59 protein-coding genes (2 of these 59 only partly in view) are annotated in these 55027 nt (G+C 70.0%); 28 read left to right on the forward strand and 31 right to left on the reverse strand.

Translation table 11 applies throughout. The features are described 5' to 3' along the window. Positions 1 to 832 carry the beginning of an ATP-binding protein gene (locus GNT64_RS13360; RefSeq protein ID WP_156679964.1) on the reverse strand. The gene continues 1664 nt to the left of window position 1, outside the view, so 832 of the gene's 2496 nt are visible here — the first part of the coding sequence; it begins with the start codon at positions 830 to 832; the stop codon falls past the left edge of the window. Then, positions 829 to 1482 carry a response regulator transcription factor gene (locus tag GNT64_RS13365; RefSeq protein ID WP_156679965.1) on the reverse strand — a complete coding sequence of 218 codons (654 nt, stop codon included), beginning with the start codon at positions 1480 to 1482 and terminating at the stop codon, positions 829 to 831. Before GNT64_RS13365 ends, GNT64_RS13360 begins: the two co-directional genes overlap by 4 nt. Positions 1483 to 1563: 81 nt before the next feature. Here GNT64_RS13365 and GNT64_RS13370 point away from each other — a divergent pair, with 81 nt between their 5' ends. From GNT64_RS13370 to GNT64_RS13395, 6 genes are all read left to right on the forward strand, one after another. Then, on the forward strand, positions 1564 to 2199 hold the full coding sequence (locus GNT64_RS13370; RefSeq protein ID WP_156679966.1) for a hypothetical protein: 636 nt from the start codon (positions 1564 to 1566) through the stop codon (positions 2197 to 2199). 53 nt (positions 2200 to 2252) lie between these two features. After that, on the forward strand, positions 2253 to 2870 hold the full coding sequence (locus GNT64_RS13375) for a cysteine hydrolase family protein (RefSeq protein WP_156679967.1): 618 nt from the start codon (positions 2253 to 2255) through the stop codon (positions 2868 to 2870). After that, positions 2867 to 4975 carry a PAS domain S-box protein gene (locus GNT64_RS13380; protein WP_156679968.1) on the forward strand — a complete coding sequence of 703 codons (2109 nt, stop codon included), beginning with the start codon at positions 2867 to 2869 and terminating at the stop codon, positions 4973 to 4975. Before GNT64_RS13375 ends, GNT64_RS13380 begins: the two co-directional genes overlap by 4 nt. 73 nt (positions 4976 to 5048) lie before the next feature. Then, positions 5049 to 5555: a 2Fe-2S iron-sulfur cluster-binding protein gene (locus GNT64_RS13385; RefSeq protein WP_156679969.1), complete on the forward strand. Its 507-nt coding sequence runs from the start codon at positions 5049 to 5051 to the stop codon at positions 5553 to 5555. Continuing rightward, positions 5552 to 6541 carry an FAD binding domain-containing protein gene (locus GNT64_RS13390; RefSeq protein WP_156679970.1) on the forward strand — a complete coding sequence of 330 codons (990 nt, stop codon included), beginning with the start codon at positions 5552 to 5554 and terminating at the stop codon, positions 6539 to 6541. The genes GNT64_RS13385 and GNT64_RS13390 overlap by 4 nt, the downstream gene beginning before the upstream one ends. Continuing rightward, positions 6538 to 8850, forward strand: a complete 2313-nt coding sequence (locus GNT64_RS13395) for a xanthine dehydrogenase family protein molybdopterin-binding subunit (RefSeq protein ID WP_156679971.1) — start codon at positions 6538 to 6540, stop codon at positions 8848 to 8850. Before GNT64_RS13390 ends, GNT64_RS13395 begins: the two co-directional genes overlap by 4 nt. Positions 8851 to 9071: 221 nt before the next feature. On the opposite strand, the gene GNT64_RS13400 is transcribed toward GNT64_RS13395, so the two are convergent. Together GNT64_RS13400 and xth are read right to left on the reverse strand one after the other, a co-directional pair. Continuing rightward, positions 9072 to 9488: a secondary thiamine-phosphate synthase enzyme YjbQ gene (locus GNT64_RS13400; protein WP_156681628.1), complete on the reverse strand. Its 417-nt coding sequence runs from the start codon at positions 9486 to 9488 to the stop codon at positions 9072 to 9074. After that, positions 9488 to 10288 carry an exodeoxyribonuclease III gene (xth, locus tag GNT64_RS13405; protein ID WP_156679972.1) on the reverse strand — a complete coding sequence of 267 codons (801 nt, stop codon included), beginning with the start codon at positions 10286 to 10288 and terminating at the stop codon, positions 9488 to 9490. Before xth ends, GNT64_RS13400 begins: the two co-directional genes overlap by 1 nt. Positions 10289 to 10361: 73 nt before the next feature. On the opposite strand from xth, the gene GNT64_RS13410 reads away from it, so the two are divergent. The 3 genes from GNT64_RS13410 (at position 10362) to GNT64_RS13420 (ending at position 12067) form a co-directional block, all read left to right on the forward strand. Next, complete coding sequence (locus tag GNT64_RS13410) at positions 10362 to 10991, forward strand: YbhB/YbcL family Raf kinase inhibitor-like protein (protein WP_156679973.1); 630 nt, start codon at positions 10362 to 10364, stop codon at positions 10989 to 10991. A 72-nt stretch (positions 10992 to 11063) separates the two neighbouring features. Further along, on the forward strand, positions 11064 to 11495 hold the full coding sequence (locus GNT64_RS13415; protein WP_156679974.1) for a DUF1810 domain-containing protein: 432 nt from the start codon (positions 11064 to 11066) through the stop codon (positions 11493 to 11495). Continuing rightward, a complete protein-coding gene (locus GNT64_RS13420; RefSeq protein WP_156679975.1) occupies positions 11492 to 12067 on the forward strand; it encodes a DNA-3-methyladenine glycosylase I in 576 nt (191 codons plus the stop codon). The genes GNT64_RS13415 and GNT64_RS13420 overlap by 4 nt, the downstream gene beginning before the upstream one ends. A gap of 189 nt (positions 12068 to 12256) precedes the next feature. Here GNT64_RS13420 and GNT64_RS13425 read toward each other — a convergent pair whose 3' ends face one another. The 7 genes from GNT64_RS13425 to GNT64_RS13455 all read right to left on the reverse strand — a co-directional run bounded on the left by GNT64_RS13425 (position 12257) and on the right by GNT64_RS13455 (position 17080). After that, a complete protein-coding gene (locus GNT64_RS13425; RefSeq protein ID WP_156679976.1) occupies positions 12257 to 12589 on the reverse strand; it encodes a hypothetical protein in 333 nt (110 codons plus the stop codon). Between the two features lie 27 nt (positions 12590 to 12616). Continuing rightward, positions 12617 to 13618 carry a hypothetical protein gene (locus GNT64_RS13430; RefSeq protein ID WP_156679977.1) on the reverse strand — a complete coding sequence of 334 codons (1002 nt, stop codon included), beginning with the start codon at positions 13616 to 13618 and terminating at the stop codon, positions 12617 to 12619. Positions 13619 to 13772: 154 nt separating this feature from the next. Further along, positions 13773 to 14249 (reverse strand): GNAT family N-acetyltransferase, encoded by a 477-nt coding sequence (locus GNT64_RS13435; RefSeq protein ID WP_156679978.1) that lies wholly within the window; start codon positions 14247 to 14249, stop codon positions 13773 to 13775. After that, complete coding sequence (locus tag GNT64_RS13440) at positions 14246 to 15139, reverse strand: DMT family transporter (RefSeq protein ID WP_231639006.1); 894 nt, start codon at positions 15137 to 15139, stop codon at positions 14246 to 14248. The genes GNT64_RS13435 and GNT64_RS13440 overlap by 4 nt, the downstream gene beginning before the upstream one ends. Next, positions 15136 to 16281 carry a flavodoxin-dependent (E)-4-hydroxy-3-methylbut-2-enyl-diphosphate synthase gene (ispG, locus tag GNT64_RS13445; protein ID WP_156679979.1) on the reverse strand — a complete coding sequence of 382 codons (1146 nt, stop codon included), beginning with the start codon at positions 16279 to 16281 and terminating at the stop codon, positions 15136 to 15138. Before ispG ends, GNT64_RS13440 begins: the two co-directional genes overlap by 4 nt. A 194-nt stretch (positions 16282 to 16475) precedes the next feature. Continuing rightward, positions 16476 to 16826, reverse strand: a complete 351-nt coding sequence (locus tag GNT64_RS13450) for a DUF3140 domain-containing protein (protein ID WP_156679980.1) — start codon at positions 16824 to 16826, stop codon at positions 16476 to 16478. Positions 16827 to 16831: 5 nt separating this feature from the next. Next, positions 16832 to 17080, reverse strand: coding sequence for a hypothetical protein (locus tag GNT64_RS13455; RefSeq protein WP_156679981.1), 249 nt, complete (start codon positions 17078 to 17080; stop codon positions 16832 to 16834). Between the two features lie 133 nt (positions 17081 to 17213). Between GNT64_RS13455 and ruvB the strand changes: the two genes are divergently transcribed. Continuing rightward, positions 17214 to 18236, forward strand: coding sequence for a Holliday junction branch migration DNA helicase RuvB (ruvB, locus tag GNT64_RS13460; protein WP_156679982.1), 1023 nt, complete (start codon positions 17214 to 17216; stop codon positions 18234 to 18236). 53 nt (positions 18237 to 18289) lie between these two features. On the opposite strand, the gene GNT64_RS13465 is transcribed toward ruvB, so the two are convergent. Further along, entirely contained in the window at positions 18290 to 18721 is a 432-nt protein-coding gene (locus GNT64_RS13465) for a GNAT family N-acetyltransferase (protein ID WP_479683734.1), read from the reverse strand. 162 nt (positions 18722 to 18883) lie between these two features. Here GNT64_RS13465 and GNT64_RS13470 point away from each other — a divergent pair, with 162 nt between their 5' ends. From GNT64_RS13470 to pal, 8 genes are all read left to right on the forward strand, one after another. Then, positions 18884 to 19294 carry an NUDIX hydrolase gene (locus GNT64_RS13470; protein WP_197276989.1) on the forward strand — a complete coding sequence of 137 codons (411 nt, stop codon included), beginning with the start codon at positions 18884 to 18886 and terminating at the stop codon, positions 19292 to 19294. A 106-nt stretch (positions 19295 to 19400) separates the two neighbouring features. Then, complete coding sequence (gene ybgC / locus GNT64_RS13475) at positions 19401 to 19856, forward strand: tol-pal system-associated acyl-CoA thioesterase (protein ID WP_156679983.1); 456 nt, start codon at positions 19401 to 19403, stop codon at positions 19854 to 19856. Between the two features lie 4 nt (positions 19857 to 19860). Next, a complete protein-coding gene (tolQ, locus tag GNT64_RS13480; protein WP_156679985.1) occupies positions 19861 to 20550 on the forward strand; it encodes a protein TolQ in 690 nt (229 codons plus the stop codon). Between the two features lie 7 nt (positions 20551 to 20557). After that, positions 20558 to 20995, forward strand: a complete 438-nt coding sequence (gene tolR / locus GNT64_RS13485; RefSeq protein ID WP_156681632.1) for a protein TolR — start codon at positions 20558 to 20560, stop codon at positions 20993 to 20995. A gap of 2 nt (positions 20996 to 20997) precedes the next feature. Continuing rightward, the gene (locus tag GNT64_RS13490) at positions 20998 to 22083 is read left to right on the forward strand and encodes a hypothetical protein (RefSeq protein WP_156679987.1); all 1086 of its coding nucleotides are present in this window, start codon (positions 20998 to 21000) and stop codon (positions 22081 to 22083) included. A gap of 67 nt (positions 22084 to 22150) precedes the next feature. Further along, complete coding sequence (locus GNT64_RS13495; protein ID WP_156679988.1) at positions 22151 to 22513, forward strand: hypothetical protein; 363 nt, start codon at positions 22151 to 22153, stop codon at positions 22511 to 22513. 44 nt (positions 22514 to 22557) lie between these two features. Beyond that, the gene (tolB, locus tag GNT64_RS13500; RefSeq protein ID WP_231639546.1) at positions 22558 to 23889 is read left to right on the forward strand and encodes a Tol-Pal system beta propeller repeat protein TolB; all 1332 of its coding nucleotides are present in this window, start codon (positions 22558 to 22560) and stop codon (positions 23887 to 23889) included. Between the two features lie 94 nt (positions 23890 to 23983). Continuing rightward, positions 23984 to 24523, forward strand: coding sequence for a peptidoglycan-associated lipoprotein Pal (gene pal / locus GNT64_RS13505; protein WP_156679989.1), 540 nt, complete (start codon positions 23984 to 23986; stop codon positions 24521 to 24523). Between the two features lie 63 nt (positions 24524 to 24586). Here the strand turns inward: pal and GNT64_RS13510 are convergent, their stop codons facing one another. Beyond that, positions 24587 to 25165: a PEPxxWA-CTERM sorting domain-containing protein gene (locus GNT64_RS13510; protein ID WP_231639007.1), complete on the reverse strand. Its 579-nt coding sequence runs from the start codon at positions 25163 to 25165 to the stop codon at positions 24587 to 24589. 349 nt (positions 25166 to 25514) lie between these two features. Between GNT64_RS13510 and GNT64_RS13515 the strand changes: the two genes are divergently transcribed. Next, the gene (locus GNT64_RS13515; RefSeq protein ID WP_156679990.1) at positions 25515 to 26237 is read left to right on the forward strand and encodes a PEPxxWA-CTERM sorting domain-containing protein; all 723 of its coding nucleotides are present in this window, start codon (positions 25515 to 25517) and stop codon (positions 26235 to 26237) included. 87 nt (positions 26238 to 26324) lie between these two features. On the opposite strand, the gene GNT64_RS13520 is transcribed toward GNT64_RS13515, so the two are convergent. The 9 genes from GNT64_RS13520 to ykgO all read right to left on the reverse strand — a co-directional run bounded on the left by GNT64_RS13520 (position 26325) and on the right by ykgO (position 31087). Further along, entirely contained in the window at positions 26325 to 27248 is a 924-nt protein-coding gene (locus GNT64_RS13520) for an isoaspartyl peptidase/L-asparaginase family protein (RefSeq protein WP_156679991.1), read from the reverse strand. Between the two features lie 10 nt (positions 27249 to 27258). Next, the gene (gene ruvA, locus GNT64_RS13525; protein WP_156679992.1) at positions 27259 to 27855 is read right to left on the reverse strand and encodes a Holliday junction branch migration protein RuvA; all 597 of its coding nucleotides are present in this window, start codon (positions 27853 to 27855) and stop codon (positions 27259 to 27261) included. Between the two features lie 13 nt (positions 27856 to 27868). Further along, entirely contained in the window at positions 27869 to 28369 is a 501-nt protein-coding gene (ruvC, locus tag GNT64_RS13530) for a crossover junction endodeoxyribonuclease RuvC (protein WP_156679993.1), read from the reverse strand. Further along, positions 28366 to 28758 carry an endonuclease domain-containing protein gene (locus tag GNT64_RS13535; RefSeq protein WP_156679994.1) on the reverse strand — a complete coding sequence of 131 codons (393 nt, stop codon included), beginning with the start codon at positions 28756 to 28758 and terminating at the stop codon, positions 28366 to 28368. The genes ruvC and GNT64_RS13535 overlap by 4 nt, the downstream gene beginning before the upstream one ends. 52 nt (positions 28759 to 28810) lie before the next feature. Beyond that, positions 28811 to 29554, reverse strand: coding sequence for a YebC/PmpR family DNA-binding transcriptional regulator (locus GNT64_RS13540; RefSeq protein ID WP_156679995.1), 744 nt, complete (start codon positions 29552 to 29554; stop codon positions 28811 to 28813). An 87-nt stretch (positions 29555 to 29641) separates the two neighbouring features. After that, positions 29642 to 29881 carry a DUF2312 domain-containing protein gene (locus GNT64_RS13545; RefSeq protein WP_145153665.1) on the reverse strand — a complete coding sequence of 80 codons (240 nt, stop codon included), beginning with the start codon at positions 29879 to 29881 and terminating at the stop codon, positions 29642 to 29644. A 92-nt stretch (positions 29882 to 29973) separates the two neighbouring features. After that, entirely contained in the window at positions 29974 to 30294 is a 321-nt protein-coding gene (locus GNT64_RS13550; RefSeq protein ID WP_156679997.1) for a DUF1244 domain-containing protein, read from the reverse strand. Between the two features lie 3 nt (positions 30295 to 30297). Then, complete coding sequence (locus GNT64_RS13555) at positions 30298 to 30936, reverse strand: HAD family hydrolase (RefSeq protein WP_156679999.1); 639 nt, start codon at positions 30934 to 30936, stop codon at positions 30298 to 30300. A gap of 25 nt (positions 30937 to 30961) precedes the next feature. Beyond that, positions 30962 to 31087: a type B 50S ribosomal protein L36 gene (ykgO, locus tag GNT64_RS13560; RefSeq protein WP_004210176.1), complete on the reverse strand. Its 126-nt coding sequence runs from the start codon at positions 31085 to 31087 to the stop codon at positions 30962 to 30964. A 221-nt stretch (positions 31088 to 31308) separates the two neighbouring features. On the opposite strand from ykgO, the gene GNT64_RS13565 reads away from it, so the two are divergent. From GNT64_RS13565 to GNT64_RS13585, 5 genes are all read left to right on the forward strand, one after another. After that, a complete protein-coding gene (locus GNT64_RS13565) occupies positions 31309 to 31935 on the forward strand; it encodes a DUF4136 domain-containing protein (protein ID WP_156680000.1) in 627 nt (208 codons plus the stop codon). 2 nt (positions 31936 to 31937) lie between these two features. Next, a complete protein-coding gene (locus GNT64_RS13570; protein WP_156681635.1) occupies positions 31938 to 33068 on the forward strand; it encodes a M14 family metallopeptidase in 1131 nt (376 codons plus the stop codon). A 255-nt stretch (positions 33069 to 33323) separates the two neighbouring features. Further along, on the forward strand, positions 33324 to 34010 hold the full coding sequence (gpmA, locus tag GNT64_RS13575; RefSeq protein WP_156680001.1) for a 2,3-diphosphoglycerate-dependent phosphoglycerate mutase: 687 nt from the start codon (positions 33324 to 33326) through the stop codon (positions 34008 to 34010). Positions 34011 to 34166: 156 nt separating this feature from the next. Further along, entirely contained in the window at positions 34167 to 34649 is a 483-nt protein-coding gene (gene purE, locus GNT64_RS13580) for a 5-(carboxyamino)imidazole ribonucleotide mutase (protein WP_156680002.1), read from the forward strand. Next, a complete protein-coding gene (locus GNT64_RS13585; protein WP_156680003.1) occupies positions 34646 to 35713 on the forward strand; it encodes a 5-(carboxyamino)imidazole ribonucleotide synthase in 1068 nt (355 codons plus the stop codon). Before purE ends, GNT64_RS13585 begins: the two co-directional genes overlap by 4 nt. A gap of 422 nt (positions 35714 to 36135) precedes the next feature. Here the strand turns inward: GNT64_RS13585 and GNT64_RS13590 are convergent, their stop codons facing one another. Genes GNT64_RS13590 through GNT64_RS13600 form a run of 3 tightly spaced genes read right to left on the reverse strand, consistent with a single transcriptional unit; the run spans position 36136 to position 38742 of the window. Then, on the reverse strand, positions 36136 to 36603 hold the full coding sequence (locus GNT64_RS13590; RefSeq protein WP_156680004.1) for a nuclear transport factor 2 family protein: 468 nt from the start codon (positions 36601 to 36603) through the stop codon (positions 36136 to 36138). Between the two features lies 1 nt (position 36604). Beyond that, the gene (locus GNT64_RS13595) at positions 36605 to 38275 is read right to left on the reverse strand and encodes an FAD-dependent oxidoreductase (protein ID WP_156680006.1); all 1671 of its coding nucleotides are present in this window, start codon (positions 38273 to 38275) and stop codon (positions 36605 to 36607) included. Beyond that, positions 38272 to 38742, reverse strand: coding sequence for a nuclear transport factor 2 family protein (locus tag GNT64_RS13600; protein WP_197276990.1), 471 nt, complete (start codon positions 38740 to 38742; stop codon positions 38272 to 38274). Before GNT64_RS13600 ends, GNT64_RS13595 begins: the two co-directional genes overlap by 4 nt. Before the next feature lie 162 nt (positions 38743 to 38904). Between GNT64_RS13600 and GNT64_RS13605 the strand changes: the two genes are divergently transcribed. Beyond that, positions 38905 to 39525 carry a DJ-1/PfpI family protein gene (locus GNT64_RS13605; protein ID WP_156680008.1) on the forward strand — a complete coding sequence of 207 codons (621 nt, stop codon included), beginning with the start codon at positions 38905 to 38907 and terminating at the stop codon, positions 39523 to 39525. Between the two features lie 17 nt (positions 39526 to 39542). Then, positions 39543 to 40712 (forward strand): amidohydrolase, encoded by a 1170-nt coding sequence (locus tag GNT64_RS13610; RefSeq protein ID WP_156680009.1) that lies wholly within the window; start codon positions 39543 to 39545, stop codon positions 40710 to 40712. Between the two features lie 25 nt (positions 40713 to 40737). On the opposite strand, the gene GNT64_RS13615 is transcribed toward GNT64_RS13610, so the two are convergent. Continuing rightward, positions 40738 to 42999, reverse strand: coding sequence for an NADP-dependent malic enzyme (locus GNT64_RS13615; RefSeq protein WP_156680010.1), 2262 nt, complete (start codon positions 42997 to 42999; stop codon positions 40738 to 40740). 78 nt (positions 43000 to 43077) lie between these two features. Here GNT64_RS13615 and mutS point away from each other — a divergent pair, with 78 nt between their 5' ends. Then, on the forward strand, positions 43078 to 45699 hold the full coding sequence (gene mutS, locus GNT64_RS13620) for a DNA mismatch repair protein MutS (protein WP_422396591.1): 2622 nt from the start codon (positions 43078 to 43080) through the stop codon (positions 45697 to 45699). A gap of 14 nt (positions 45700 to 45713) precedes the next feature. Here the strand turns inward: mutS and GNT64_RS13625 are convergent, their stop codons facing one another. Continuing rightward, entirely contained in the window at positions 45714 to 46562 is an 849-nt protein-coding gene (locus GNT64_RS13625; RefSeq protein WP_156680012.1) for a DUF4349 domain-containing protein, read from the reverse strand. Positions 46563 to 46684: 122 nt separating this feature from the next. Between GNT64_RS13625 and GNT64_RS13630 the strand changes: the two genes are divergently transcribed. Further along, complete coding sequence (locus GNT64_RS13630; RefSeq protein ID WP_156680013.1) at positions 46685 to 49447, forward strand: [protein-PII] uridylyltransferase; 2763 nt, start codon at positions 46685 to 46687, stop codon at positions 49445 to 49447. 34 nt (positions 49448 to 49481) lie between these two features. Here the strand turns inward: GNT64_RS13630 and GNT64_RS13635 are convergent, their stop codons facing one another. The 4 genes from GNT64_RS13635 to thrS all read right to left on the reverse strand — a co-directional run. Continuing rightward, positions 49482 to 52319, reverse strand: coding sequence for a TonB-dependent receptor (locus GNT64_RS13635; RefSeq protein ID WP_156680015.1), 2838 nt, complete (start codon positions 52317 to 52319; stop codon positions 49482 to 49484). 307 nt (positions 52320 to 52626) lie between these two features. Then, on the reverse strand, positions 52627 to 53166 hold the full coding sequence (gene infC / locus GNT64_RS13640; protein ID WP_156680017.1) for a translation initiation factor IF-3: 540 nt from the start codon (positions 53164 to 53166) through the stop codon (positions 52627 to 52629). A gap of 89 nt (positions 53167 to 53255) precedes the next feature. Continuing rightward, on the reverse strand, positions 53256 to 53825 hold the full coding sequence (locus GNT64_RS13645) for a Uma2 family endonuclease (RefSeq protein ID WP_156680019.1): 570 nt from the start codon (positions 53823 to 53825) through the stop codon (positions 53256 to 53258). Between the two features lie 31 nt (positions 53826 to 53856). After that, positions 53857 to 55027, reverse strand: partial view of a threonine--tRNA ligase gene (gene thrS, locus GNT64_RS13650; protein WP_156680021.1) — the 3' portion only. 863 nt of this gene lie beyond the right edge of the window; the window shows 1171 of its 2034 coding nt (coding positions 864-2034); its start codon lies beyond the right edge, outside the window; it ends in the stop codon at positions 53857 to 53859.

Raw genomic sequence — 55027 nt, forward strand, 5'->3', positions numbered from 1 at the left:
CGTCGCGCCGGCTGAGCTCGTTCTCGGCATAGCCGAGCATCGAGGTGGCGGCGGCGTTCATCGTCTCGATCGTGCCGCTGGGATTGAGGATCAGCAGCGCGTCGATCGTGCTGTCCAGGATCGTGCGGTTGCGCTCGGCCGCCTCGAACGCCTCCACCTTGGCGGCGTGGCGCGCCTGCCGCAGCCGCACCAGCGCCGTGAGGCCGATCATGAGGAGGATGCTGAGCGCGGCCAGCATCATCCAGGCGAGATCGCGGGTGAGCCGGCTGCGCTCGGTATAGGCCGCCACCTGCCGCTTGCCGAGCGCCTCCTCCGCCGCGATCATCTCGCCGGCCACGGCGCGCATGCGGTCCATCAGCCGCTCGCCCAGGCCGCTGCTCACCGCCTGCGCCGCCGCGTCCAGCCCGCGCGTGCGGCGGATCGCGATGATCCGATCCATTTCGGCGAGTTTTCGCGCCGTCAGCGCACGCAGCATGGCGAGGCGGCGGGCCTGCGCCGCGTCGAACGCCCGCGGCCGGCCGGCGGCCAGCGTCGTCTCGATCGCGGCGCGGGCCGGCGCATAGGGCAGCAGGAAGGCGGGCGAGCCGGTGATGACGAAGCCGCGCTGGCTCGTCTCCGCATCCTTCATCCGCGACAGCAGGGTGATCGCGTCGATCCGCCGGTCGAACGAGGCGCGCGCCTGTGTCCGCACCGTCTCCGCCCGGCGATATTCGGCGCCCAGCCACACGATCAGCCCGACGAACAGGAATGGCAGGATCGACGCCGCCAGCAGCGAGCGGGCGAGCGACGGCGCCCGGCCGGCGAGTTCCGCGCGCTGCTCCCGCCGGGTCACTCGGCGATCGCCCCGGCATCGCCCAGCAGCGGCTGCATGGCGAGCAGCGCCTGCGTGCGGTTGGTGACGCCCAGCTTGCGGAACACCGCCGTCAGATGCGCCTTCACCGTCGCCTCGGTGATCGCCAGATCGCTGGCGATCTGCTTGTTGAGGCGCCCGTCGGCCAGCGCCAGCAGCACCTTCAGCTGCGCGCCCGACAGGTCCGAGATGCGCGAGCGCGCGCCGCTGATGACGTCGCTGGAGCGGACCTGCGGCGGAAACATGCTCTCGCCCCCCTCGATGCGGCGCACGGCCGTCGCGATCTCGTCGAGCGGGCGGCTCTTGAACAGGAAGCCGGCCGCGCCAAGCGCCTTGGCCGCCTCCACCAGCTGCATGTCCTCCCGCGCCGACACCACGGCGATCGGCGTGCCGCCGGCGAGATACTGGAGGCGCAGCAGCCCGGAATAGCCGCGCGCGTCGGGCAGCATGAAATCGAGCAGGATCAGGCGGTAGACCTTGCGGGCGGCAAGCGCCGTCTCCGATTCCGCGATCGTGCCCGCCGTGTCCACCGCGATGCCCGGCAAGGCGGAACGAACGGCCAGCGAGAGCCCCTCCCGCGTCAGCGGATGATCGTCTGCGATGAGCACATGGCCGCCCCGTTCCACCATCATACTCCCTGCACCCCCGGGTGTCTGCGCACCCGCTCCATCTTGGATCATTCTCCCTACCCGAACGCTTTGTGTCGAGCCCTGGTGGCAGGCAACTATCATTGTGTGGTCATTCTGGTGGTAAATGCGCCGATAACCTTGTTTCTTGTCAGTCACGATCCACTGTTATGCGCCCGCGTCGCATCGGCCGCCGGCGACGCATGGCGGGTCGTCCATTCGGCCGAGGAGGGGACGGGCGCAGCACTGGTGCTGATCGGGGATGACGGCTGCCCGCCCATATCCGGCTCCGCCCCGCTCATCCGGATCGGCGGCGGCGCGCCGGCGGACGAGCGACTGCCCGCCGGGTACACCGACGCGGACCTCGCCGACGCCCTGCGCCGCTGGCATCCGGGCGACGTGATGGCCGGGGCGCGGCGGCTCGCCGGCCTGTTCGGTCAGGAGGCGCTGGCCGGCATGGTGGCCGCGTTGCGCGCCCAACTGGCGGATGCGGTCGCGCGGTTCGATGCGGCGAACGGGGCGGAAGGTGATGGGGGCCTCGCCCACCGCATCGCCGGTGTGGCCGGCACGCTGGGCTTCGCCGAGGTCGGCCGGCACTGGCTCGCCTTGTCCGAGGGCGATGCCGGCGCCTGGCCGGATGCCCGGCGCACCGCGCGGATCGCCATCGCCGCGATCGACCGCGAAGCTTCGGCCCGCGCCGCGCCGTCGCCGGCCGCACCCTGACGGGAACGGACGCGGGAGCCGCGCGCTATTAACGCATGTTTCAGGAGCCGGGCATGACGCCGAAGACCACCGCCGTGGTGATGATCGAGTATCAGAACGACTTCGTCTCGCCCGGCGGCGCCCAGCACGAGGCGGTGCGTGCGGTGATGGAGAGCAGCGGCATGCTCGCCAACAGCATCGCGCTGGCGGATGGCGCGCGGCAGGCGGGCGCCACGGTGATGCTCGCGCCGATCGCCTTTGCGGAGGGCTATCCGGAACTGCCGCGCCAGCCCTACGGCATCCTCAAGGGCGTGGTGGATGCGGGCGCGTTCCGGCAGGGCAGCTGGGGCGCCGAGATCGTCGAGCCGCTGCGGCCGCAGCTGGGCGACGTGGTGATCGAGGGCAAGAAGGGGCTCGACTGCTTCGCCACCACCAACCTGGACTTCATCCTGCGGGCGCGCGGCATCACCACCGTCGCCCTCGCCGGCTTCCTCACCAACTGCTGCGTCGAATCGACGATGCGCTCCGCCTACGAGCGCGGCTATGACGTGGTGACGCTGGTCGACTGCACGGCGACCGTGGGTGAGGAGGAGCAGCGCGTCGCCACCACGCGCGACTTTCCGATGTTCTCGCGGCCGATGGACCATCGTGCCTTCCTGGCGGCGCTTTCCGGCGCGGGCGACGCGGCATGACGACGGCCGGCGACACGGCGATCGACCGCGCTGGGGCGGCACCGTTCGTCAGCCGCGGCGGCACCGCCGCCGAACTGGTCGCGGCGGTCGACTGGTCGGCGCATCCGCTGGGGCCGCAGGCGGGCTGGCCGCCCGCGCTGGCGGCGATGCTGCGCTTCATCCTCACTTCGCCGGAATCCATGTACATCGTCTGGGGGCCGCAGCGGACCTTCTTCTTCAACGACGCCTATGCCCCGCTGCTCGGCCCGCGCGTGGCGCAGGCGATGGGCGCCGGCTTCAGGGATCTGTGGGCGGATGCCTGGCCCGCGATCGACACGATGGTCGCGCGGGCGCTGGCCGGCGAAGGCAGCGAGTTCGAGGACTTCCACATCCCCATGGCCCGCTACGGCGAGGCGGAGGATACGTGGTGGTCCTTCTCCTTCTCCCCGATCTACGACGATGCCGGCGCGGTGGCGGGGATGCTGTGCCTCACCAACGAGGTCACGGCCCGCATCCTGGCCCAGCGCGCCGAGCAGGAGGCGGAGGCGCGCAACCGCCAGATCCTGGACAGCGCGACCGATTTCGCGATCGTCTCGACCGATCCGCGGGGCCGCATCACCCAGTGGAACGAGGGCGCCACCCGCACGCTGGGCTGGGAGAAGGCCGAGATGATCGGCGAGCCGCTCGATCGCATCTTCACGCCGGAGGACATCGCCGCCGGCCGGCCCGCGCACGAGATGACGATGGCGCTGGAGACCGGCGCCGGGCGCGACGAACGCTGGCATGTCCGCCGGAATGGCGAGCGTTTCTGGGCGGACGGGCAGGTGACGGTGCTGCGTGACGAGGCCGGGGCCGCCAACGGCTTCGTCAAGGTGCTGCGCGACCGCACCGACAAGCGCCTGGTGGAGGAAGAGCTGCGCGCGCTGAACGCCACGCTGGAAGATCATGTCGCGCGCGAGGTGGACGCCCGCATCCGGACCGAGGAGGCGCTGCGCCAATCGCAGAAGGTGGAGGCGATCGGCCAGCTGACCGGCGGCGTGGCGCATGACTTCAACAATCTCCTCACCGTCATCAAGGGTTCTGTCGATCTGCTGCGTCGCCCAGACCTGACCGAGGAGAAGCGGCGGCGCTACACCGATGCCATCTCCGACACGGCTGACCGGGCGGTGAAGCTGACGAGCCAGCTGCTCGCCTTCGCCCGGCGCCAGGCGCTGAAGCCGGTGGTGTTCGATGCCGGCGAGAATGTGCTGGCGCTGCGCGACATGCTGCACAGCCTCACCGGATCGCAGATCGAGGTGACGGTCGAGCCGGGCGGCGACCCGTGCCTGGTCGATGCCGATCCAAGCCAGTTCGATACCGCCCTCGTCAACATGGCGGTCAATGCGCGCGACGCGATGGCCGGGCGCGGCACGATCAGGATCACGCTGGGCGCCGTCTCCGGCATGCCGGCGGTGCGATCCCACCCGGCGGTGGCGGGCGAGTTCGTCGCCGTGGCGATCCGCGACACCGGCTGCGGCATACCGGCGGACCGGATCGACAAGATCTTCGAGCCGTTCTTCACCACCAAGGACGTGGGCAAGGGCACCGGCCTGGGCCTCAGCCAGGTGTTCGGTTTCGCCAAGCAATCGGGCGGCGACGTGATGGTCGAGAGCGTGGAGGGCGAGGGATCGACCTTCACCATCTACCTGCCGCGCGCCGCCGCCCGCGCCGCCGAGGCCGAGCCGGCGGCCGTGGCCGGCGTCCCGGCGAAGAGTGCCTGCGTGCTGGTGGTGGAGGACAATCCGGACGTCGGCGCGTTCGCCGTGCAGGCGCTGCGCGAGCTGGGCCACCACACCGTGCTCGCCGCCGACGGCGCCGCCGCGCTGGCGGAGCTGGAGAAGGATGCCGGCCGCTTCGACATCGTCTTCTCCGACGTGGTGATGCCGGGCATGACCGGGATCGAGCTTGGCGAATCGGTCCGCCAGCTTTACCCTGGCCTTCCTGTCATTCTCACCAGCGGCTACAGCAGCGTGCTCGCCAAACATGGCAGCTACGGGTTCGAACTGCTGCACAAACCCTATTCGATCGATCAGCTCTCGGCCGTGCTCCAGCGGGGCGCGGCACGCCTGCAGCGGGAGCCGGACTGAGGCCGCGCGGCCCTGCGCCACGGCCGACCGCCGCACCCGACATCCCACGCCTCCAACCCCCGGAGCGAAGCCAATGCATTTCACCATAAACGGCCGGAACGTGGAGGCCGCCTTCGATCCGCGCACGTCGCTGCTCGATCTGCTGCGCGATCATCTCGGCCTGCCCGGCACGAAGAAGGGCTGCAACCAGGGCGCGTGCGGCGCCTGCACGGTGCTGGTCGAAGGAGAGCGGATCAACGCCTGCCTGGCGCTTGCCGTGCAATATCAGGGCCGCGAGATCGTGACGATCGAGGGGCTGGCCGACGAGAACGGCCTCCACCCGCTGCAGGAGGCGTTCATCGTGCACGATGGCTTCCAGTGCGGCTACTGCACGCCGGGCCAGATCTGCTCGGCGATCGGCATGGCGACCGAGATCGGGCGCGGCGTGCCGAGCGTGGTGACGGAGGATCTCGCCGCGGGCACGATCGCCCTCAGCCACGACGAGGTACGCGAGCGGATGAGCGGCAATCTCTGCCGCTGCGGCGCCCATAACGGCATCGTCGAGGCGGTGACGGCATTATATGCGGAGGATGCGCGATGATCGCGTTCAGCTATGCGAAGGCCGAGGATGCCGCCGCCGCCGTGCGGCTGGCCGGCGCCGATGCCGGCGGCGCCTATCTGGGCGGCGGCACGAACCTGGTCGACCTGATGCGCGAGACGATCGCGCGACCAACCTCGCTGGTCGACGTGACCGGCCTCTCCGCCGCGATCGAGGCGCAGGACGATGGCGGGCTGCTGATCGGCGCTGCGGCGAAGAACACCGCGGTGGCGGCCGACCGCACGGTGCGAGAGCGCTATCCGCTGCTCGCCCGCGCCATCCTGGCCGGCGCCAGCGCGCAGATCCGCAACATGGCGACGGTGGGCGGCAACCTGCTCCAGCGCACGCGCTGCTATTATTTCTACGACGATGCCGCGCGCTGCAACAAGCGTACGCCGGGCGCCGGCTGCGACGCCGTCGACGGCTTCAACCGCATCCACGCCATATTGGGCGCATCGCCCGCCTGCGTTGCGACCCATCCGTCAGACATGTGCGTCGCGCTGGCGGCGCTGGACGCGACGGTGCATCTGGAGGGCCCGGACGGCGGCCGCGCGCTGCCGCTGACGGCGCTGCACCGCCTGCCGGGCGGCACGCCGCATATCGAGACGGAGTTGCGCCCCGGCGAGCTCATCACCGCCATATCGCTGCCGCCGCTGCCGTTCGCCGCGCGATCCACCTACCGCAAGGTGCGCGACCGGGCGAGCTACGCCTTCGCGCTCGTCTCCGTCGCCGCCGCGCTGGATCTTGCCGGAGACGGCACGGTGCGCGACGTGCGGCTGGCGCTGGGCGGCGTCGCCCACAAGCCGTGGCGGGCGGAGAAGGCCGAGGCGGCGCTGCGCGGCCAGCCCGCCACCGAGGCCGCCTTCCGCGCGGCGGCGGAGGCCGAGCTGGCGGATGCGACGGGGCTGAAGGACAATGGCTTCAAGATCGAGCTGGCGAAGCGCGTGATCGTCGCCACCTTGAACGAACTGACGGGAGAGGCCGCATGAGCATCATCCAGGACGCCGCGCAGGCGCTGATGAAGACCGCCGTGGGCCTGGCGCCGGAACGGTGGCTGCCCGGCGGCACGCCCGATCCGCTGATCCGCAAGCACGGCCAGCTCGGCGCGCCGGTCAGCCGGCTGGACGGGCCGCTGAAGGTGCAGGGCAAGGCCCGCTTCGCCGCCGAGGTGCCGCTGGAGAACATGCTCTACGCCGCCCTCGTCCACAGCACCGTGCCGCGCGGCCGCATCAGCGCGCTGGATACGGCGGCGGCGGAGGCGGCGCCGGGCGTGGCGCTGGTGATGACCCATCGCAATGCGCCGCGCATGTCGCCGCCGCCGTTGATGATGACCGTGCCCGACGCCGCCGGCGCCAGCGACCTGCCGGTGATGCAGGACGACCGGATCCACTGGAACGGCCAGCCCGTCGCGGTGGTGCTCGCCGAGACGCAGGAGCAGGCGGACGCGGCGGCGGAGCTGATCGCCGTCACCTATCAGGGCGAACCCGCGATCACCTCGTTCGCGGAGGCGAAGACCAAGGCGCACCCGCCCGCGTCGATCCTCGGCGAGCCGCCTCTGCTGGAGATCGGCGATGCCGAGGCCGCGCTGCGCGACGCCGCCTACAAGGTGGACCTGCGCTACACCACGCCGCGCTACAACCATAATGCGATCGAGCTGCACGCCTGCACGGTGACGTGGGAGGAGGAGGATCGGCTGATCGTCCACGATGCCTCCCAACTGGTGAACGCCACCGCCGCCACGCTGGCGATGGTGTTCGGCCTGAAGGCGGAGCAGGTGCGCGTGATGTCGCCCTATGTGGGTGGCGGCTTCGGCGGCAAGTGCCTGTGGGATCACCAGATCCTGGCGGCGGCCGCCTCCCGCCTGGCCGGCCGGCCGGTGCGCATGATGCTGAGCCGGGAGAGCGTGTTCCGCATCGTCGGCGGCCGCACCTGTACCGAGCAGCGCGTGGCGCTGGGCGCGAAGGCGGACGGCACGCTCTCGGCGCTGATCCACTCCGGCGTCGTCGCGATGACCGCGCACAACAGCTGCCCGGAACAGTTCAGCTTCCCCGCCCGCCACCTCTACGCCGCCGACACCTTCCGGCTGGAGCAGGAGGTGGCCGAGATGGACATGCTGGCCAACACCTTCATGCGCGCGCCCGGCGAGTCGGTCGGCACCTACGCGCTGGAATGCGCGATCGACGAGCTGGCCGAGGCGATGGCGCTCGATCCGATCGAGCTGCGCCGGCGGATCGAGCCGGCGAAGGATCCCACCAGCGGCCATGACTTCTCCGCCCGCCATCTCGTCGAAGCCTATGCGGCCGGCGCCGAGCGGTTCGGCTGGAGCAGCCGCGATCCGGCGCCGGGCCGCCGCCGCGAGGGCGAGTGGCTGATCGGCGTGGGCTGCGCCACCGGCACCTATCCCTATTACCGCATGCCGGGCGCCGCCGCGCGCATCCGCCTGACCGCCGACGGCCGCGCCACCGTGCAATGCGCCACGCACGAGATGGGCATGGGCACGATGACGGTGCAGGCGCAGCACGCAGCCGAGCGGCTGGGCCTGCCGATCGATCGGGTGACGTTCGAATATGGCGACACCAGCCTGCCGCACGGCAGCATCGCCGGCGGTTCCTCGCAGACGGCGTCCGTCGCCGCCGCCGTGATGGCGGCGAACGACGCGCTGGTCGCCGATCTGCTGAAACTGGCCGGCAACGATTCGCCGCTGGCCGGCTTGAAGGCGAACGAGGTGGAAGGGCGCGACGGCGGCCTGGGCAAGATCGATGCGCCCGACGTACACGAGAGCTACGTTTCGATCCTTGCCCGCGCGCAGCGCGGCGAGGTGGTGGCGGAGGCCGATGCGCCGGCGCCGCTGGAGGTGATGCGCTACTCGATGCACTCCTATGCCGCGCAATTCTGCGAGGTGCGGGTGAACGCCGTCACCGGCGAGACGCGCGTCTCGCGCTTTCTCGGCGCGTTCGACTGCGGCCGCATCCTGAACGCCAAGCTGGCGCGCAGCCAGTTCCGCGGCGGCATCATCATGGGCCTCGGCCTGGCCCTGACCGAAGAGACGCTGTTCGACGAGCGGACCGGCCGCGTGATGAACCCTTCGCTCGCCGAATATCATGTGCCGGTGCACATGGACGTGCCCGACATCGAGATCCTGTGGACCGACGCGCCCGATCCCCACAGCCCGCTGGGCGCGCGCGGCATCGGCGAGATCGGCATCACCGGCGTAGGCGCGGCGGTGGCGAACGCGATCTACAACGCCACCGGCAAGCGCATCCGCGACCTGCCGATCACGCTGGACAAACTGATGTAGGCGGACGGCGGCCGGGTTGGACGAGGCCGGGCGCAGGCAGGACTACCGTGTCACCCTGAACTCGTTTCAGGGTCTACCGCTCTCCGGCAGCGTGACGTTGAGACTTACCGCCTCATCCGCGCTTTCGCCGCATGTCGCGCGCGGTGGATGCTGAAACGGGTTCGGCATGACAGGCCCGATGCTCGATCGGGATGGACACCGCCCGGGGTAACGCCACCCCCTCATTCGCCGATCAGGTGCAGGGCGATGGTGCGACGGTGCGGGCGGCGGCGGTGTTCGCACAGATAGATGCCCTGCCACGTGCCGAGCACCAGCCGCCCGCCAGCCAGCGGGATCGAGAGGTGCACGCCGGTCAGCACGGCGCGCAGGTGGGCGGGCATGTCGTCCGGCCCCTCGTCGTCATGCTCGTAGGCGTCGCTCTCCGGTGCGACGCGGGCGATCCACGCCTCCAGATCGCGTCGCGCCGCCGGCGCCGCATTCTCCTGGATCAGCAGCGAGGCGGAGGTGTGGCGGCAGAACAGGGTGAGCAGCCCGTCGCGCATCCCCTGCCCGGCCACCCACGCCGCCACCCGATCGGTGATCTCGATGAGCCCCGGGCGCGTGTCCGCCACCACGATCTCGCCGCCGGCCTGCCGCATCATGCGGGCCGCCGGCGCGCGCGGGGCTTCGGCCCCAGCGTGATCCACGTCGGCGCATGGTCGCTCGATTTCTCCCAGCCGCGCACATGGGCGTCCACCCCCGCGCCGGTGAGCCGGGCGGCGGCGGCGGCGTTCAGCAGCAGGTGATCGATGCGCAGCCCGGCGTTGCGGGCATAGGCGTTCCGGAAATAGTCCCAGAAGGTGTAGATCGTCTCGTCCGGGTGCAGCGTGCGAAGCGCATCCACCCACCCCTGATCGCACAGGCGGAAGAAGGCGGCGCGGGCCTCCGGCGCGAACAGGGCATCCTCGCGCCAGCGTTCCGGCTTGTAGACGTCGACGTCGGTCGGCATCACGTTATAGTCGCCCGCCAACACCACCGGCGCATCGAGCGCGACGAGATCGGCGGCGCGGGCGATCAGCCGCTCCATCCATGCCAGCTTGTAGTCGAACTTGGGGCCGGGCCGGGGATTGCCGTTGGGCAGATAGAGGCCGCCGATCAGGACACCGCCGACCGCCGCCTCGATATAACGGCTCTGCACGTCCGCCGGATCGCCGGGCAGGCCGCGCACCGTCTCCTCCGGATCGTGCCCGCGCGCAAGGATGGCGACGCCGTTCCAGCTCTTCTGCCCGTGCCAGATCGGCCCGTAGCCGGCCGCGCGGATCGCCGACTCCGGAAACTTCTCCTGCGGCGCCTTCAGCTCCTGCAAGCAGACGATGTCGGGCGCGGCCTCTTCCAGCCAGCGCAGCAGCACCGGCAGGCGGCCGTTCACGCCGTTCACATTGTAGGTCGCGATCTTCACCGCCCTTCCAATCCGCGATCGGGGCGGAGCGTTCCCGCACGATGCGGGTTTGATCGGGAGAAGGAGGCCGCCGATGCTCGAACATGTTCCCCACTGGCTGGGCGCGATGCTGCGCCGCGCGCGCGCCGGCCACGGCAAGCTCGTCGTCGCGCAGGCGGAGCTTGGCCTTGGCGCGCAGGCGATCGATCTCTCCAGCCCCGCCTTCGCCGCCGGCGGTCGACTGCCAGAACGCTTCACCGCCGATGGCGCCGGCCTGTCCCCGCCACTGCTGTGGGGCGAGGTGCCGGCGGGCACGCGCAGCCTGGCGCTGATCGTCGAGGATGCCGATGCGCCGGCACCGCAGCCGCTGGTGCACGCGATCGTCTGGGGCCTGCCGGCGGACGAGCGGCGGCTGACCGAGGGCGCCATCGTCGCCGACGGCAGCGGCGGGCCGGACGGGCGCGACGTCGGCCGCAACAGCTATTTCGCGGAGGGCTGGCTGCCGCCCGACCCGCCGACCGGCCACGGCGCGCACGACTACGTCTTCCAGCTGTTCGCGCTGGCCGATACGCCGCCGCTCGGCAAGGGCCCCGGCCGTTCCGCCCTCGTCTCGGCCATGGCCGGGCGGGTGCTGGCGGCGGGTGTGCTGATCGGCACCTATTCGCGCGGCGAAGCGGCTATGATCGGGTCCGAGGGCGTGGTGCCGGGCGCCGCACCCGCCTGATCCGGGTGTTGCGTGTTTGTTCTACATGCGCCACTGTGCCGGCGGGGCGAGGTTTGGATGGGGGAGGATGGCGTGACCGACTTTGATCTCGATCGCTTCGTCGCGGCCCAGGCCGCCACGTTCGACGCGGCGCTCGCGGAGATACGGCGCGGGCAGAAGCGCGGCCACTGGATGTGGTTCGTCTTCCCGCAGATGGCGGGGCTCGGCCGCAGCGACATGGCGCGCCGCTATGCGATCGGTTCTCTGGAGGAGGCGCGCGCCTATCTCGCCCACCCGCTGCTGGGCGCCCGGCTGCGCGAGTGCGTGGCGGCGCTGCAGGATCTCGTCGGCACCACGGCGGAGGCGGTGTTCGGGTCGATCGACGCGGTGAAGCTGCGCTCCTCCCTCACCCTGTTCGCCGAGGCGGGGGGCGAGCGGCTGTTCGCCGCCGCGCTCGACCGCTGGTTCGAGGGCCGGCGCGATCCGGCCACGCTGGACCTGCTCGCCGGCGAAATGGTGCGGTGACGCCGCCGCCGGACCGGCCCCGCTGCGCCTGGGCCGGCACCGATCCGCTGATGCGCGCCTATCATGACACGGAGTGGGGCGTGCCGGAGCGTGACGGCCGCGCGCTCTGGGAAAAGCTGATGCTGGACGGGTTCCAGGCGGGGCTCGCGTGGATTACCGTGCTGCGCAAGCGCGATGCGTTCCGCACCGCCTTCGCCGGGTTCGATCCGCAGGTCGTGGCGCGCTTCGGCGAGGCGGATGTCGCGCGCCTGCTCGGCGACGCCGGCATCATCCGCTCCCGCGCCAAGATCGAAGCGACGATCGGCGGCGCCCGCGCCTATCTGGAGACGGCGGCGGCGGGCGAGGACTTCGCCGATTTCTGCTGGGGCTTCACCGGCGGCGCGCCGCTGGCGGGCGACGGCGTCACCCTGCCGACGAAGACGCCACTGTCCGAGCAGGTCTCGCGCGCGTTGAAGGCGCGCGGCTTCAAGTTCGTCGGGCCGACGATCGTCCATGCCTGGATGGAGGCCGTCGGCATCGTCAACGATCACGCCGCCACCTGCTTCCGCCGCGCCGAGGTGGCGCGGGCGTGACGCCCGGACCGGATGCCAGGCGTATCGACATTCGGCTTTCCGCACACCGCTCATCCTGAAGAGCCATTGGGCGTGTCGCAATGGCGTCTCGAAGGACATGGACGGTCCTTCGAGACGGGTCTTCGCCTCCGCTCAGCCCCTCCTCAGGATGAGCGGACATGCAAAAGATGAGTGTAGAAGCGCCCCTGGCTAGGCGGTCGGCGCGATGCGGTGGGCCACGGCGGCGTCCAGGCGGTCGATCGCCTCGAACGCCTCGCGCAGGAAATCGTTGACGTCGGCGACCGTCGGCCGGATCGTCCCCGCCCGCGCCGCCGCCTCGCCGATCTCGGCCTCGATCCGCGCGAAATCGCTGCGCGACACGCCGACGGGGAAGGTGCGCTCGAACTGCTGGATCGCCGCCGAGAGGCGGAACGGCAGCCGCCCGAGCACCGGAAAGTCCATGAAGTCGGCATCCTGCAGCAGCGCGTCCAGCGCCTTGATGAGGATGTGGGCCGCCTTGATGATCTCGTCCGCCGTCGCCACCGCCAGCCTCCCTGCCCCCAAGCGCCGCTAGATGAAGGCGCGCCCCAGCCCCGCGATCAGGCCCAGCGCCCGCGTCAGCCGATCGAGATTCTCGGCGGCGGCCTTGTCGCGCATCTCCTTGCTCCAGTGCCGCGAGTCGAGCAGCGCCTGGCGCAGCGCCAACTGCGCCTCCTGCGTCTCCTGCACGGCCCTGGCGAGGGCGGCCTCCTGCTGCGCCTGCACCGCGCCGTCCGCCTCGGTATCCAGGATCATCCGCATCAGCTGCCGCCGCTCGGAAAAGCTCATCCGCTCGCGCTCGCGCAGATAGGCGTTGCGCAGCGCCGCCGCCTGGTCGAGCTGCAGGCTGGCCGTCTCGTTCGGCCGCCGCACCTCGATGTCGGTGAGGATCAGGGCGAGCGCATTGTCGACGTTGACGCCCTCGGCCGCCACGATCGCGCGCACGTCCGCCACCTGCCGCGCCTCGTGCGCCAGCTTCTCGGCGAACACCGCCAGATCCCGGATCGCCTTGCCCTTGCCGCTGTCGATCGCGTCGCCCAGGCTCGGCACGTCCTTGCCGGCGACGAGGCCGACGAAGCTGCCGACGCGATCGGCCCGTTCGGCGAAGCGGGCCAGTTCGCCCTCCACGTCCGCGTTCGGATCGGCCACGATCTTGGCGAGCGCGACGCCGTAATCGACCACCGCCGTCACCAGCGCGGCGCGCGCCTCCCGCGCCGTCTGCGGCGTCGGGCCGAGATCCAGCAGATAGGTGTCATAGCCCAGCCGCGGCCCTTCCCGGCCGTAGCAGAAAGGGGCGAGCGGCGTGCCGGCGGCGGCTTCCTGCCGCGGCATCTGCACGCGCAGCCGCGCGGCGGGCGGGCAGCTCGGCTCGCTCGCGACGACGATCGCCGCCGTCTCGCGGCGTCGCGCCTCCACGTCGGCATAGTAATCGCGCAGTTGCCGGCTAGTGAGATCGGCCTTCTCGGACACGGCATGCGCATGATCCAGCCGCACCGCATTCTCCGCGCAGCCGGTGATCGCCAGAGCGAGCATCAGGACGGCGGATCGGCGACAAAGGATCATGACGGCCCCGGCCAGCGACGGGCACCGGCTCTTCCTGGACTTGCTATGGACCAGCAAGCGGCGAAGTCAATTGTCCCGCCCGTCCGTCTCTACTTGGGACAGTGGAGAAGCGGGATGTCGTCGGCTATTCCGCCAGCCGGTCCAGCGCCTCGCCTTCCAGTCGCCACGGCTCCCAGCCGGTCGAGTGGAAGCCGCCGATGGCGGTGTAGAAGCCGCGCGCCGTCTGGTTCCAGTCGAGCACCGCCCAGTCGATCCGGGCGCAGCCGCGCGCCTTCGCCTCGCGCGCCAGCGCGCGGAACAGCGCACGCCCGGCGCCCGTGCCGCGTGCCGCCTCGGCCACGAACAGATCCTCAAGGTACAGGCTCGGGCGCCCCGTCCACGTCGAATAGGTCTCGAACCACAGCGCCACGCCGACGATCGCGCCGTCCAGTTCCGCCACATGGGCGAACACCTTGGCGTGCGGCCCGAACATCGTCTCGCGCAGCGATTCGGGCGTCGCCTTCACCGCGTCGGGCTCCCGCTCGTACACGGCCAGGGCCACGATCAGGCGCAGCATCGCGGCGACATCCGCCGGCGCGGCGGGGCGGACGGACAGGGTCATGCGGCGGCCTCCAGATTGCCCATCGCCACCGGCCTCACGCGGGCGGCGTAGAGGCAGGCGGCGCCGATCAGCGCCGCGCCGGCCACCGTCAGCGGTGCCACCTTCTCGGCGAAGACGAGGTAGCCGAGGATGCTCGCCCACAGGAAGGCGGTATATTCCACCGGTGCCAAGTAGGAGGCTGCGGCGCGCCGATAGGCCCAGCTCAGCGCCAGCAGCGATGTGGTGGCGAGCAGCGCCGCCAGCACCAGCATCGGCACGTGCCGCGCCGCCGGCAGTACCGCCAGGAACGGCGCGGCAAGCGCCAGGAATCCGGCGATGATCAGGCTCTGCCAGAACGCCACCTCGCGCGCGTCCGCCACCAGCGACTGCCGCCGCATCAGGATGATGTTGTACGCATAGCAGATCGCCGAGACCACGATCGCAGCGGACCCGAGCAGCGCCTGCCGGCCGAGATCCGCCCGCGTCTGGCCGAACAGGATCAGCAGCACGCCCGCCGATGCCACCAGCGATCCGATCACGGCGCGCCTGTGCACGGGCTCGCCAAGCAGCACGCCGGCGAAGAAGATCGCGATCAGCGGCGCGATGAAGGTCAGCGCCACCGCCTGCGCCATCGGTACGCGCGCCAGCCCCCAGAAGAACAGCACCGCCATCACCGCCATCACCGCGCCGCGGGTGACATGCAGCCGCAACGCCGCCCGCGACGGCCGCGCCGGGCCACGCGGCAGATAGAGCAGGCCGGCCATCAGCGTGCCCGCCAGCGATCGCCACAGCAGCGCGTTATAGGTGCCGATCTCCAGCGACAGCCCCTTCATCACCGCATCCATGCAGCTGAACACCGCGATCCCGGCCGTCGCCACGGCAAAGGCCATGGCCGGCCGCGGGCGCGTCACTCGGCCGCCTGGGCGTGCGCTCCGCTCGCACTGGCCGCCACCGCGCGGCCGGCATCAATCTCGGCCGCCTTGGCCTCGACCAGCCGCACGATATGGTCGATCATGCCGGCATCCTGCACGTGGTGATCGGTGACGCCGGACAGATAGACCATGTGCTTGCCGTTGCCGCCGCCGGTGACGCCGATGTCGGTCTCGCGCGCCTCGCCCGGCCCGTTCACCACGCAGCCCAGCACGGAGAGCGACATCGGCGTGCGGATATGCTGCAGCCGCTCCTCCAGCGCCTGCACCGTGCGGATCACGTCGAACCCCTGCCGCGCGCAGGACGGGCAGGAGACGACGCGCACGCCGCGGTTGCGGATGCCGAGCGCCTTCAGGATCTCGAAGCCGACGCGGACCTCCTCCTCGGGCTCGGCCGAGAGGGAGACGCGGATCGTGTCGCCGATGCCGGCCCACAGCAGGTTGCCGATGCCGATGGCGGACTTCACCGTGCCGCCGATCAGGCCGCCGGCCTCGGTGATGCCCAGGTGCAGCGGGCAATCCACCGCCTCGGCCAGGCCCATATAGGCGGATACGGCGAGGAACACGTCCGACGCCTTCACCGCCACCTTATACTCGTGGAAATCGTGATCCTGCAGCAGCTTGATATGGTCGAGTGCGCTCTCGACCAGCGCCTCCGGGCAGGGCTCGCCATATTTCTCCAGCAGGTCCTTCTCCAGGCTGCCGGCGTTCACGCCGATGCGGATCGCGCAGCCATTGGCCTTGGCGGCGCGCACCACCTCCGCCACCCGCTCGTTCGAGCCGATGTTGCCGGGGTTGATGCGCAGGCAGGCGGCGCCCGCGTCCGCCGCCTCCAGCGCGCGCTTGTAGTGGAAGTGGATGTCGGCGACGATCGGCACCTGCGCCGCGCGCACGATCTGGCGCAGCGCCGCGGTCGATTCGACATCGGGGCAGGAGACGCGGATGATGTCCGCCCCGGCCGCCTCGCAGCGGCGGATCTGGTCGATCGTGGCGGCGGCGTCGCTGGTGGGCGTATTCGTCATCGTCTGCACGGTGACGGGGGCGTCGCCGCCGACGGGCACGTTGCCGACCATGATCTTGCGCGAGGTGCGGCGCGCGATATCGCGCCAGGGGCGGATGGACATGGAAAATCCCGTCTCGTCTGTCAGCAGTGTAGCCGCCCTATAAATCAACCCGCGCGGCGGCGCGATGACATTAGCTTCGGACCGCACGCCTCTGGGTCGCGGCCGAACCTCATACGAGGTGGGATCACCCTTCTGGTCGCGCGATAGACCGGCAAGGCGAGGAGACCGGCTGGCGATCGCCCGCGACCCTTCACCTACGTCTTCAACGGGTCGTGTCCCCAGTTCATCAGCGAGTAGCGCCAGTCGCTATGCTCCTTGTCCTCCTCCTTCTGCGGCCCCTGGGCGCAGTGGCGCGCGACGTAGCCGACCACCTTCTTCATGTGGGCATAGTCGTCGTCGGTCAGGTCGGCCTTCTTGCGCCGCTTGATCTCCACGATGCGCCGGCCGGACTTGTGGCCCACCGACTCGCCCGATCCTTTGCCGTCCTCCCCTTTCCAGCCGACGCGCTTGCTGTCGTCGCTGTCGAGAAAGGTCTCCAGGGCGGCCGGCGTCATGTTCACGGCATCGTTGAAGTCGCGGTAGATCTCGGCGTGGTCGTCGCTCATCGCCGTCACCCGCCCTGGCCGCCGGTGGCGCCGGGCACGGGCTTGCCGTCGATCTGGCCGGGGCCGGTATAGCCGATGTCGCTCTGCCCGCCATGGCCGAGCGAGCGGCCCTCCGTATCGGCGGGATCGTGCGGATTGGGATAGGCGCCGCCGGCCGATTCGCCGCCGCTGCCGGCCTTCGCGTTGTTCACCCCGTCCGGCGCGCCGGCCTTGCCGTCGCCGCCACCGGCCTGCACCTTCTGTTCGTCGGCCATGATCTCGTTCCTCTCGTCGCTTCGCCTGTCGAACGCCCGAACCGCCGCCGGTTTCCCCGCCGGCCCGACATCCTCCAGCCCCGCCGCTCGGGCCTCGACACCGCCGCTCCGGAACCGGTAGGGAACGACACGGATGACCGACGATCGCCTCCTCACCGCCAGCCGCCGCGCCGAGGACGTGGACGCGGCGCTGCGCCCGAAGTCGCTCGACGAGTTCGTCGGCCAGAAGGCGGCGCGCGAGAATCTGCGCGTGTTCATCCAGGCGGCGCGGGCGCGCGGCGACGCGCTGGATCACGTGCTGTTCTTCGGCCCCCCGGGCCTTGGCAAGACGACGCTGGCGCAGATCATCGCGCGGGAGATGGGCACCGGCTTCCGCGCCACGTCCGGCCCGGTGATCGCCAAGTCGGGCGATCTCGCCGCCCTCCTCACCAATTTGGAGGATGGCGACGTCCTGTTCATCGACGAGATCCACCGGCTCGCGCCCGCCGTGGAGGAGGTGCTCTACCCGGCGATGGAGGATCGCGCGCTGGATCTGATGATCGGCGAGGGGCCGTCCGCCCGCTCCGTCCGCATCGATCTGCCGCGCTTCACCCTCGTCGGCGCGACGACCCGGCAGGGCCTCATCACCACACCGCTGCGCGATCGCTTCGGCATCCCGGTGCGGCTGCAATTCTACACGGTGGAGGAGCTGGAGAAGGTGGTGCGCCGCGCCGCCGGCCTGCTCGACCTGGCGGTATCGGAGGATGGCGCCGTGGAGATCGCCCGGCGCGCGCGCGGCACCCCGCGCATCGCCGGCCGGCTGCTGCGGCGGGTGCGCGATTTCGCCAACGTCGCCGGATCGGGCGTGGTCGATCGCGCGGTGGCGGACGCGGCGCTCACCCGGCTGGAGGTGGACGGGCTGGGCCTCGACGCGATGGACCGGCGCTACCTGATGATGATCGCCGACATCTATCGCGGCGGCCCGGTGGGCGTGGAGACGCTCGCCGCCGGCCTCTCCGAACCGCGCGACACGGTGGAGGAGGTGATCGAGCCCTACCTCATCCAGCTCGGCCTGATCGCCCGCACCGCGCGGGGGCGATGCCTGAACGGGCGGGGATGGAAACATCTGGGGCTCAACCCGCCGCCGGGCGCGCAGGAAGGGCTGTTCGACGGCTGAGGCACGCCCGCGCCCGCTGCGCAGAGATCAACAAAAAGGTTTCGGCTCACCAATCAAGGTATGACGTCGGCGAGATCGAGACGGAAGAACTGGTTGTGCGGGTTCGGCTGGTAGTCCGCGAAGGGACCGCACTGGACGAAGCCGGCGCTGCGATAGAGTGCGATGGCCGGCGCGTGCAGCGCCGCCGTGCCGGTTTCCAGACTCAATCGCGCGTAACCGCGACTGCGCGCGTCCGCGATGATGTGATCGAGCAAGGTGCGCCCGACACCTGTCCCCCGTGCTGCCGGGGCTGCCCGCATCGACTTGACCTCGCCATGACGGGCATCCAGTTCCTTGAGCGCACCGAAGCCCGCCAGCGTATCGGCCTGCCACGCCGTCCAGAACGTGACGCTTGCTGCCGCAAGACCCGTTGCGTCGAGCGCAGAGGCGTGACCGTTCATCGCCGCATGCAGTTCACGGAGATGGTGGGACAGCAGCTCCGCCACACGCGACGCCGTCGGATCGTCCTTCCGTATCTCCAATCGCGCTGCCACTTCCAAGTTGGACTACCTTCCGACCTATCCATGATCGACGCAGACGCTTTGCCGAGCAACCATCCGAACCGGGAAGGTAGTTGAGCGGTGAGCCGCATGGGCTTATCTGGCTATATGAGCGCCGATGCCCCTCGCACCATTCGAATAGCGGCTGCCTTGATAGATGACGGCGCCGGCCGCTTGTTGTTGGTCCGCAAGGCAGGAACCGGGTGGTTCATGCAGGCCGGCGGCAAGATCGAGGATGGCGAGAGCCCCGTAGGCGCGCTGCGCCGGGAGCTGGACGAGGAACTCGGATTGGTGCTGGCCGAGGATGATGCGCGCCATCTCGGCTGCTACCTTGCCCCGGCGGCGAACGAACCCGACCATATCGTCGAGGCGGAAATCTTCCATGTGCGCATTCGGCACGATCCCGCCACACAGTCAGAGATCGAGGAGGCCGTGTGGGTCGATCATGCCGCGGCGATGATGCTGCCCCTGGCGCCCTTGACCCGCGACCATATCCTCTCCCTGTACCGCACGCTCTGATCCGGTTCCCCGATCAGTCATCCCTTCGAGAAGGGGATCACCGATCAACCGCCGCAACCCTCGCGAGGGGTTCCCGCCCCAGGCCCAACCCGCTAACCCGTCCCGGATGGAGACGGACACGCTCGACCAGCCTTATGCCGGCACCCTCCTCGATGGTGCGCATCGCTTCGCGCTCCGCGTCTATTTCGAGGATACGGACCTGACCGGCATCGTCTACCACGCCAATTATCTGCGTTTCATGGAGCGCGCCCGATCGGACATGCTGCGCTGCGCCGGGATCGACCAGCGCGCCGCGCACGAGGCCGGCGAGGGCGCCTATGCGGTGGCCGATCTCGCCATCCGCTACCGTCGCCCGGCGAGGCTGGACGACGCGCTCGTCGTGGTCAGCCGGGTGGGGGAAATCCGCGCCGCCGCCTGCCTCATTCATCAGAGGGTCATGCGCGGACAGGAAGTGCTGACGGAGGCGGACGTCACCGCGGCCTTCGTCGCGCCCGACGGGCGTCCCCGCCGCCAACCGCGCGCGTGGATCGACATTTTCGAGCAGCTCAGAGGACGGTCGTAAACAGATGGAAAGCCTCGGCGTCACCCCCACCGGCTCGCTGCTCTCGCCGGTCACGTTGTTCATGCAGGCCGATCTCGTCGTGAAGGCGGTGATGATCGGGCTGCTGCTGGCGAGCATCTGGACGTGGGCGATCATCATCGGCCACGGCGTCCGGCTGCGCCGCACGGCGCGGGCCAGCGAGCAGTTCGAGCGCGACTTCTGGAAGGCCGACGACATCGACAAATATTTCGACGGGCCGGGCAAGCAGGATCTGCCGCCGGCGCGGGTGTTCTCCGCCGGCGTGTCCGAGTGGCGCCGCTCCACCGGCGGCAAGACGGTGGATCGGGAGGGCACGCGCCAGCGCCTGGCCACCGCGATGGGCGCCGCCGTGGCGGCAGAGGTGGACCGCCTGTCCGATCGGCTGAACATCCTCGCCACGATCGGCTCGGTCGCGCCGTTCGTCGGTCTGTTCGGCACCGTGTGGGGCATCATGAAGAGCTTCACCGATATCGCCGCCCAGCAGAACACGTCGCTGGGCGTGGTCGCCCCCGGCATCGCCGAAGCGCTGTTCGCCACCGCGCTCGGCCTGTTCGCGGCGATTCCGGCCGTCATCGCCTACAATCGCCTCAGCCACGTCATCAACCGCATGGAGGCGCGGCTGAACCGCTTCGCCGACGGCTTCCACGGCACGCTCAGCCGCGAGCTGGAGGTCTAGGGTGGCGATGGGGCCGATGCGCGGCCGCGGCCATGGCGGCCGGCGCGCGCCGATGGCCGAGATCAACGTGACGCCGCTCGTCGACGTGATGCTCGTGCTGCTCATCATCTTCATGATCACCGCGCCGCTGCTGGTGGCGGGCGTGCCGGTGAACCTGCCGGACAGTCGCGCCGGCGCGCTGGATCAGGATCAGAAGCCGATCTCCGTGTCGCTGGACGACGGCGGCAAGATCTACGTCAACGACGAGGAGACGGCGGAGGCCGCCCTGCCCGCCCGGCTGGAGGTGCTCGCCGCCGCCGCCGCCAAGGGGCCGGAGGCGCCGCAGGTCTATCTGCGGGCCGATCGCGGGCTGGATTACGGGCGGGTGATGAAGGTGATGGGCGAGCTGAACCGCGCCGGCCTCAACAAGGTCGCGCTCGTCACCGTCGGCGAGGAAGGCCGCTGACGATGGAGCGGGCCGAGAAGGTCGGGCTGGGGATCGCGACGGCGGGCCATGTGCTGCTGTTCGCCATCCTGTCGCTCGGCCTCGTCACCCGCGCCAAGCTGCCGCCGCTGAAGAACGAGCCGATCGACGTGGTGCTGGTCGACGCGATCGGCCTGCGCTCCGCCGCGCCCGAGGCGACGCGCGAGCCGCCGGCCCCGTCGGAGGCGCCGACCGTCGCCAAACCCGAGGAGGCCGTCGCGCCGGCGGAGGCCCCACCCGAGCCGGCGCCCGCACCGGAGCCCGCGCCGCCCAAGCCGACGCCGCCGAAGCCCGCGCCGCCCAAACCCGCGCCGCCGAAGCCAACACCGCCGAAGCCCACGCCTCCCCAACCGAAGCCGCAGCCGGTCGAGAAGCCCCGGCCGGCACCCAAGCCGGCGCCGAAGCCCGCCCCGACCAGGCCGGCGGAGAAGCCCGCGCCCGCCAAGGCCGCGCCCGCCAAGCCCGCCCCGGCCAAGGCCACGCCGGCCAAGCCGGTGCCGGACAAGAGCGCCAGGCCGACGAAGGCGGATGTGGCGGCCGCCGGCGACACGCGCGATCGCCGCCGGCCGGACAAGCCGGCGGACGCCGTCGGCGCGCCCTCCACCAAGCCGGCCAAACCGGCCGGCGGCAAACCCGGCGACAAGCCCGCCAAGGCCGCCGGCAGTCGCCTCGGCCCAGACTTCCTGAAAGGCATCGCGCCGGAGAAGACGGCCGGCAAGGCGACCAAGCCGGCGGCCGCCGCCGTCTCGGCAATCGCGATGCAGGGGCTAGGCGCGGCGATCCAGCGGCAGGTGAAGCCCTGCTACGATCTGGGCTCCTTGGGAGGCACCCCGGCCATGTCGATCGTGACGACGCTGCGCATGAAGATGAACCCTGACGGCTCGGTCGCCAACGTCACCGTGCTAGAGCAGACCGGGATCAACGCCGGCAACCAATCCTATGCGCGGCAGATGGGCGAGCTGGCACGCCGGGCGGTGCTCCGTTGCGCGCCGCTCAAGCTGCCGGCGGAACTGTATGAAGGCGGTTGGGAGGATATCGCTCCCACCTTCATCCCCGGCCAGATGGGATGAAATGCGCGCGCCCGCTCTCCCCGCCGCCGCTCTCGCCGTCGCAGGATCTCTCGCTCTCGCCGGTTGCGTGGCGCAGCCGCCGCTGCAAACGGCCGCCCGCCCACGCGCCGATCCGGAGATGGCGCGCGTGATCGCCAGCGCCGCCGATCAGGTGAGGCGCTGCTACCGCGCGCCCCGCGTCGGCCGCGCCGGCGGCAGCATCGTCACCACCCTGCGGGTGAACTATGCGCCGGACGGTACGCTGGCCGAGCTGCCGCGCCTGCTCGGCCAGCGCGGCGTGACGGAGGCGAACGCCTATGTCGCCCAGCAGCTTGCGGAGGCGGCGACGCTGGCGATCATCCGCTGCGCGCCGATCAGCCTGCCGCCGGAACGCTACAGCAACGGCTGGGATTCGTTCGACCTGACGTTCAGCCCGAAGGCCGTGGCATGACACGATCGATGCCCCCGCGCGTTGCCGCGACGATGGAGACGATGATGCGACCCCCCATTTCCCTTATCGGCGCGCTCGCCGGCGCCTGCGCGCTGGCCCTCGCCGCCCCCGCCGCCGCCCAGATCCGCGTCGACATCACCGGCGGCATCTCCCAGCCGATGCCGATCGCCATCCCGGTGATGCCGACGCCCGCCACCGTCTCCACCGCCGCGGGCGATACGGCGGGGCTCGGCGCGCAGGTGGCGCAGGTCGTCACCGGCGACCTCAAGAATAGCGGCCTGTTCAGCCCGCTGCCGGCCGCCGCGCTGAAGCCGGTCGGCTTCAATCAGGTGACGTCGCCGGACTATCCCACGTGGACGGTCACGGGCGCTCAGGCGCTGGTGCAGGGCTTCGTCCAGGCGAATGGCGACGGCACGCTCACCGTCGGCTGCTACCTCTATGATGTGTTCGCCCAGTCGGAGCTGACGCGGCAGGGCTTCGTCGTCTCGCCGGCCAACTGGCGCCGCGCCGCACACAAATGCGCCGACACCATCTACACCCGCCTCACCGGCGAAGGGCCGTATTTCGACAGCAAGGTCGTCTACGTGTCGGAGACCGGCGCTAAGACGCGCCGTATCAAGCGCCTGGCGATCATGGATCAGGATGGCGCCAACCACCGCTTCCTCACCAACGGCCAGTCGATCGTGCTGACGCCGCGCTTCGCGCCCAACCAGCAGACGATCGCCTATATGTCGTTCGTCAACAACCGGCCGCGGGTCTACGTCTACGATGTCGGCTCCGGCCGGCAGCGGCTGGTTGTGGACCAGCCGAACATGACGTTCGCCCCCCGCTTCTCGCCCGACGGCCGCTTCATCGTCTTCTCGATGGCGGTGAACGGCAATACCGACATCTACCGCGTGCCCGCCACCGGCGGCACGCCGCAGCGGCTCACCACCGCGCCCGGCATCGACAGCTCGGCCAGCTACTCGCCGGACGGATCGCGCATCGTGTTCGAGAGCGACCGCTCCGGCGGCCAGCAGCTCTACGTGATGAACGCGGACGGATCGAACCAGAACCGCATCAGCTTCGGCGGCGGCCGCTACGGCACGCCGGTGTGGAGCCCGCGCGGAGACCTGATCGCCTTCACCAAGATCGGCGGCGGCTTCCGCATCGGCATCATGGCGCCGGACGGATCGGGCGAGAAGACGCTGACCAACGCCTGGCAGGACGAGGGGCCGAGCTGGTCGCCCAACGGCCGCGTCATCATGTTCTTTCGCACCGGCCAGGGCTCGGGCAAGGCGGACCTCTGGTCCGTCGACCTGACCGGCGTGAACGAACGGCGCGTGCCGACCCCCCTCGACGGCTCTGACCCGGCATGGGGGCCGCTGCTGCCCTGATCGCCCCCTCTGATCGCCCTTGCCTTGACCGAGAGGTGATTTCCGCCATCCTCACTGCGGCGCGGCGGGCCGCATACTTGTTAGGGAGACGACCATGACCCAACCTCGTGCAAAGGCGGCCGCCGTGAAGCTGCTGCTCGGCGCGGCGCTGATCGCGACCGCGGCCTGCTCCAAGAAGCCGCCCAAGGAATTGCCCCCGCCCCCACCCACCAGCGGAACCTCCGGCGACACCTCGGGCATGAACACCGGCCCGGTCTCGAACGGCGTCGTGCCGGGATCGCGCGAGGACTTCCTCCAGCAGGCCGGCACCGATACGGTGCTGTTCGGCACCGACATGTACGATATCGACGGCGAGGCGCGCGGCATCCTCGACCGGCAGGCGGCATGGCTCAAGAAATATCCGAACGTCCGCGTGACGGTGGAAGGCCATTGCGACGAGCGCGGCACGCGCGAATACAACCTCGCGCTCGGCGATCGCCGCGCCAACTCCGCGAAGAACTATCTCGCCGCGCAAGGCATCAGTGCATCGCGCATCTCGACGATCAGCTACGGCAAGGAGCGCCCCGCCGCTTCCGGATCGGACGAGAGCGCCTGGGCGCAGAACCGCCGCGCCGTCACCGTCGTCATGCAGTAGAACGGCTCGCCCCCTCCCACGCGGGAGGAGGCGGCTTTCAGTGATTTCCGGCTCGCCGGCGCCTTAGCCGAAACTGACGCTCGTGCGCGCACGACGCCGACGCATGGCGCCGCCGACGATCCCGAACCCGCCGAGCATCATCGCCCATGTCGTCGGCTCCGGCACGCCGGCGACAGCCGTGACAGGGCTGTTCGCGTTCGATTCGAAGCCGATGCTGTTCAGCACGTTGTTCGACGAGAAGGCGTAGCCGTAATATGTGCCGCCGCGCGTCACCGCGCGCAGGCCGATGAAATTGTCGCCGTTGGTGAAACGGATCGGCGTCGGATCCATGAACTCGGCATATTGCATGCTGCCGCCGAACGTAACCGGGCCGCCACGGTTGTCCGCGAAGTTGGTCGTCGGCTCACCGAACACGGTGTTCACCTCGCCGCCGTTCGCGGTGCTGATCGTCAGCGGACCTCCACCGAAATAATCGCCGTTGAAGCCGAAGGTGAACGATCCGCCCTGGAAATCGAACACGTAAGACGATGCCGACAGGTCGGCGCCGATCGCCGTGACGACATTGGCGGCAGAGGCTGGCGTGGATATCAGCCCGAGCATCGAACATGCGCCGACCGCGAGTGCGTTGATCGTCATCTTCATGGCAAAAACCCTCCCAATAAGCCCGCGGCAGATACTCGCCGGGGCTGGATGGTTAACGCGTGGTTTACAAAAAAGTTTGTTTTATCCGTGATTTAGTTCGGGGCACGCCGCTCAGGCGAAGTTTCGGGAAATATTGTGCGCCAAGGGCTGAAATGCGCCACGCTGTCGCGACCGTAATGATCTTTGCCAGTGCTTGCGCGCCAACCGACCTGGCTTTGTGACAACTTGGTGAACGATCAGAAGATGTCCGGTTTGTCCCGACGCGATACATGACGCCGAAAAAACCTCCATTGTGGCGATAAGCTGGTCGCGGTACATCGCCGGCGTCGGGGCTTAAGGGGATTGTTTGATGAGTGCTTATTTCAAGATGGCGATCGCCGGTGCGGTCGCTCTGCTGTCCGCCGCCCAGCCGTCGCTGGCCGCATCGATCGTCAACGTGCATTTCACCGGGCCGCAGCGCACGGTCTCCGAGCAGGTCGGGCCCGGCGTGGTCGGTTCTGCCGGTGACAAGTGGAACCAGCTGTTCGACAATCAGGGCACGGCATCGCTGGTCGATTCGAACAACGCCGCTACCGGCTACAGCATCACCTACTCGGCGCAGGGCACCTATGCCTCGGATCCGAGCTACACGCAGTTCACGGGCACGCCGTTCGCCAACCTGATGCAGGGCTATCTCTATTCGTCGAGCGGCCCGATCACGGCCACCATCTCGGGCCTGAACGCCAATCAGTCGTACAGCCTCTATGCAATCACGCAGGGCGACAACAACACGCGCGGCCGGCGCAACGACCTGACGGTCAACGGCCAGTCTGCGTCGAACCTGAACACCAACGCCAGCAGCTTCATCGCGGGCGACAATTATGCGCTGTTCACCGGCCGCGCCAACGCGCTGGGCCAGATCGTCCTCTCGGACACGCCGGGCGTCGGCGAGGCCAATCTCAACGGCTTCCAGCTGACCTCCGCGGTGCCGGAGCCGACGACCTGGGCGATGATGATCGGCGGCTTCGGCTTCGTCGGCGGTGCGATGCGCCGTCGCCGCTCGCAGGGTCATGCGGTGCTCCGCATCGCCTGATCGCCATTACGCAAAGAAGGGGTGAGCCGCCGGTCCCGCGACCGGCGGCTCTGCCGTATCCGGGGTCCGGCCGTTTACGCCGGCGGCTCACTCGTCGCCGTAGATCGCCACCTCCGGCGCGGCATCGTGGCTCATCATGCCGCGATACATGCCCGGCGTGTTGAACGCCCAGCCGCCCGATCCGTCCGGCGCCACCACGATCACGCCGCCCCTGCCGCCGCGATCGCCGAGTTCGGCGATCAGCGCGTCGGCCGCGTCCTCGATCGTCTCGCCGGCCAGCCGCACGCGGGCGCATATCTCGTGCGCCACGCCCAGCCGGATGAAATATTCGCCGGAGCCGGTGCAGGAGATGGCGGCGGCGCGATCGTCGGCATAGGTGCCGGCGCCGATCAGCGGCGAATCGCCGATCCGCCCCCAGCGCTTGGCGGTGAGCCCGCCGGTGGAGGTGGCCGCCGCGACATGGCCGGCGCCGTCCACCGCCACCGCGCCGACGGTGCCGTATTTCATGCCCTGATCGAAGCCGCCGTCTGGCCGCGCCAGCATCTCGTCCAGCTGCCGCCGCCGCTCGGCCGTGGCGAACCAGTCGGGCGGCGCCTGCTCCAGCCCCTGATCGCGCGAGAAGGCGTCGGCGCCGGCGGCGGAGAGCAGGACGTGCGGGCTCCGCTCCATCACCGCGCGCGCCAGGCTGACGGGATTGCGCGTGGCGGTGACGCCGGCGACCGCGCCCGCCGCCAGCGTATCGCCGGCCATGATCGCCGCATCGCACTCGATCGCGCCGTCGGCGGTGTAGACGGAGCCGCGCCCGGCGTTGAAGTGCGGATCGTCCTCCAGCACCCGCACCGCCGCCTCCACCGCGTCGATCGCGCCGCCGCCGGCGGACAGGATCGCGCCGCCCGCCACCAGCGCCGCGTGCAGGCCGGCGCGGCCGGCGGCATCCTCGTCCGCGCTCAGGCGCCCCCGCGCCATCGATCCCGATCCGCCGTGGATCACCAGAGTCCAGCGTTGCGTCATGATGCGATCCTCATTTCGCCGCCTTGCGCAGCGCCAGACGCACCAGCGCATCGAGCGTCGCGGCGTCCCCCAGCTCGTCGGCGGCGGCCGCCACCGCCGCATTCGCCTCGGCCGGCCGGAAGCCGAGATTGGCGAGCGCCGACAGCGCATCGCCCGCCGCGCCGCCGGCGGCCGCCGGCATTGTGCCGGCCGGGCCGATCGCGACGGCGCCGACCTTGTCCTTCAGTTCGTTGACGATCCGCATCGCCAGCTTCGGCCCCACGCCGTTCGCGCGCGCCACCATCGCCTTGTCGCCACCGGCGACCGCACGGCCGAGCTCGTCCGCGTCCAGCGCGGAGAGGATCGCCAGCGCCACCCGCCCGCCGACCCCCTGCACGCCGGTGAGCAGGCGGAACCAGTCCCGCTCCCCCGCCGAGCCGAAGGCGTAGAGCGTGATCGCGTCCTCGCGCACCTGCATCTCGGTGAACAGCATCACGGCGCCGCCGACCGGCCCGATCGCGCCGAGCGTGCGGGCCGATGCCTGCACCAGATAGCCGACGCCGTTCACGTCCAGCACCGCATGGTCGACGCCCGCTTCCGCCAGGATGCCGCTGAGCCGCGCGATCATGCCGTGATCCTTCTCATGCCGTCACCCGCCGGGCGAGCGCGCGGGCGCTGGCGAGATGGTGGGCGTGGGTAATCGCCACCGCCAACGCGTCGGCGGCGTCCGGCCCGGTCAGCTTCACGCCCGGCAGCAGCCGCGCGACCATCGCCTGCACCTGCCGCTTGTCCGCGCCGCCGGTGCCGACCACCGCCTTCTTGACGATGCTCGGATGATATTCGCCGATCGCGACGCCCGCCGTCGCCGCCGCCAGCAGCACCACGCCGCGCGCCTGCCCCAGCTTCAGGGTGGAGACGGCGTTCGAATTGCCGAGCACCTCCTCCACCGCCGCCCCGTCCGGCCGCTCGGCCCGGATCACGCCGGAGAGCGCGTCGAACAGCAGGGTCAGCCGGCGCGGCAGCTGCATCGCCGGCTCCGTGCGGATCTGGCCGTTGGCGACGTGGCTGAGGCGGTTGCCGTCCGCCGCGATGACGCCCCACCCGGTCGTGCCGAGCCCCGGATCGAGACCGAGCAGGATCATGGCCGAAGCCCCTCCCCTTCAGGGGAGGGGTTGGGGTGGGGCCAGCGTGGGGGGAGGGAGGAGACCTTCGCCAGGATCGCCGAGAGCACGCCCTCCATGTTCGCGATCACGTCGTGATTGGTGAAACGGATGACATGGTAGCCGATCCTCGCCAGACGCTCATCGCGCCGCCCATCCGCGCTCGGATCGTGCGTGTCGCCGTCCACCTCCACGACAAGCGCGTGAGCCGGGCAGAGGAAGTCCGCGATTATCGATCCGATCACCGCCTGCCTGCGGAACTTGAAGCCGCCGAGCTGCCGGTTCGAGAGGTGCCGCCACAAGCGTTTCTCCGCCTCGGTCGGCGCGTTGCGCATCGCGGTAGCATGCTGGGCGAGTTCGAGACTTGGCATCGCACGTCGCCCCCAACCCAACCCCTCCCCTGAAGGGGAGGGGCTTTGCACGTCAGCCCAGCCGCTCCATGACGTCGTCGGAGATGTCGTAATTGGCCCACACGGTCTGCACGTCGTCATCGTCGTCCAGCGCGTCGATCAGCTTGAACAGGGTCGCGGCGTCGCCCTCGCCCACCGCCACCGTGGTCTGCGGCCGCCAGGCGAGCTTGGCCCCCTCCGCCTCGCCCAGCACCGGCTCCAGCGCGCGCGCCACCTCGTGCAGGTCGCCCTGCGCCGTCCAGATCTCGTGGCCGTCGTCGCTGGAGGTCACGTCCTCGGCGCCCGCCTCCAGCGCCGCCTCGAACACCTTGTCGGGATCGCCGGCCTTTGCCGGATAGGTGATCAGGCCCATGCGGTCGAAGCTGTGGCTCACGGATCCGGCCGTGCCCAGGTTGCCGCCGTTCTTGGAGACGGCGGTGCGCACGTTGGTGGCGGTGCGGTTGCGGTTGTCGGTCAGCGACTCGATGATGAGGGAGACGCCGCCGGGGCCGAAGCCCTCGTACCGCACCTCCTCGTAATTATCCGAATCGCCGCCGGCCGCCTTGTTGATCGCCCGCTGGATATTGTCGTTCGGCATCGATTGCGCGCGCGCCGCGATGATGGCGGAGCGCAGCCGCGCGTTCATGTCCGGATCGGGCAGGCCCATCTTGGCCGCCACCGTGATCTCGCGGCTGAGCTTGGAGAACAAGGCGGAGCGCTTCTTGTCCTGCGCGCCCTTGCGATGCATGATGTTCTTGAACTTGGAATGGCCGGCCATTGAACCGTCGATCGCCTCTGTTTCAGGGGAATGACGTTCCTCTAGCGGTGGCGGCAGGCGGCATCAACCGGCCGGCCGCCGATGCCGTCAGTGCAGGCCCAGCGCGTTGCGATAGGTCTCCAGCAGCGCGTCCATCTCGTCGCGCGCATCCTTCTCCATCTTGCGCAGGCGGATCACGGACCGCATCGTCTTGCTGTCGAAGCCCTGGCTCTTGGCTTCGAGATAGACGTCGCGGATGTCGTCGCTCATGCCCTTCTTCTCTTCCTCCAGCCGCTCGATACGCTCGATGAAGAGGCGCAGCTGTTCGGCCGCGACATTGTCACTCATGGCTTGCTCCCGCAGATTCGGTGTGAGGCGGAGCGTCTAGGGGAGCGGACGCACGCGCTCAAGCCCGACGGTGCCGGCGGGCGGACGGGCGCTCAGCCGACGCGGTTCTTCGCCACGCTGGCCTCCATGCGGGCGATCTGCTCCGGCGTGGCGGTGCCCTGGTGCTTCGCCTTATACTCGGCATAGGGCATGCCGTAGATCGCCTCGCGCGCGGCATCGCGGCCGAGCGCGCCGCCGGAGGCCTCGGCCGTCCAGTCCGCCAGGCAGTTGCGGCAGAAGCCGGCCAGCCCCATCAGATCGATATTCTCGGCGTCGGTGCGGTGGCGCAGGTGGGCGACGAGGCGGCGGAAGGCGGCGGCCGCCGTCGCATCGTCGATCGGGATGTCGGTGTCGGTCGTCTCGCTGCAGCTCATCGGTCAGCTCCCTCGGGCATCGCCGGCCATATCGGGATCGAGCAGGCCATAGTCCACCAGCGCCGCACGCAGCGTCGGCACGTCGACGAAGCGGTGCGTGGTCATCCCCACGGCGGCGGCGCCGGCGACATTGTCGGCCCGGTCGTCGACGAACAGCGCCTCCCCGGGCGCCAGGCCGAAGCGGGCCAGCGCCAGCCGGTAGATCGCCGCGTCCGGCTTGGTCAGCCGCTCCTCGCCGGAAACGACCACGTCGCGGAAGCGATCGAACATCGCGGCATGATCGGCGCGGAACGGCGGCCAGAATTCGTGGCTGAAATTGGTGATGGCGAACAGCGGCACGCCGCGCGCGTCCAGCGCCTCCACCAGCCTGCCCATGCCAGGCATCGGCGCCACCTGCTCGCCGAAGCGCGGCCCCCAGGCGGCGATCGCCTCGGCATGCTCGGGATGGCGGGCGATCAGCTCGGCACTGGTGTCCGCGAAGGGGCGGCCGGCATCGTGCTGGAAGTGCCAGTCCTTGGTGGCCACGTCGCGCAGAAACCCGGCCCGCGTCGCCGCGTCCGGGATCAGTTTGGCGTAGAGCAGCTCCGGCTGCCAATCGACCAGGACGTTGCCGACATCGAAGATGACGGCCGCGATCCCCATCGGCTGGCGCCCCGGCGGCGGCGGTTCAGCCCTGGCGCGCCTTGAAGCGGCGGTTCGTCTTGTTGATGACGTAGGTGCGGCCGCGGCGGCGGATCACGCGGTTGTCGCGATGGCGACCCTTCAGCGACTTGAGCGAGTTACGGATCTTCATCGAATCGACGCCTGCATGGCTGCGCAGGCACTGGCTGCACAGGGTGAATGGAAACGAGGCGCTCCCCTATGCAAGCCTGCCCGCCGAGTCAACCGCGCAAGGCCCGCCGGTGCCGGCCGTTCAGCCTTGGGCAAGGGCGGCGGCCTTCTTGTTCCGGGCATGCATCGAAACCGGCGACAGGCGCGTTTCACTCGCCCGAACGCTCTCACAAGGACATCCCCATGCTGCTCCGCCGCGCCATCCTGATCGGCTCCGCCCTCGTCCTGTCCGGCGGGCTGGCGGGATGCGCCACGAACACGACGCCGCCGGTGCAGGTGACGCGCTTCCATCTGGGCCAGCCGATCGCGCCGGGCCGCGTCTCGGTTGAACCGGCCGACCGCAACCAGGCCGAGAGCCTGGAGTTCGAGACCTACGCCGCCGCCGTCTCGGCCGAACTCTCGCGCATCGGCTTTCAGGTGGTGCCGAACGTGCCCAACTCCGATCTCGTCGCCGCCGTCACCGTGTTCCGCGGCGCGCGCTCCGGCCCGGTCGGCCAGGGCTCCGGCGTGTCGGTGGGCCTCGGCGGCGGCGGGCTGTTCGGCGGCGGGCGGCGCGGCGGCGGCGGCGTGGGCCTGGGCGGCGGCGTCAGCTTCCCGATCGGCAAGGGCCGCACCAAGGAGATCGTGCTGACCGAACTCTCCGTTCAGCTGAAGCGGCGATCGGAAGGCACGGTGGTGTGGGAGGGCCGCGCGCGCACCGAGCAGGCGGGCACCGCCGCCGCCGACTCGCCCGCCACCGTGCGCCGCCTCGCCGGCATCCTGTTCGCCGGCTTCCCCGGTGAGTCCGGCCGCACCATCACGGTGAAATGAGGGTGACGGCCGCCGTCTCCGCCGCCTTCGACAGCGGCAACATCCGCGTCCTCGCCTCAGGCGACGACGCTTTCGACCTGGAGATCGTGCGCGATCACGAGTCCGACTTCTACCAGTGGTTCCACTTCCGCCTGACGGGCGCCGCCAATCGCCCGATCACCCTGCGCATCCTGAACGCCGGCGGCTCCGCCTATCCGGGCGGCTGGCCCGGCTACGGCGCCCGCGTGTCCGAGGATCGGGTCCACTGGCGGCAGGCGCAGACGGGCTATGACGCCGGCATCCTCACCATCACCCACACGCCCGCCACGGACAGCGCGTGGTTCGCCTATTTCGCGCCCTATGCGATGGAGCGGCACCACGATCTCGTCGCGCGCATGGCCGGCAGGCTGGGCGTGCGGCACGAGGCGCTGGGCTTCACGCTGGACGGGCAGGCGATCGACTGTCTCCATCTCGGCACCGGGCCGCGCCAGGTGTGGCTCTACGCCCGCCAGCATCCGGGCGAGACGATGGCCGAGTGGTGGGTGGAAGGCGCGCTGGAACGGCTGACCGACGAGCAGGACTCGATCGCCCGCGCGCTGCGCCGCGAGGCCACCTTCCACATCGTGCCGAACATGAACCCGGACGGTTCGCGGCGCGGCCACCTGCGCACCAACGCCGCCGGCGTGAACCTGAACCGGGAGTGGCACGCCCCCTCCGCCGAGCGCAGCCCGGAGGTGCTCCACACGCTCGCCGCGATGGACCGCAGCGGCGTCGACTTCGCGATGGACGTGCATGGCGACGAGGCGATCCCGTTCGTCTTCCTGGCGGGGTTCGAGGGCATCCCGAACTGGACTGACGCGCAGGGCCGGCTCTACGCCCGCTTCCGCGAGACGCTGGCGCGGCGATCGCCCGATTTCCAGGTGGAGCATGGCTACGGCATCGCGCCGGCGGGCAAGGCCAACCTCTCGATGTCGACCAACCAGCTGGCCCACCGCTTCGGTTGCGTGGCGATGACGCTGGAGATGCCGTTCAAGGACAATGACGCGGAACCCGATCCAGCCTACGGCTGGTCCCCCGCCCGCTCCAAGGCGCTGGCGCACGAGTGCCTTGGCGCGATGTGGGAGATGATCGGCGAGGTGCCGGTGCGCGGTTAGCGCCCTCTCCCGAACGAGGTCGAGAAGCCATCTCCACTCTCGACCAATGCCACTCCTTCCCCTGAGCGAAGTCGAGGGGCCACGGTCCGCGCGGCCGCGTCTCGACTGCGCTCGACACAAGTAGGGTGATCATGCCTCGACTGTGCTCGACACAAGGAAGGTGATCGTGTCTCGGCTGGGCGAGACGCAAGGGAAAGTGGTGGTTCAAAATCGGGGGCGGACCAGCTACGGCGGCACCGAACCGAAGGAGACCGCATGCCCCGCCTCGTCCTGATCCGCCACGGCCAGTCCGCCTGGAACCTCGAGAACCGCTTCACCGGCTGGTGGGACGTGAACCTCACGGAGAAGGGCATCGCCGAGGCGACCGCCGCCGGCGAGCTGATGGCGGCGCGCGGGCTAGACTTCGACGTCTGCTTCACCAGCTACCAGACCCGCGCGATCAAGACGCTGAACCTGGCGCTGGAGGCGATGGGCCGGCTCTGGCTGCCGGTGGAGAAGGACTGGCGGCTGAACGAGCGCCACTATGGCGGCCTCACCGGCCTCGACAAGGCGGAGACGGCGGCCAAGCACGGCGACGACCAGGTGAAGATCTGGCGTCGCTCGTTCGATATCCCGCCGCCGGTGCTGGAGGCGGGCAGCGAATGGGATCTGGCGCAGGATCGCCGCTACGCCGGCATCGCCATACCGGACACGGAGAGCCTGAAGGACACGATCGCCCGCGTGCTGCCCTGCTGGGAGGAGCGGATCGCCCCGGCGCTGAAGGCCGGGCAGCGCGTCGTCATCTCGGCCCATGGCAATTCGCTGCGCGCACTGGTGAAGCATCTCTCGGCCATTCCGGACGACGAGATCACTGGCCTGGAGATCCCGACCGGCCAGCCGATCGTGTACGAACTCGACCATGATCTGGCCGCGACCGACCGCTATTATCTGTCGGAGCGGTGATTGCAGGACAGTCGCACGGCACCTAGACGATTTGTCCGCTCATCCTGAGGAGCGGCTGAGCGCAAGCGAAGACGCGTCTCGAAGGATCCTTCGAGACGCCATTTCGGCTTCGCTCAATGGCTCCTCAGGATGAGCGGAGATGGAGAGGAGAGAAAGATGGCCGCGCCGCTGGTCGGCATCATCATGGGCAGCCGTTCCGACTGGGAGACGATGCGCCACGCCGCCGATACGCTCGCGGCGCTGGGCATCGCGCATGAGACGCGCGTCGTCTCCGCCCACCGCACGCCGGACAGGCTGGTCGATTATGCCAAGGCGGCGGTCGGTCGCGGCCTGCGCGCGATCGTCGCCGGCGCGGGCGGCGCTGCCCACCTGCCCGGCATGACGGCGGCGATGACACGGCTGCCGGTGTTCGGCGTGCCGGTGGAATCGAAGGCGCTCTCCGGCATGGACAGCCTGCTCTCGATCGTCCAGATGCCCGCCGGCATCCCGGTCGGCACGCTGGCGATCGGCCGGGCGGGGGCGGTGAACGCCGCGCTGATCGCCGCTGCCATGCTCGCCACCACCGATGCCGCGCTGGCGGAGCGCCTGGATGCGTGGCGCGCGAAGCAGACGGCCGACGTGGCGGACGATCCGGAATGACGATGCCGCCCGGCGCCACCATCGGCATCCTCGGCGGCGGTCAGCTGGGGCGCATGCTGGCGATGGCGGCCGCCCAGCTCGGCTACCGCGTCCACATCTACTCGCCCGAGGGCAGCGGCCCCGCCACCGAGGTTTCGGCCGAGTGGACGCAGGGACGCTACGACGATGGCGAGGCGCTGGCCGCCTTCGCCGACGCGGTCGACGTCGTCACCTTCGAGTTCGAGAATGTGCCGGCCGAGCCGCTGCGCCGGCTGGCGGAGCGCGCGCCCGTCCACCCGCGCCCGGCCGCTTTGGCCGTGGCGCAGGACCGGCTGGCGGAGAAGGAATTCGTCGCCCGGCTGGGCGGCACGCCGGCGCCGTTCCGCGCCGTCGATACGCTCGCCGCGCTCGAGCAGGCGGTCGCCGCGATCGGCGCGCCCGCCATCCTGAAGACGCGCCGCTTCGGCTATGACGGCAAGGGCCAGGCGCGCATCGCCGCCGCCGGCGATTGCGCCGCGGCGTGGGCGGCGATCGGCGGCGCGCCGGCCGTGCTGGAGGGCTTCGTTCCGTTCGAGCGCGAATTCTCCGTGCTGGCGGTGCGCGGCGCGGACGGCGCGTTCGAGGCGTGGGACGTGCCGGAGAACCGCCATGTCGACGGCATCCTCGCGGCCTCCACGGTGCCGGCCGGCGGCCGCATCGCGGCGCAGGCCGATGCCGCCGCGACGCTCGCCCGCTGGATCGCCGACGAGCTCGATTATGTCGGCGTGCTCGCCTGCGAGTTCTTCGCGACCGACGCCGGCCCGGTGTTCAACGAGATGGCGCCGCGCGTCCACAATAGCGGCCACTGGACGATCGAGGGCGCCGTCACCAGCCAGTTCGAGAACCACATCCGCGCGATCTGCGGCCTGCCGCTGGGCGCGACGACATTGGCCGCGCCGGCCATAGAGATGCGCAACCTGATCGGCGAGCAGGTGAACGACTGGCCCACCATCCTGGCGGACCCCGCCGCCCACCTCCACCTCTACGGCAAGCGGGAGGCGCGGCCGGGGCGCAAGATGGGCCACGTCACCTGGCTGGGCCTCTGAGGCCGGATCGACATGCAGCTTTCTGCATGTCCGCTCATCCTGAGGAGGGGCTGAGCGGAGGCGAAGACCCGTCTCGAAGGACTTCCCAAGTCCTTCGAGACGCCATTTCGACACGCTCAATGGCTCCTCAGGATGAGCGGCTTGCACAAGATGCGTGTAAATCGACTCGGTTCGCTTAATCTCGATCCGGCCTAAGGCGAAGGCCGGCATACCGCAGACCGGAAGCCAGCGCACACCCGAGTGCCGACCATGTCCCGAGCGCAGTCGAGGGACATCGCCGAGCGAAGCCGAGGCGTAACGCCCGGCGGAAAGCCGTGTCTCGACTGCGCTCGACAAAAGGGAGCGGTGTCTCGGCTCCGCTCGACACATGGGGAGCCGCGTTCCTCGCCGGCGGCTCAGCTCATTTCCCGGCGGGCGCCCTTCTACCCCAGCGACACGTGCAGCCGCGTGATCCGCGAGGTGTGGATGCGCCACTGGCCGTCCACCTTGCGGTACGTCTCGTGATAGTGGCCGATGCCGTGCAGGGTCAGCGTCACATCGTCTTCCGCGAAGATCTGGTCCTCCATCGCGATCACACCCTTCGCCTCGGTGTCGGAGAGGATCTCCACCTCGTGGCAGTGGCCGTGATGGCAGGTGCGCGAGGCGCCGGCCGCGCCCTTGATGAAGGCGGCAATGGTGTCTCCGCCTTCATAGACCCAGTCGTTGCTCTCGGCGGCCCGGCCGCCCTCGCCCGCGCCGTCCAGGCTCAGCGAGGCGCGCGCGTCGAACGTGGCGTCGTCGCAGAAGATCGTGCGCAGGCCCGCCCAGTCCTTGGTGTCCATGAAGCGGAAGTAGCGGCCCTTCAGCTGCTTGATCTGCTCTATGGCGAGCAGGGTTTCGGCGGCGTCCATCTCAGGCATCCTCGGTCTGTCTGGTTTCCGCGGCCACGGCGCGGCCGGCGTGGAGGCCGGCGCGATAGCCGAACACCATGCCCGGCCCCAGCGTGCCGCCGCCGCCGCCATAGGTCATCCCCATCGGCGAGGCCATGACGTTGCCGACGGCGTAGAGACCCGCGATCGGCTGCATGTCCACGCTCAGCACCTGCGCGTCGGCGTCGGTCTTCGGGCCGCCCTTGGTGCCCAGCGCCCCGCTCTTCACCTCCACGGCGTAGAACGGCCCCTGCTCCAGCTTGCCCAGGGTCGCCGCCCTGGTGCCCTTGCAGGTGGGATCGCCCCACCAGCGATCGTACATGCTCTCGCCGCGCTTGAAGTCCGGATCCGATCCCGCCTCGACATTGGCGTTCCAGCGCGCCACCGTCGCCTCCAGCCCGTCTGGGTCGATCCCCATCCGCTCGGCCAGGCCGCGCAGGCTGTCGGCGTCGGCGATCCACTGCGGCGGCCGGCGATCGTCCAGCCGCTCGCCGCCATAGCCGCCGGCGAAACCGTATTTCTCGTAGAACGACTGGGTGAAGATCACCCAGCAGGGCAGGTTGGCGTAGGAGCAGCTGTTCGTCTCCTGCTCGTGGAACGCCGCGCCGAAGGCGTTGTAATTGGCCGCCTCGTTGGTGAAGCGCTTGCCCGCGCGGTTGACCATGATCGATCCCGGCAGGGTGCGCTCGCCGGTGAACAGCTGCTTGCCGGCCGAACACACCTCCTCCGGCACCTCCACCACCGGCATCCACCATGCCTCGCGCATGTTGCCCAGCATCGCGCCCACCCGCATCGCCATGCGCAGGCCATCGCCGGTGTTGGTGGGCACGGAGACGCTGGTATCGAGCGGGCCGCGCAGGAAGGCGGTGGTGAAGCCCTTGTCCCACTCGAACCCGCCCGTCGCCATGATGACGCGCGGCGCCGTCACGCGCCGCTCGCCGTCCGGCGTCTCGAAGCGGACGCCGGCCACCCTGCCGCCGTCCATCACCAGCTCGACCGCGCGATGCTCCGTCTGCGGCACGATGCCGCGATCGAGGCAGCCCCGCAGCAGCCGGCCGATCAGCGCCAGCCCCAGGCCGCGCTCGTCATGCTCAAGCCGGTGTTGCTTCACCTCGTCCGAAAGCTCCTCGGGCACCGCCTGACAGAGCGTCGTCTCGCCGACCTGGATGTGGCGATTGGGCCAGTAGGGCGAAACCGTCACCCTGTCCGCCCACTCGCCGAGCTCGCCGAACGGGTAGACCGGGCATTCCAGCGTGCGCCCGCCGCCCGTCTTCCCGCCCGGCTGCTCGGGGTGGTAATCGGGGAAATCGGGCACGCACACGAACTCCACTGGCGTGCGCTCCTCCAGAAAGGCGACCATCTCCGGCCCGGTGCGGGCGAACGTCTCGGCCATGTCGCGCTCGATCAGGCCGTTGGACATCGACATCATGTAGGTCACGGCCTCGGCCGGGCTGTCCTGCTTGCCCAGATCGAGCATCTGCCGGTTCGCCGGGATCCACACCTGCCCGCCGGACCAGGCGGTGGTGCCGCCGACCAGCCCGCCCTTTTCGAACAGGCCGACGCGGGCGCCCTGCTCATGCGCGGCGATCGCAGCGGTCAGCCCGGCGGCGCCGGTGCCGAGCACGATCACGTCGAAGTCGGTCCCGTCGGTCATGCCCCTGTCTCCCACCCGTCCGCGTGATTGGCGACGCGCCGGATGATCGAGCGCATCTCCGTGAACTTCCACTCCCCGTCCACCTTGCGCAGCCGGTCCTCATAGCCGCTCAGCGTCCACATCGGCACGTCGCCCTCCGGCGTGCGGAGCGACGACGGGATGATCGCGCGAAAGCGGGCGACCGCGGTCTCGCCGCCGGGATCGACGTCGATGATGTCGTTCAGCGCGGTGTGGATGGCGAACACCACCGACTTGCTGATCTGCGAGAAGAAGGCGTGCATCGCCGCCCGCCCCTCATAGCGGCCGTAGAGCTCGCCCGCGTCCCACACGCCATCCTCGGTGAACAGGGCCACCAGCGCGTCGGCATCGTAATCGTCGTCGCACAGCAGGCCGTAGAGATGCTTCAGCCGGCGGATCGCCTCGATATCCTCGAGGCGGGCGATGCGCACGGCAAGATCGTCGGCCATCATTATCCTCTCGCGACAGGCCACCGTTCGGCCGGTCTCGTGGAAGGCTAGGATATGTAACACGCGTCATGCACTGCGACATTGGCTAGCCCGCCGGCCGAATGCGCTTGGGCGCGCCGGGCCGATGTGGAAGAAGGCTGCGACCGGGGTGCGGAGGTTCGGGTGCAGATCGCGGTGCTGACGTTCGATGGCTATAACGAGCTGGACTCGTTCGTCGCGGCGGCGATCCTCAACCGCATGCGGCCCAAGGGTTGGGCGGCGTTCATCACCGCGCCCACCGAGGAAGTCACCTCGATGAACGGCGTCACCGTGCGCCGGCAGAAGCCGCTGGAGTTCGCCGGGGAGGCTGATGCGGTGCTGATCGGCAGCGGTATCCGCACGCGCGACATCGCCGCCGATGCCGCCCTGCTCGGCCGCATCGCAATCGATCCGTCGCGCCAGCTGGTCGGCGCCCAATGCTCGGGCACGCTGCTGCTGGCGAAGCTCGGCCTGATCGGCGATCTGCCGGCCTGCACCGATCTGACGACCAAGCCGTGGGTGGTGGAGGCCGGCGTGAACGTGATCGACGCGCCCTTCGTCGCGCACGGCAATGTGGCGACGGCGGGTGGCTGCCTCGCCTCCCTCTATCTCGCGACGTGGATGATCGCGCGCGGCGCCTCGCGCGCCGATGCCGCGGAGGCGATCCACTATGTCGCGCCGGTCGGCGAGAAGGCGCTGCATGTCGAGCGCGCGCTCGCCACGGTGGCGCCGTTCCTGGCGCCGGCCGAGACGCTGGCCGCGTAGGCGGAACGGAGCGGACGATGCGCCTGGACCATGACGAGATCGCGGCGCTCGTGCCCGCGCTCACCGCCATCCGCCGCGATATCCACGCCCATCCCGAACTCGGCTTCGAGGAGCATCGCACCGCCGCGATCGTCGCCGCCGAGCTGCGCGCGCTGGGGCTGGCGGTGACGACCGGCATCGGCGGCACCGGCGTGGTCGGCACGCTGCGCGCCGGCGCATCGGACCGCACGCTCGGCCTGCGCGCCGACATGGACGCGCTGCCCTTCCATGAGGAGAGCGGCGTGCCCCATGCGAGCACGCGGCCCGGCGCCTTCCATGGCTGCGGGCATGACGGGCATGTCGCCATGCTGCTCGGCGCGGCGCGCCGGCTGGCCGCCACGCGGGCGTTCGCCGGCACGATCCACTTCATCTTCCAGCCCGCCGAGGAGGGGCAGGCCGGCGCCCGCGCGATGATCGAGGACGGGCTGTTCGATCGCTTCCCGTGCGATCGCGTGTTCGCGCTGCACAACTGGCCGGATCTGCCGGCCGGCAGCATCCGCACCCGCCCCGGCGCGATCATGGCGGCGGCCGACAGGTTCGATATCGTGGTGACGGGCAAGGGCGGCCACGCCGCGATGCCGCACCAGACGCCGGACGCGATCCTGGCGGCCGCCGATCTCGTCGGGCAGCTGAACGCGATCGTCTCGCGCCGCATCCCGCCGACGCGATCGGCCGTGCTCTCCGTCACGCAGATCGCCGGCGGCCACGCCCACAACGTGATCCCGGCGGAGGTGCGGCTGACGGGCACGGTGCGCACCTTCGATGCCGACGTGCAGGACATCATCGAGCAGGCGATCCGCGCGATCGCGGCAGGCGTCGCCCTGGCCAGCGGCACCGCCATCGACGTGCGCTACGTCCGCACCTACCCGGCGACGATCAACGACGCCGCGTGCGCCGCGCTGGCGCTGGAGGCGGCCGCCGCCGTCTGCGGCGATGCCGCCGAGGCGCCGGAGCCCGCCTTCACCTCCGAGGATTTCTCGTTCATGCTGCAGGCGGTGCCGGGCGCCTATCTGTGGCTGGGCCAGGGCCGCGAGCCGGACAGCCCCGCCCTCCACCACCCGCGCTACGACTTTAACGACGGCGTAATGGACACCGGCATCGCCTGGTTCGTCGAACTCGCCGAGCGCGCGCTGCCGGCGGCGGGCTGAATCGCGCCGCCGGCCCCGCCCGGCCTCAGTTCGCGATGCCCGCCGCCGCCAGCACCGCCAGCGTCACCAGTTCGGATGCGGTGGCCGACATCGTGGCGATCTGCACCGGCTTCTCCAGCCCGACCAGCATCGGCCCGATCACCGAATCGCCGCCCAACTCGCGCAGCAGCTTGGCCGAGAGGTTGGCCGATTGCAGGCCCGGCATGATCAGCACATTGGCCGGGCCGGACAGGCGCATGAACGGGTAGTTCTTCTGCAGCTTCTCGTTCAGCGCCACGTCCGGCGCCATCTCGCCCTCATATTCGAAGCTCACGCCGCGCGCGTCGAGGATCGCCACCGCCTCGCGCAGGTTCGCCAGCCAGTTGCCCGGCGGGTTGCCGAAGGTGGAGTAGGAGAGGAAGGCGACGCGCGGCTCATGCCCCATCTTGCGCGCCACTGCCGCCGTCTGCTCGGCGATGTCGGCGAGCTGCAGCGCCGAGGGCCGCTCGTTCACCGTGGTATCCGCCATGAACACGGTATGGCTCTGGCCGACGAGCACGTGGATGCCGAACGGCGTGATGCCCGCCTGCGGATCGAGCACCCGCCGGATCTGCCGCAGCGTCTGCGCATAGGTGCGCGTGACGCCGGTGATCATCACGTCGGCCTCGCCCATCGCCACCAGCAGCGCGCCGAAGATGTTGCGATCCTGGTTGACCAGGAACTGCACGTCGCGGCGCAGATAGCCGCGCCGCTGGAGCCGATCGTAGAGGAAGTCCACCATCCGCTCGATCAGCGGCGAATTGCGGCTGTTGTGCAGCTCGAAACTGTCGGGATCGTCCACGCCCAGCGCGCGCAGCCGGTCCGGCACCTCGTCGCGGCCGACGAGCACCGGCGTGCCGTAGCCGCCGTCGCGGAACTGGATGGCGGCGCGCAGCACCACCTCCTCCTCCGCCTCGGCGAACACGACGCGCTTCGGGTGGGCACGCGCCGCCTCGTAGGCCAGGGTCAGCACCGATGTGGTCGGGTTCAGCCGCGCCTTCAGCGATTCGCGATAGGCCGCCATGTCGAGGATGGGCTTGCGCGCCACGCCCGAATCCATCGCCGCCTTGGCCACGGCGGCGGGCACCACCTCCATCAGCCGGGGGTCGAACGGCGCGGGGATGATATAGTCGCGGCCGAAGCGAGGCGCCTGCCCGCCATAGGCCTGCGCCACCTCCTCCGGCACCTGCTCCCGCGCGAGATCGGCGAGGGCCTGGGCGGCGGCGATCTTCATCTCCTCGTTGATCGCGGTCGCCCGCACGTCCAGCGCGCCGCGGAAGATGAAGGGGAAGCCCAGCACGTTGTTGACCTGGTTCGGATAGTCGGACCGGCCGGTGGCGATGATCGCGTCGGGCCGCGCCGCCTTCGCCTCCGGCGGCGTGATCTCCGGATCGGGGTTGGCCATCGCGAAGATGATTGGCTGCGCCGCCATCTTCATCATCATGTCCGGCTTCAGCGATCCGGCGGCGGAGAGGCCGAGGAACACGTCCGCCCCCTCCAGCGCCTCGTTCAGGGTGCGCCGGTCGGTGGTGGAGGCATGGGCCGACTTCCACTGGTCCACGCCCTCGCGGCCCTGCCAGATCACGCCCTTGCGATCGCACATGATGACGTTGTCGTGGCGCACGCCCATCGACTTGATCAGCGCGGTGCAGGCGATCGCGGCGGCGCCGGCGCCGTTCACCACCACCTTGATGTCCGCCAGGTTGCGGCCGGTGAGGTGGCAGGCGTTGATGAGGCCGGCGGCGGTGATGATCGCGGTGCCGTGCTGGTCGTCATGCATCACCGGGATGTTCATCTTCTCGCGCAGCGTCTGCTCGATGATGAAGCAGTCGGGCGCGCCGATATCCTCCAGGTTGATGCCGCCGAAGGTGGGCTCCATCAGCTCCACCGCCTCGATGAAGCGCTGCGCGTCCTTGGTGTTCAGCTCGATATCGATTGAGTCGACGTCGGCGAAGCGCTTGAACAGCACCGCCTTGCCCTCCATCACCGGCTTGGAGGCGAGCGCGCCGAGATCGCCGAGGCCGAGGATCGCGGTGCCGTTCGAGATCACCGCGACGAGGTTGCCCTTGGCGGTATAGTCGTAGGCGGTGTCCGGATCGGCGGCGATCGCCCGCACCGGAACCGCGACGCCGGGCGAATAGGCCAGCGACAGGTCGCGCTGCGTGGCCATCGGCTTGGTGGCGACGATCTGGATCTTGCCGGGCCGGCCGGAGGAGTGGAACAGCAGCGCCTCGCGCTCGGAAAACTGGACGTTGCTGCCTTCGCTCATCGTGCCCCTCCCGGACGGTCCACCCGCGCGCCTTGTGGGGCATGGCTGCACCGCTCACAAGACGCTATCAGCCCGATCATGGCAGCTTCGGGCAAAGAAAAGGGCACCGTGCCGGCGGTGACGCCGATGATGGCGCAATATCACGCGCTGAAGGCGGAGAGCGCGGATTGCCTGCTGTTCTACCGCATGGGCGACTTCTTCGAGCTGTTCTTTGACGATGCGAAGGTGGCCGCCGCCTGCCTGGACATCGCGCTCACCGCGCGCGGCGAGCATGGCGGCGATGCGGTGCCGATGTGCGGCGTGCCGGTGCATGCGGCGGAAAACTATCTGGCGCGGCTGATCAAGGCCGGCCACCGCGTCGCCATCGCCGAGCAGGTGGAGAGCCCGGCCGAGGCAAAGCGGCGCGGCGGATCGAAGGCGCTGGTGCGCCGCGCGATCGTGCGCGTGGTGACGGCCGGCACCCTGACCGAGGAGGCGCTGCTGGACGCGCGGGCGGCCAACTGGCTGGTCGCCATAGCCGAGGCGGGCGGCGCCGTGGGGCTGGCGGCGGCCGACATCTCCACCGGCCGGTTCGAGATCGCCTGCGTGGCAGCGTCGGGCCGCGATGCCGAACTCGCCCGCCTTGGCGCGGCCGAGATCGTCGTGCCGGAAACGCTGGCGGCGGCGCCCGCCGGCGCGATCCCGTTTGATCCCCGCGCGTTCGACAGCCTCGCCGCGGAGGCGCGGCTGAAGGCGCTGTTCGGCGTCGCCACGCTGGACGGCTTCGGCCGGTTCGAGCGGGCCGGGCTGGCGGCGGCGGGCGGCCTGCTCGCCTATCTCGATCGCGCCGGCCAGGGCACGCTGCCGCTGCTCCAGCCGCCGGCGGCGCGGGTGGCGGCCGATCACATGCTGATCGACGCCGCCACCCGCGAGAGCCTGGAGCTGACGGCCGCCGCCGGCGGCGGGCGGCGCGGCAGCCTGCTCGATGCGGTGGACCGCACCGTCACCGGCGCCGGCGCGCGGATGCTGGCGGCCGACATCGCCGCGCCGCTGATGGACCGCGCGGCGATCGAGCGGCGGCTCGATCTCGTCCGCCGCTTCGCCGACGACGCCGCCTTGCGGGAGGCTGTGCGCGCCGCGCTGCGGGCCGCGCCCGATATCGGCCGCGCGCTCGGCCGGCTGGCGGCGGGGCGCGGCTCCCCGCGCGATCTCGGCCAGCTGCGCGACGGGCTGGACGAGGCGCGCGCGCTCCACGCCCGCCTCGTCAGGCTGGAGGATCGACCGCCGCTGCTGGAGGAGGCCGCCGCCCGCCTCGCCGGCCATGGCGCGCTCACCGATCTGCTCGGCCGGGCGCTGGTGCCTGTGCCGCCGGTCGATGCCGCGCAGGGCGGCTATATCGCCGAGGGGTTCGATCCGGCGCTCGACGATCTGCGCGCGACGGGCGGCGAGGGCCGCCGCGCCATCGCCGCGCTGGAGGCGCGCTACCGCACCGCCACCGGCATCGCCGGCCTCAAGATCCGCCACAACGGCGTGCTGGGCTACCATGTCGAGGTGCAGGCCCGCCACGCCGAGCCGCTGATGGCGGCGGACAGCGGCTTCACCCACCGCCAGACCCTGGCCGGCGTCGTCCGCTTCAACGCGCCCGACCTGCACGAGCAGGCGCTGCGCGTGGGCCAGGCCGGCGCCCACGCGCTCGCGGCCGAGGCGGCGCATCTGGAGGAGCTGACCGCCACCGCGCTGCGCGGTGCCACCGCCATCGCCGCCACCGCCGACGCGCTCGCCCGGCTCGACGTGGCGGCGGGGCTGGCCGAACGGGCGGCGGAGGGCGGCTGGGCGCGACCCGCCTTCGCCACCCACCCCTGCTTCGACGTGACCGGCGGGCGCCACCCTGTCGTCGAGAGCGCGATCGCGGCAGGCGGCGGCCGCTTCGTGGCGAACGACTGCCGGCTCTCGGAGGAGTCGCGCCTGTGGCTCGTCACCGGGCCGAACATGGGCGGCAAATCCACCTTCCTGCGGCAGAACGCGCTGATCGCGGTGCTGGCGCAGGCCGGCAGCTACGTGCCCGCCACCGCCGCGACGCTGGGCCTCGTCGATCGCCTGTTCAGCCGGGTCGGCGCGTCGGACAATCTGGCGCGCGGGCGATCGACCTTCATGGTCGAGATGGTGGAGACGGCGGCGATCCTCGCCCAGGCGACACCCGCCAGCTTCGTCATCCTCGACGAGGTGGGGCGCGGCACCAGCACCTATGACGGCCTCGCCATCGCCTGGGCGGTGGTGGAGGCGGTGCACGACAGGAACCGCTGCCGCTGCCTGTTCGCCACCCATTATCACGAGCTGACGCGGCTGGCCGAGCGGCTCGACGGGCTCAGCCTCCACCATGTCCGCGCGCGGGAGTGGAAGGGCGATCTGGTGCTGCTGCACGAGCTGGCGCGCGGGCCCGCGGATCGCAGCTACGGCCTCGCCGTCGCGAAACTCGCCGGCCTGCCGCCGCCGGTGGTGGCGCGCGCCAAGGCGGTGCTGGCCAAGCTGGAGAAGGGCCGCGCCGCCACCGGTGGCCTGGCCGCCGGGTTGGACGACCTGCCGCTGTTCGCCGCCGCTGCCGCCGCCGATCCGCCGCCCGATCCGCTGCGCGCGGCGCTGGCCGCGATCGACGTGGACGCCCTTTCCCCGCGCGACGCGCTCGACCGGCTCTACGCGCTGAAGCGGGCGGCGGCGGAGTAGGGGCAGCCGGCGGATCAGTCCTCGTCGATGACGCGTCGGCGCCTGCGCGCCATCCACCTTGCGGCGACCGCAACGGCGCCGCCCGCCACCGCCCAGGGCAACAGCACCGCGACAAGCTGGATCAGCAATGCCAAACTTCCCCCGAAGAAGCCGCCCATCGCTGCGATCGACTGGCGCAGCGGGGCGCTGAAGCCGGTCGTGCCCGTCGTCCCGTAGCTCAGCTCAAAGGTGGACATGTCGACGCGGCCCCGCGCCTCGGCCAGCCACGATCGCGCGGCGTCGATCTCCTCCTGCACGCCGGCCACCGATCGTTCGGCCGCGACGAGATCGGCGACCGGACCGCTGCGGGTACGGAGCAGCTCCATCAGCCGATCGGCCAGCGCCTGCTTGGCCCGCAGGCGCGCCTCGGTATCGATCATCCGCTTGGAGAGATCCTCGGCGGCGATGCTGCTGTCCGCCTGGCTGCCGCCGGAACGCGCGACAGCGGCGGCCAGCGCACGGCTGAAGGCCCGGGCCATTTGCGCGCGCACAACGAGCGTCAGCGAGCCGGACGCGGAGGACGCCTCGTCCGTCACTCGCTGCATCCCGACGACGCGACAAGCGTCAGGGCCGAGCCTGTCGCACAGGGCGATATGGCGCTCCTGCACGGTAGCGATCGCATCCGCCGGTATCGTGTAGGCGTAGCGATAGACATAGGCGATCTGCGGCACGCTGACCGGCACGGCGGGTGCGGCGCCGGCCGTCTTGCTCGACGACGGCGCCTCCTCGGCAACCGCCGTCGTGCCGCCGGAGCCATCGGGTGCCTTGGCGCAGGCGCCGGTCGCAAGCGCTGTCAGAAGAGCCAGCCAAGCCAGTCGCGTCATGTCGCTCTCCCCCTCGGGACGGAAGCTTAGCGTGGACACGTCGGCAGGCAAGATCGAGGCATCGTCCCCCGCACGCCGCACCTTCACTCGCTTTTGACGCGAGCCGTGCTTATCTCGGCGCCATGTCCACCCGCTTCGATACCCTGCCCAACCGCCGCGCGATCATCGATCGGCGCGAGATGGCCGATGCGCTCGCCGCGCTTGCGGCGGAGCGGGACGCCTCCGCGATGCGCCAGCAGGCGACGCCGCTGCTGCGCGCCGCGCTGGACGCGGGCCGGGCCGAGATCGCCGGCAGACTCGCCGCCCAGCCCACGCGCGGCAACGAGGCGGCGGCCGCTTACGCCTTCCTCACCGATCAGCTGCTGCGGCTGATCTTCGATTTCACCACCCAGCGGCTCTACCCGCTGAACAACCCCACCGCCGCCGAGCGGCTGACCCTGATGGCGGTCGGCGGCTACGGGCGTGGCGAGATGGCGCTCTACTCGGACGTCGACATCACCTTCATCACGCCGTGGAAGCAGACGGCGTGGGCCGAGCAGGTGATCGAATCCATGCTCTACACCCTGTGGGATCTGGGCCTGAAGATCGGCCACTCCAGCCGCTCGCTGGACGAGCTGGTGCGTATGGCCAAGGCCGATCTCACCATCCGCACCGCCCAGCTGGAAGGCCGCTTCGTATGGGGCGACGAGCGCCTGTACGACGAGGCGTCGCGCCGCTTCGACCGCGAGGTGATGGCCGGCACCGCCCGCACCTTCGTGATCGAGAAGCTGGCCGAGCGGGATGCGCGGCACAAGCGCATGGGCGACAGCCGCTACGTGGTGGAACCCAATCTCAAGGAGGGCAAGGGCGGCCTGCGCGATCTCCACACCCTCTTCTGGATCGGGAAATACGTCCACCGCGTCCGCTCGACCGCCGATCTCGTCCACAAGAAGCTGCTGAGCCCGACGGAGCTGCGCCGCTTCCAGCGCGCCGAGAATTTCCTGTGGGCGGTGCGCTGCCACCTGCACCTGATCGCCGGCCGCGCCGAGGACCGGCTGACCTTCGACGTGCAGCGCGAGGTGGCGGAGCGGATGCGCTACGCGGCGCGGCCCGGCCGATCGGCGGTCGAGCGGTTCATGCAGCATTATTTCCTCACGGCCAAGCAGGTGGGCGACCTGACCGGCGTGTTCCTCGCCCACCTGGACGAGGAGTTCGCCCGGCGTGGCCGCCGCTTCGGCCTGCCCAAGCTGAAGCGCAAGCCGCGCAACCTGGAAGGCTTCATCTTCGATCGCGGCCGCCTGACCACGCCCGCCGACGATTTCTTCCGCGAGGATCCGGCGCGGCTGCTGGAGATGTTCGCTGTCGCCGACCGGCACGGGCTGGAGATCCATCCCGCCGCCATGCGCCAGGCGACGCGCGACGTGCGGCTGATCGATCACCGCGTCCGCCGCGATCCGCGCGCGAACGCCTTTTTCCTGGAGGTGCTGACATCCCCGCGCGATCCGGAGAGCGCGCTGCGGTGGATGAACGAGGCCGGCATCTTCGGCCGCTTCGTGCCGGATTTCGGCCGCGTCGTGGCGCAGATGCAGTTCGACATGTACCATCATTACACGGTGGACGAACATTCGATCCGCGCCATCGGTCTGCTCGCGCAGATCGAGAAGGGGGAGCTGGAAGGCGACCATCCGCTGGCGACGGACATCTTCCGCCGCATCATCTCGCGCCGCGTGCTCTACGCCGCGGTGCTGCTGCACGATATCGCCAAGGGCCGCGGCGGCGATCACAGCATCCTGGGCGCCGAGGTGGCGGAGAAGCTGTGCCCGCGCTTCGGCATGACGCCGGCCGAGACGGAGACGGTCGCCTGGCTGGTGCGCTACCACCTGCTGATGTCCGCCACCGCGTTCAAGCGCGACCTGAGCGACTTCAAGACGATCCTCGACTTCGCCGAGAAGGTGCAGAGCCCGGAGCGGCTGCGGCTGCTGCTGATCCTGACGGTCGTCGACATCCGCGCCGTCGGCCCCGGCGTGTGGAACGGCTGGAAGCGGCAGCTGCTCGCCGATCTCTACGAGGCGGCGGAGGAGGTGCTGCGGCTGGGCCACAAGCAGAAGGGCCGGCGCGAGCGGATCGACGCCAAGCAGGCGGACCTGCGCACCGTGCTCGGCTGGCCGGACGACGGGTTCGAGGCGCTCATCCGGCGGCTGCCGGAATCATATTGGGTGTCGGAAGCCGGCGACATACTGGAGCGCAACGCCCGCCTGATCGCCGCGACGGACGGCGCCGGCAAGCAGCTGGCCATCACCGCGCACGCCGATCGGGAGCGGGGCGCCACGCTGGTGACGATCTACGCGGCCGATCATCCCGGCCTGTTCTACCGCATCGCCGGCGCGATCCACCTGGCCGGCGGCAGCATCATCGACGCGCGCATCCACACCACGCGGGACGGCATGGCGGTGGACAATCTGCTGGTGCAGGATCCCTTCGGCCAGCCGTTCGACGATCCGGACAGGCTGCAGCGGCTGCGCGTGACGATCGAGGACGCCCTCGCCAACCGCAACCGCATGGCCGATCGCCTCGCCGCCAAGCCGCTGCCGCGCACCCGCGCCGAGGCGTTCGAGATCGAGCCGAACGTGCTCGTCGATAACAAGGCGTCGAACCGCTACACGGTGGTGGAGGTCAACGCGCGCGACCGGCCGGCGCTCCTCAACAGCCTGGCGCAGGCGCTGTTCCAGTCGAAGGTGACGATCCACTCCGCCCATATCGCCACCTATGGCGAGCGGGCGGTCGACGTCTTCTACTTCACCGACCTGATCGGCGACAAGGTGACGAACGCCACTCGACTGAAGGCCCTGGAACGCCGCCTGCTGGACGCCGCCGCCGGCGAGACGATCGAGCGGGCGGCGGCCTAGACGTGTTTGGGGGGCGGCTGTGGCGCCGCCGCGATCAGAACTTCGTCCGCACCGTCACCCCGTAGGTGCGGGGTTCGGCCAGGAAGGCGCCATAGAGGCGGTTGGCCGATGCCTGCTGGCCGTTCAGCACGGAGAGCGTGTCGCCCGTGCCCTGCGTCGGCATGTTGAACGCCACCTGCGTATAGTCGACGTCGAAGATGTTCTGGCCCCAGAACTCCAGGCTCCAGCGCCCGTCGCCGCCCGACACGCCGACGCGGGCGTTCACCGTCACCACGCCGTCCTGCCGCTTCTCGTAGAACAGGTCGGAGCCGGTGTTGATGTCGCTCTGGTAGCGCAGATCGGCGTAGAGCAGCCCGCGCAGGCCGCCGGTGCCGAGGTCCGGCGTCCAGCCCGCGCCGGTGGTGACGGTGAAGTAGGAGGAGTTCGACACGCGCCGCCCCGGCAGGTTCACCAGCGACGTGGGCAGGGCGCCGCTCGGGTTCAGCGCGGTGCGCGTGGTGCTCAGATCGTTGCGATACTGCGTGTCGGCCAGGGTGAAGCCGACATTGACGTTGAAATTGTCCGCCGGGCGGATGAACGCCTCGATCTCCACGCCACGGCTGCGCACGCCGGGCTTGATCTTGCCGATGCACTCGCCGGTCGCGGCGCTCTGGTCGCTATCCGCACCCGGGCCGCCGGACAGCTCCGTGCAGCCCTTGATGTTGGCGACGATGAAGTTGACGCCCTGGAAGTTGTTCAGCTGGAAGTTCTTGAAGTCCTGCTGGAACAGCGCGACGTTGATGTCGAACCCGCGCCCGTTATATTTCGCGCCCACCTCATAGGCGTCGACCTTCTCGGACTCGAACTCAAGCTGGCTGAGGTCTGGCGCCGGCTGGCCGAGCAGCGGGATGCCCAGCACCGAGCGATCGAGGTTGAAGCCGCCGGCCTTGTAGCCCTTCGAATAGCTCGCATAGGTCAGCAGTTCCGGCGCCGGCTTCCAGCTGACCACGGCGGTGCCGGTCCACTCATCCTCCTTGCGCTTGCGCGAGGGCAAGGTGCCGTTGAACGGGGTCAGCACGCCGTAGAGGGCCGCGGCCGGCGCCAGCGCGCCGACGCCGCCCGCCGCGCCAGTGGCGGCGGCGCGGATGAACGGGTTGGCCGTGCTCGCCGCGAGCGCGCGCAGCTGCGCGACCGACTGGGCGAGCGAGGCCGCCGCGTTGCCGGCCGGCACGGTGGAGGCAAAGGCCGCCCGCAGCCGCTTGTCCTCGTTGGTGTAGCGCGCGCCCAGCGTGACGGAGAGGGTGTCCGTCACATGGATGACATTGTGGGTGAAGAAGGCGAAGTTGCGGCTGCGCTGGCGGTAGCGATCGTTCTGCCCGGTATTCGCATAGGTCGCGATATTCGGGATCAGCGCCGCCACCGGCGCGATCACCGCCGCCGGCAGGCCCTGCTGGGCGAGCCCGGCCGAGACGAAGCCGCGCAGGTTGTTGAAGCCGGGGAACTGCGCCGCCGCGCCGCCGCTGCCGCGCACCAGCTGGGTTATGTAGCGGTCATAGTCCGCGCCGTAGGTCAGCGAGGAGCGGACATCGAGCCGCTCGTCGGCATAATAGCCGCCGACCAGCCAGTCGAGCTTGCCGGCGAACGCCTCGCCCTGCAGGCGCAGCTCCTGGCTGAAGGTGCGGAACTTGATGAAGTCGCGTCCGTCGTCCGGCCGGTAGAGCAGGTCCAGGCTGTTGAAGTCGGCGTCCTGGCCGCGCTTATAGTCGTTGTAGCGATAGGCGGTGATCGAGGTCAGCGCGGCCGGCCCGAAGTCCCAGTTGAGCTCGCCGGACGCGCCCCAATCCTCGACGTCCTGGCGGTAGGTGCGGCCCGGCGTCACGGATGCGCGGCGATCATAGGGGCGGTCGCTGACGAAGCCGCCCAGGCTGCGCAGCACTGCAGCGGTGGACGAGGCGGAGGTCGCCAGCGATCCGTCCGCGCTGCGCCGCACGTCGCGCGTCGGCAGATAGACGCCGACGCAGCATTCCTCGTTCTTGCGCGAATAGTCGCCGATCAGGCGGAAGGAGATGTCGTCGTCCGGCTGGAACAATAGCTGGCCGCGCACCAGGTAGCGATCCTTGTCGTTGAAGTCGCGGCCGGTGCTGCCGGCATAGGTGCCTTCCTTGATGAAGCCGTCACGCTTCACGTAGACGCCGTCCAGCCGGTAGGCGATCTTGGAGTTGATCGGCCCGGTGAGGCCGACGATGCCGCGCCAGTAATCGTAATTGCCGTAGGAGAGCTCGGCCGTGCCCTCCTCCTCGAACTTCGGCTTGGCGGTGATGACGCTAATGAGGCCGGCCGAGGCGTTGCGGCCGAACAGGGTGCCCTGCGGCCCGCGCAGCACCTCGATCCGGTCGATCGCGCCCAATTCCGTGAGGCCGGTGCCGGTACGGGAGCGGTAGACCCCGTCGACGAACAGGGCGACGGAGCTTTCGAGGCCCGGATTGTCGCCGACCGTGCCGATGCCGCGGATGCGCGCGACGGCGCCGCCGGCATCCGACGTGGTCGAGGAGACGAGCAGCGACGGCGACAGCTGGTTCAGCGCGCGGATGTCGGTGGCGCCCGATCGGGTCAGCGTGTCGCCGGTGACGGCGGAGACGGCGAGCGGCACGTTGGAGAGCGCCTCGTTGCGGCGGGTGGCCGTGACGATGATGTCGCCATTGTCGGTCGCCTCGATCGCGGCTGCGGGCGCGGGCGCGGGTGCGGCCACGCTGCCGGCCTGCTCCGTGGGGCTCGGCGTGTCGGAGGTGGTCGCGGCGTCGGCGGGTGCCTGGCCGGCTGGCGGCGTCTGCGCGTGGGCCGGAACGGCGATTGCGACGATAGCCGTGCTCAGCAGCCAAAGCGACTTGGACATGGAACCTCCCCTGAAAACTATTCTAGTTGCCGTTTACGTAAACCAGAGGCCGGCACCATGCCAGCCCCTTTTGCACCACGGCCCGCCCCATCGTGGAGAGAAAGGCTTAACCCTTCCCTCCACGCTCTCTTACGATCGAAATACAAGGATTCCGTAACGGAAAGCAGGCGCGGCATACCAGCATCGGCCTGCCGTGCAAGCGCAATCGGCGGCGTCGACCCGGGCGCCGTGGCGACCATCGGCACCACGCAACGAAAAAGGGAGCGGGTCGCCCCACTCCCTTCCGATCCCGCGAGAGGCGTGTCGCTTATTTGGGCGCCAGCACCATCAGCATCTGTCGGCCTTCCATGCGTGGGTGCTGCTCCACCTTGGCGATCTCGGCGATGTCCGCCTGCACGCGCTGCAACACCTGCATGCCGAGCTGGCCGTGCGCCAGCTCGCGCCCGCGGAAGCGCAGCGTGACCTTCACCTTGTCGCCCTCGTCGATGAACTCGTGCACCTTCTTCATCTTGGTGTCGTAGTCGTGATCGTCGATGTTCGGACGCATCTTGATCTCCTTGATCTCCTGCGTCTTCTGGCTCTTGCGGGCGAGGTTCGCCTTCTTCTGGGTCTCGTACTTGAACTTGCCGATATCCAGGAACTTGGCGACGGGCGGATCGGCGTTGGGCGAGACCTCGACCAGATCGAGGCCGACCTCAGCCGCCTGCTCCATCGCCTCGCGCGTGTACATCACGCCCAGATTCTCGCCGTCCCCATCGATCACCCGGACCTTGGGCGACTGGATGAATTCATTGTAGCGTGGGCCGTTCAACGGCATCGGCGGCTGGCCGAGCGGGCGGCGCATCATGGGCGGACGTATAGCAGCTTCTCCAGGCGTGGTGATTCAGACCTGCGATATAGGCCTTCGCGCGCGATTTTGAAAGATGCGGCGATGCCTCAGTCCAGCATGTCGAGCCGGATCGTCACGCCGGGCAGCAGCAACGCGGCGACGGGATCGTGCGCCTCATATTCCTCGACGTCACGATAGATCCCGTCGACGGGATCGCGATGGACCCGAATGGTCCGTCGCACGGCATCGACGACCCAGTAATCGCGTATGCCGAAACCGGCGTATAATGGCGCCTTCACGCGGAGATCATAGCTGATCGAACTGCTCGCCACCTCGATCGCCAGCAGCAGATCCGGCCCCCGCACAGCGCGAGACTGGAGGCCGTCTGGACAGAGCGCCAGATCGGGCTCGACCAGATAATCCTGCGACAAGGTTATGCTCGCCTCCACGAAGAGGCGGGTCTCCGGCCCGGTCGCAAGGATCAGCGCCCGGATCAGTTGCGACTTCATCATCTCGTGCGGACTGGCCTTTGCCGCAGCCATCGGCACGATCTCCCCATCGATCAGTTCGAACTTGTCGTCCTGGTCGAACGCGCCGGCTTCGGTCAGCGCGTAGACCTCGTCCACCGTGAGGCGGGCGGGGATGAGGCCGCGGCGGACATTCTGGAAGACGGTCATGGCGTCATCCTAGCATCGAACCGGCGCGACGTCAGCCGACCGCGCCGACCAGATCCGGCGGCGTCGCCTCCGCCACCAATGCGGCGATCGCCTCGTCCAGCGTCATGATCTGCTGCTGCTGCGATCCCAGCCGGCGGATGGCGACCTTGCCCTCCTCCGCCTCGCGCTTGCCCACCACCAGCAGCGCCGGCACCTTGGCCAGCGAATGTTCGCGCACCTTGTAGTTGATCTTCTCGTTGCGCAGGTCCGTCTCTACCCGCAGCCCCGCCGCCCGCAGCCTGGCCGCCACCGCGTGCGCATAGTCGTCCGCGTCGGATACGATCGTCGCCACCACCGCCTGCACCGGCGCCAGCCACAGCGGGAAGCGGCCGGCATGATGCTCGATCAGGATGCCGATGAACCGCTCGAACGTGCCCAGGATCGCGCGGTGCAGCATCACCGGGCGGTGGCGGTTGCCGTCCTCGCCGATGTAGCTCGCATCCAGCCGCTCGGGCAGCACCCGGTCGGATTGCATGGTGCCCACCTGCCACGTCCGCCCGATCGCATCGGTCAGGTGGAACTCCAGTTTCGGCGCGTAGAAAGCGCCCTCGCCGGGCAGATCCTCGAACCGGGCCTTGATCGTCTCGCTGATGTCCGCCTGCATCACCGCCGCGCGTAGCTCCGCCTCGGCCTTGTCCCACATCGCGTCGTCGCCGAAACGCTTCTCCGGGCGAAGCGCCAGCTTCACGGCGTAGTCGGAGAAGCCGAGATCGTGATAGACCGAGTCGAGCAGTTCGCAGAACGCCCTCACCTCTTCGATCAGCTGGTCCTCTCGTACGAAGATGTGGGCGTCGTCCTGGGTGAACTGGCGCACGCGCATGATGCCGTGGAGCGCGCCGTGCGCCTCGTTGCGGTGGCAGCAGCCGAATTCGGCCATGTGGATCGGCAGGTCGCGATAGCTCTTGATGCCCTGCTTGAAGATCAGCACGTGCGCCGGGCAGTTCATCGGCTTCAGCGCCATCAGCTCGGCCTTGCCGCTGAGGACCGGCCCCTCGTCCTCGCCCGACGGGATCTCGTCCGGCACGACGAACATGTTCTCGCGATACTTGCCCCAGTGGCCGGACTGTTCCCACTGCCGCGCGTCCATCAGCTGCGGCGTCTTCACTTCCCTGTAGCCGGCGGCGTCCAGCCGGCGGCGCATATACGCCTCCAGCGCGCGCCAC

Origin of the sequence: Sphingomonas profundi (assembly GCF_009739515.1) — a bacterium.
Taxonomy (GTDB): domain Bacteria; phylum Pseudomonadota; class Alphaproteobacteria; order Sphingomonadales; family Sphingomonadaceae; genus Alterirhizorhabdus; species Alterirhizorhabdus profundi.

Coding starts and splice junctions, on each gene's coding strand:
- GNT64_RS13365 (WP_156679965.1), bottom strand. CDS start 1,482: ATGATGGTGGAACGGGGCGGCCATGTGCTCATCGCAGACGATCATCCG.
- GNT64_RS13375 (WP_156679967.1), top strand. CDS start 2,253: ATGACGCCGAAGACCACCGCCGTGGTGATGATCGAGTATCAGAACGAC.
- GNT64_RS13380 (WP_156679968.1), top strand. CDS start 2,867: ATGACGACGGCCGGCGACACGGCGATCGACCGCGCTGGGGCGGCACCG.
- GNT64_RS13385 (WP_156679969.1), top strand. CDS start 5,049: ATGCATTTCACCATAAACGGCCGGAACGTGGAGGCCGCCTTCGATCCG.
- GNT64_RS13390 (WP_156679970.1), top strand. CDS start 5,552: ATGATCGCGTTCAGCTATGCGAAGGCCGAGGATGCCGCCGCCGCCGTG.
- GNT64_RS13395 (WP_156679971.1), top strand. CDS start 6,538: ATGAGCATCATCCAGGACGCCGCGCAGGCGCTGATGAAGACCGCCGTG.
- GNT64_RS13400 (WP_156681628.1), bottom strand. CDS start 9,488: ATGCGGCAGGCCGGCGGCGAGATCGTGGTGGCGGACACGCGCCCGGGG.
- GNT64_RS13410 (WP_156679973.1), top strand. CDS start 10,362: ATGCTCGAACATGTTCCCCACTGGCTGGGCGCGATGCTGCGCCGCGCG.
- GNT64_RS13430 (WP_156679977.1), bottom strand. CDS start 13,618: ATGCTCGCTCTGGCGATCACCGGCTGCGCGGAGAATGCGGTGCGGCTG.
- GNT64_RS13435 (WP_156679978.1), bottom strand. CDS start 14,249: ATGACCCTGTCCGTCCGCCCCGCCGCGCCGGCGGATGTCGCCGCGATG.
- ispG (WP_156679979.1), bottom strand. CDS start 16,281: ATGTCCATCCGCCCCTGGCGCGATATCGCGCGCCGCACCTCGCGCAAG.
- GNT64_RS13450 (WP_156679980.1), bottom strand. CDS start 16,826: ATGAGCGACGACCACGCCGAGATCTACCGCGACTTCAACGATGCCGTG.
- GNT64_RS13455 (WP_156679981.1), bottom strand. CDS start 17,080: ATGGCCGACGAACAGAAGGTGCAGGCCGGTGGCGGCGACGGCAAGGCC.
- ruvB (WP_156679982.1), top strand. CDS start 17,214: ATGACCGACGATCGCCTCCTCACCGCCAGCCGCCGCGCCGAGGACGTG.
- GNT64_RS13470 (WP_197276989.1), top strand. CDS start 18,884: ATGAGCGCCGATGCCCCTCGCACCATTCGAATAGCGGCTGCCTTGATA.
- ybgC (WP_156679983.1), top strand. CDS start 19,401: ATGGAGACGGACACGCTCGACCAGCCTTATGCCGGCACCCTCCTCGAT.
- tolQ (WP_156679985.1), top strand. CDS start 19,861: ATGGAAAGCCTCGGCGTCACCCCCACCGGCTCGCTGCTCTCGCCGGTC.
- tolR (WP_156681632.1), top strand. CDS start 20,558: ATGGGGCCGATGCGCGGCCGCGGCCATGGCGGCCGGCGCGCGCCGATG.
- GNT64_RS13490 (WP_156679987.1), top strand. CDS start 20,998: ATGGAGCGGGCCGAGAAGGTCGGGCTGGGGATCGCGACGGCGGGCCAT.
- tolB (WP_231639546.1), top strand. CDS start 22,558: ATGCGACCCCCCATTTCCCTTATCGGCGCGCTCGCCGGCGCCTGCGCG.
- pal (WP_156679989.1), top strand. CDS start 23,984: ATGACCCAACCTCGTGCAAAGGCGGCCGCCGTGAAGCTGCTGCTCGGC.
- GNT64_RS13510 (WP_231639007.1), bottom strand. CDS start 25,165: ATGAAGATGACGATCAACGCACTCGCGGTCGGCGCATGTTCGATGCTC.
- GNT64_RS13515 (WP_156679990.1), top strand. CDS start 25,515: ATGAGTGCTTATTTCAAGATGGCGATCGCCGGTGCGGTCGCTCTGCTG.
- GNT64_RS13520 (WP_156679991.1), bottom strand. CDS start 27,248: ATGACGCAACGCTGGACTCTGGTGATCCACGGCGGATCGGGATCGATG.
- ruvA (WP_156679992.1), bottom strand. CDS start 27,855: ATGATCGCGCGGCTCAGCGGCATCCTGGCGGAAGCGGGCGTCGACCAT.
- ruvC (WP_156679993.1), bottom strand. CDS start 28,369: ATGATCCTGCTCGGTCTCGATCCGGGGCTCGGCACGACCGGGTGGGGC.
- GNT64_RS13535 (WP_156679994.1), bottom strand. CDS start 28,758: ATGCCAAGTCTCGAACTCGCCCAGCATGCTACCGCGATGCGCAACGCG.
- GNT64_RS13540 (WP_156679995.1), bottom strand. CDS start 29,554: ATGGCCGGCCATTCCAAGTTCAAGAACATCATGCATCGCAAGGGCGCG.
- GNT64_RS13545 (WP_145153665.1), bottom strand. CDS start 29,881: ATGAGTGACAATGTCGCGGCCGAACAGCTGCGCCTCTTCATCGAGCGT.
- GNT64_RS13550 (WP_156679997.1), bottom strand. CDS start 30,294: ATGAGCTGCAGCGAGACGACCGACACCGACATCCCGATCGACGATGCG.
- GNT64_RS13555 (WP_156679999.1), bottom strand. CDS start 30,936: ATGGGGATCGCGGCCGTCATCTTCGATGTCGGCAACGTCCTGGTCGAT.
- ykgO (WP_004210176.1), bottom strand. CDS start 31,087: ATGAAGATCCGTAACTCGCTCAAGTCGCTGAAGGGTCGCCATCGCGAC.
- GNT64_RS13565 (WP_156680000.1), top strand. CDS start 31,309: ATGCTGCTCCGCCGCGCCATCCTGATCGGCTCCGCCCTCGTCCTGTCC.
- gpmA (WP_156680001.1), top strand. CDS start 33,324: ATGCCCCGCCTCGTCCTGATCCGCCACGGCCAGTCCGCCTGGAACCTC.
- purE (WP_156680002.1), top strand. CDS start 34,167: ATGGCCGCGCCGCTGGTCGGCATCATCATGGGCAGCCGTTCCGACTGG.
- GNT64_RS13585 (WP_156680003.1), top strand. CDS start 34,646: ATGACGATGCCGCCCGGCGCCACCATCGGCATCCTCGGCGGCGGTCAG.
- GNT64_RS13590 (WP_156680004.1), bottom strand. CDS start 36,603: ATGGACGCCGCCGAAACCCTGCTCGCCATAGAGCAGATCAAGCAGCTG.
- GNT64_RS13595 (WP_156680006.1), bottom strand. CDS start 38,275: ATGACCGACGGGACCGACTTCGACGTGATCGTGCTCGGCACCGGCGCC.
- GNT64_RS13600 (WP_197276990.1), bottom strand. CDS start 38,742: ATGGCCGACGATCTTGCCGTGCGCATCGCCCGCCTCGAGGATATCGAG.
- GNT64_RS13610 (WP_156680009.1), top strand. CDS start 39,543: ATGCGCCTGGACCATGACGAGATCGCGGCGCTCGTGCCCGCGCTCACC.
- GNT64_RS13615 (WP_156680010.1), bottom strand. CDS start 42,999: ATGAGCGAAGGCAGCAACGTCCAGTTTTCCGAGCGCGAGGCGCTGCTG.
- mutS (WP_422396591.1), top strand. CDS start 43,078: ATGGCAGCTTCGGGCAAAGAAAAGGGCACCGTGCCGGCGGTGACGCCG.
- GNT64_RS13625 (WP_156680012.1), bottom strand. CDS start 46,562: ATGACGCGACTGGCTTGGCTGGCTCTTCTGACAGCGCTTGCGACCGGC.
- GNT64_RS13630 (WP_156680013.1), top strand. CDS start 46,685: ATGTCCACCCGCTTCGATACCCTGCCCAACCGCCGCGCGATCATCGAT.
- GNT64_RS13635 (WP_156680015.1), bottom strand. CDS start 52,319: ATGTCCAAGTCGCTTTGGCTGCTGAGCACGGCTATCGTCGCAATCGCC.
- infC (WP_156680017.1), bottom strand. CDS start 53,166: ATGATGCGCCGCCCGCTCGGCCAGCCGCCGATGCCGTTGAACGGCCCA.
- GNT64_RS13645 (WP_156680019.1), bottom strand. CDS start 53,825: ATGACCGTCTTCCAGAATGTCCGCCGCGGCCTCATCCCCGCCCGCCTC.